Source organism: Arthrobacter sp. 10T44, assembly GCF_056393885.1.
Window position 1 is genome coordinate 228,591 of the sequence record NZ_JBFTGT010000001.1, and the last position, 55,967, is coordinate 284,557.

53 protein-coding genes and 1 tRNA gene (2 of these 54 cut by a window edge) are annotated in these 55,967 nt (G+C 67.5%); 18 read left to right on the top strand and 36 right to left on the bottom strand.

What is annotated here, in order from left to right; genetic code table 11:
• From AC1DBL_RS01020 to AC1DBL_RS01040, 5 genes are all read right to left on the bottom strand, one after another.
• On the bottom strand, nt 1-189 hold the beginning of the coding sequence (locus AC1DBL_RS01020; protein ID WP_476892183.1) for an ABC transporter permease subunit. 1,353 nt of this gene lie to the left of the window's left edge; only the first 189 of its 1,542 coding nucleotides appear in the window; the start codon lies at nt 187-189; the stop codon falls past the left edge of the window.
• Nucleotides 190-368: 179 nt separating this feature from the next.
• Nucleotides 369-2,150 (bottom strand): ABC transporter family substrate-binding protein, encoded by a 1,782-nt coding sequence (locus AC1DBL_RS01025; protein ID WP_441417153.1) that lies wholly within the window; start codon nt 2,148-2,150, stop codon nt 369-371.
• A gap of 401 nt (nt 2,151-2,551) precedes the next feature.
• Nucleotides 2,552-2,965 (bottom strand): hypothetical protein, encoded by a 414-nt coding sequence (locus tag AC1DBL_RS01030; RefSeq protein ID WP_476925302.1) that lies wholly within the window; start codon nt 2,963-2,965, stop codon nt 2,552-2,554.
• A 188-nt stretch (nt 2,966-3,153) separates the two neighbouring features.
• Nucleotides 3,154-3,864, bottom strand: coding sequence for a class I SAM-dependent methyltransferase (locus tag AC1DBL_RS01035; RefSeq protein WP_441417151.1), 711 nt, complete (start codon nt 3,862-3,864; stop codon nt 3,154-3,156).
• A 111-nt stretch (nt 3,865-3,975) separates the two neighbouring features.
• On the bottom strand, nt 3,976-4,635 hold the full coding sequence (locus tag AC1DBL_RS01040; protein WP_476925303.1) for a Type 1 glutamine amidotransferase-like domain-containing protein: 660 nt from the start codon (nt 4,633-4,635) through the stop codon (nt 3,976-3,978).
• A gap of 230 nt (nt 4,636-4,865) precedes the next feature.
• Between AC1DBL_RS01040 and AC1DBL_RS01045 the strand changes: the two genes are divergently transcribed.
• The 3 genes from AC1DBL_RS01045 to AC1DBL_RS01055 are packed head-to-tail and all read left to right on the top strand — an operon-like array spanning nt 4,866 to nt 6,916.
• Entirely contained in the window at nt 4,866-5,558 is a 693-nt protein-coding gene (locus tag AC1DBL_RS01045) for a histidine phosphatase family protein (RefSeq protein ID WP_476892179.1), read from the top strand.
• Nucleotides 5,559-5,582: 24 nt separating this feature from the next.
• Nucleotides 5,583-6,149, top strand: coding sequence for a DUF3090 domain-containing protein (locus AC1DBL_RS01050; protein ID WP_476925304.1), 567 nt, complete (start codon nt 5,583-5,585; stop codon nt 6,147-6,149).
• Entirely contained in the window at nt 6,149-6,916 is a 768-nt protein-coding gene (locus tag AC1DBL_RS01055) for an SCO1664 family protein (RefSeq protein WP_476925305.1), read from the top strand. Before AC1DBL_RS01050 ends, AC1DBL_RS01055 begins: the two co-directional genes overlap by 1 nt.
• 105 nt (nt 6,917-7,021) lie before the next feature.
• On the opposite strand, the gene AC1DBL_RS01060 is transcribed toward AC1DBL_RS01055, so the two are convergent.
• The 3 genes from AC1DBL_RS01060 to AC1DBL_RS01070 form a co-directional block, all read right to left on the bottom strand.
• Complete coding sequence (locus tag AC1DBL_RS01060; RefSeq protein ID WP_476925306.1) at nt 7,022-8,344, bottom strand: nicotinate phosphoribosyltransferase; 1,323 nt, start codon at nt 8,342-8,344, stop codon at nt 7,022-7,024.
• A 1,170-nt stretch (nt 8,345-9,514) separates the two neighbouring features.
• Nucleotides 9,515-9,778 carry a hypothetical protein gene (locus AC1DBL_RS01065; protein WP_476892175.1) on the bottom strand — a complete coding sequence of 88 codons (264 nt, stop codon included), beginning with the start codon at nt 9,776-9,778 and terminating at the stop codon, nt 9,515-9,517.
• Nucleotides 9,779-10,055: 277 nt separating this feature from the next.
• Nucleotides 10,056-10,619 (bottom strand): dihydrofolate reductase family protein, encoded by a 564-nt coding sequence (locus AC1DBL_RS01070; protein WP_476925307.1) that lies wholly within the window; start codon nt 10,617-10,619, stop codon nt 10,056-10,058.
• Nucleotides 10,620-10,954: 335 nt separating this feature from the next.
• On the opposite strand from AC1DBL_RS01070, the gene AC1DBL_RS01075 reads away from it, so the two are divergent.
• Together AC1DBL_RS01075 and AC1DBL_RS01080 are read left to right on the top strand one after the other, a co-directional pair.
• Complete coding sequence (locus AC1DBL_RS01075; RefSeq protein WP_476892174.1) at nt 10,955-11,392, top strand: DUF1003 domain-containing protein; 438 nt, start codon at nt 10,955-10,957, stop codon at nt 11,390-11,392.
• Nucleotides 11,393-11,511: 119 nt separating this feature from the next.
• A complete protein-coding gene (locus AC1DBL_RS01080; RefSeq protein ID WP_476925308.1) occupies nt 11,512-12,426 on the top strand; it encodes a DMT family transporter in 915 nt (304 codons plus the stop codon).
• Nucleotides 12,427-13,218: 792 nt separating this feature from the next.
• Here AC1DBL_RS01080 and AC1DBL_RS01085 read toward each other — a convergent pair.
• The gene (locus tag AC1DBL_RS01085) at nt 13,219-15,309 is read right to left on the bottom strand and encodes a putative bifunctional diguanylate cyclase/phosphodiesterase (RefSeq protein ID WP_476925309.1); all 2,091 of its coding nucleotides are present in this window, start codon (nt 15,307-15,309) and stop codon (nt 13,219-13,221) included.
• 674 nt (nt 15,310-15,983) lie between these two features.
• A complete protein-coding gene (ychF, locus tag AC1DBL_RS01090; RefSeq protein ID WP_476925310.1) occupies nt 15,984-17,069 on the bottom strand; it encodes a redox-regulated ATPase YchF in 1,086 nt (361 codons plus the stop codon).
• Nucleotides 17,070-17,214: 145 nt separating this feature from the next.
• On the opposite strand from ychF, the gene AC1DBL_RS01095 reads away from it, so the two are divergent.
• Nucleotides 17,215-18,507 carry a DNA recombination protein RmuC gene (locus AC1DBL_RS01095; RefSeq protein WP_441417132.1) on the top strand — a complete coding sequence of 431 codons (1,293 nt, stop codon included), beginning with the start codon at nt 17,215-17,217 and terminating at the stop codon, nt 18,505-18,507.
• 48 nt (nt 18,508-18,555) lie between these two features.
• Here AC1DBL_RS01095 and AC1DBL_RS01100 read toward each other — a convergent pair whose 3' ends face one another.
• A complete protein-coding gene (locus tag AC1DBL_RS01100; RefSeq protein WP_441417131.1) occupies nt 18,556-19,647 on the bottom strand; it encodes a 4-hydroxy-3-methylbut-2-enyl diphosphate reductase in 1,092 nt (363 codons plus the stop codon).
• A 22-nt stretch (nt 19,648-19,669) separates the two neighbouring features.
• A complete protein-coding gene (locus AC1DBL_RS01105; protein WP_476925311.1) occupies nt 19,670-20,533 on the bottom strand; it encodes a hypothetical protein in 864 nt (287 codons plus the stop codon).
• Nucleotides 20,534-20,768: 235 nt separating this feature from the next.
• Between AC1DBL_RS01105 and xseA the strand changes: the two genes are divergently transcribed.
• Both xseA and AC1DBL_RS01115 read left to right on the top strand, forming a co-directional pair.
• Entirely contained in the window at nt 20,769-22,055 is a 1,287-nt protein-coding gene (xseA, locus tag AC1DBL_RS01110; protein ID WP_476925312.1) for an exodeoxyribonuclease VII large subunit, read from the top strand.
• Nucleotides 22,056-22,154: 99 nt separating this feature from the next.
• Complete coding sequence (locus AC1DBL_RS01115; RefSeq protein WP_476925313.1) at nt 22,155-22,388, top strand: exodeoxyribonuclease VII small subunit; 234 nt, start codon at nt 22,155-22,157, stop codon at nt 22,386-22,388.
• A 15-nt stretch (nt 22,389-22,403) separates the two neighbouring features.
• Here AC1DBL_RS01115 and AC1DBL_RS01120 read toward each other — a convergent pair whose 3' ends face one another.
• From AC1DBL_RS01120 to AC1DBL_RS01155, 8 genes are all read right to left on the bottom strand, one after another.
• The gene (locus AC1DBL_RS01120) at nt 22,404-23,258 is read right to left on the bottom strand and encodes a polyphosphate kinase 2 family protein (protein ID WP_441417128.1); all 855 of its coding nucleotides are present in this window, start codon (nt 23,256-23,258) and stop codon (nt 22,404-22,406) included.
• Nucleotides 23,259-23,327: 69 nt separating this feature from the next.
• Entirely contained in the window at nt 23,328-24,548 is a 1,221-nt protein-coding gene (locus AC1DBL_RS01125; RefSeq protein WP_175321266.1) for a pyridoxal phosphate-dependent aminotransferase, read from the bottom strand.
• 188 nt (nt 24,549-24,736) lie between these two features.
• Complete coding sequence (locus tag AC1DBL_RS01130; protein WP_441417127.1) at nt 24,737-25,699, bottom strand: ABC transporter substrate-binding protein; 963 nt, start codon at nt 25,697-25,699, stop codon at nt 24,737-24,739.
• The gene (locus AC1DBL_RS01135) at nt 25,696-26,442 is read right to left on the bottom strand and encodes an ABC transporter permease (protein WP_476925314.1); all 747 of its coding nucleotides are present in this window, start codon (nt 26,440-26,442) and stop codon (nt 25,696-25,698) included. Before AC1DBL_RS01135 ends, AC1DBL_RS01130 begins: the two co-directional genes overlap by 4 nt.
• Complete coding sequence (locus AC1DBL_RS01140; protein WP_476925315.1) at nt 26,439-27,149, bottom strand: ABC transporter permease; 711 nt, start codon at nt 27,147-27,149, stop codon at nt 26,439-26,441. The genes AC1DBL_RS01135 and AC1DBL_RS01140 overlap by 4 nt, the downstream gene beginning before the upstream one ends.
• Nucleotides 27,149-28,246 (bottom strand): ABC transporter ATP-binding protein, encoded by a 1,098-nt coding sequence (locus tag AC1DBL_RS01145; protein ID WP_441417124.1) that lies wholly within the window; start codon nt 28,244-28,246, stop codon nt 27,149-27,151. Before AC1DBL_RS01145 ends, AC1DBL_RS01140 begins: the two co-directional genes overlap by 1 nt.
• A 261-nt stretch (nt 28,247-28,507) precedes the next feature.
• Nucleotides 28,508-29,662 (bottom strand): ribosome small subunit-dependent GTPase A, encoded by a 1,155-nt coding sequence (gene rsgA, locus AC1DBL_RS01150; RefSeq protein ID WP_476925316.1) that lies wholly within the window; start codon nt 29,660-29,662, stop codon nt 28,508-28,510.
• A 256-nt stretch (nt 29,663-29,918) separates the two neighbouring features.
• Nucleotides 29,919-30,371, bottom strand: a complete 453-nt coding sequence (locus AC1DBL_RS01155; protein WP_175321262.1) for an NUDIX hydrolase — start codon at nt 30,369-30,371, stop codon at nt 29,919-29,921.
• A gap of 65 nt (nt 30,372-30,436) precedes the next feature.
• Between AC1DBL_RS01155 and AC1DBL_RS01160 the strand changes: the two genes are divergently transcribed.
• The gene (locus AC1DBL_RS01160; protein WP_476925317.1) at nt 30,437-31,474 is read left to right on the top strand and encodes a pirin family protein; all 1,038 of its coding nucleotides are present in this window, start codon (nt 30,437-30,439) and stop codon (nt 31,472-31,474) included.
• Between the two features lie 33 nt (nt 31,475-31,507).
• On the opposite strand, the gene AC1DBL_RS01165 is transcribed toward AC1DBL_RS01160, so the two are convergent.
• Nucleotides 31,508-32,437 (bottom strand): N-acetylglucosamine kinase, encoded by a 930-nt coding sequence (locus tag AC1DBL_RS01165; protein ID WP_476925546.1) that lies wholly within the window; start codon nt 32,435-32,437, stop codon nt 31,508-31,510.
• 51 nt (nt 32,438-32,488) lie between these two features.
• On the opposite strand from AC1DBL_RS01165, the gene AC1DBL_RS01170 reads away from it, so the two are divergent.
• Nucleotides 32,489-33,538, top strand: coding sequence for a nitronate monooxygenase (locus AC1DBL_RS01170; protein ID WP_476925318.1), 1,050 nt, complete (start codon nt 32,489-32,491; stop codon nt 33,536-33,538).
• A gap of 124 nt (nt 33,539-33,662) precedes the next feature.
• Here the strand turns inward: AC1DBL_RS01170 and AC1DBL_RS01175 are convergent, their stop codons facing one another.
• A complete protein-coding gene (locus AC1DBL_RS01175) occupies nt 33,663-34,646 on the bottom strand; it encodes a LysR family transcriptional regulator (protein WP_476892165.1) in 984 nt (327 codons plus the stop codon).
• A gap of 90 nt (nt 34,647-34,736) precedes the next feature.
• Here AC1DBL_RS01175 and AC1DBL_RS01180 point away from each other — a divergent pair, with 90 nt between their 5' ends.
• Nucleotides 34,737-36,092 carry an MFS transporter gene (locus AC1DBL_RS01180; RefSeq protein ID WP_476917503.1) on the top strand — a complete coding sequence of 452 codons (1,356 nt, stop codon included), beginning with the start codon at nt 34,737-34,739 and terminating at the stop codon, nt 36,090-36,092.
• Here AC1DBL_RS01180 and AC1DBL_RS01185 read toward each other — a convergent pair.
• Nucleotides 36,089-37,252: a trans-sulfuration enzyme family protein gene (locus AC1DBL_RS01185; protein ID WP_476908495.1), complete on the bottom strand. Its 1,164-nt coding sequence runs from the start codon at nt 37,250-37,252 to the stop codon at nt 36,089-36,091. The genes AC1DBL_RS01180 and AC1DBL_RS01185 overlap by 4 nt on opposite strands.
• 133 nt (nt 37,253-37,385) lie before the next feature.
• Here AC1DBL_RS01185 and AC1DBL_RS01190 point away from each other — a divergent pair, with 133 nt between their 5' ends.
• On the top strand, nt 37,386-37,892 hold the full coding sequence (locus AC1DBL_RS01190; RefSeq protein WP_476925319.1) for an Lrp/AsnC family transcriptional regulator: 507 nt from the start codon (nt 37,386-37,388) through the stop codon (nt 37,890-37,892).
• Nucleotides 37,893-37,914: 22 nt separating this feature from the next.
• On the opposite strand, the gene AC1DBL_RS01195 is transcribed toward AC1DBL_RS01190, so the two are convergent.
• Nucleotides 37,915-39,156, bottom strand: coding sequence for an MFS transporter (locus AC1DBL_RS01195; RefSeq protein WP_441417117.1), 1,242 nt, complete (start codon nt 39,154-39,156; stop codon nt 37,915-37,917).
• 175 nt (nt 39,157-39,331) lie between these two features.
• On the opposite strand from AC1DBL_RS01195, the gene AC1DBL_RS01200 reads away from it, so the two are divergent.
• Both AC1DBL_RS01200 and corA read left to right on the top strand, forming a co-directional pair.
• Nucleotides 39,332-39,871 carry an Lrp/AsnC family transcriptional regulator gene (locus AC1DBL_RS01200; protein ID WP_476892162.1) on the top strand — a complete coding sequence of 180 codons (540 nt, stop codon included), beginning with the start codon at nt 39,332-39,334 and terminating at the stop codon, nt 39,869-39,871.
• Between the two features lie 7 nt (nt 39,872-39,878).
• A complete protein-coding gene (gene corA, locus AC1DBL_RS01205; RefSeq protein WP_476908494.1) occupies nt 39,879-40,874 on the top strand; it encodes a magnesium/cobalt transporter CorA in 996 nt (331 codons plus the stop codon).
• A gap of 92 nt (nt 40,875-40,966) precedes the next feature.
• Here the strand turns inward: corA and AC1DBL_RS01210 are convergent, their stop codons facing one another.
• The 5 genes from AC1DBL_RS01210 to AC1DBL_RS01230 form a co-directional block, all read right to left on the bottom strand.
• The gene (locus tag AC1DBL_RS01210; RefSeq protein ID WP_476925320.1) at nt 40,967-41,308 is read right to left on the bottom strand and encodes a hypothetical protein; all 342 of its coding nucleotides are present in this window, start codon (nt 41,306-41,308) and stop codon (nt 40,967-40,969) included.
• 67 nt (nt 41,309-41,375) lie between these two features.
• Nucleotides 41,376-42,968: an ABC-F family ATP-binding cassette domain-containing protein gene (locus AC1DBL_RS01215; RefSeq protein WP_476925321.1), complete on the bottom strand. Its 1,593-nt coding sequence runs from the start codon at nt 42,966-42,968 to the stop codon at nt 41,376-41,378.
• A 214-nt stretch (nt 42,969-43,182) separates the two neighbouring features.
• The gene (locus AC1DBL_RS01220) at nt 43,183-43,869 is read right to left on the bottom strand and encodes a hypothetical protein (protein WP_476925322.1); all 687 of its coding nucleotides are present in this window, start codon (nt 43,867-43,869) and stop codon (nt 43,183-43,185) included.
• Between the two features lie 239 nt (nt 43,870-44,108).
• A complete protein-coding gene (locus tag AC1DBL_RS01225; protein ID WP_476892158.1) occupies nt 44,109-44,570 on the bottom strand; it encodes a GatB/YqeY domain-containing protein in 462 nt (153 codons plus the stop codon).
• A 133-nt stretch (nt 44,571-44,703) separates the two neighbouring features.
• Nucleotides 44,704-45,843, bottom strand: coding sequence for a hypothetical protein (locus AC1DBL_RS01230; protein ID WP_476892157.1), 1,140 nt, complete (start codon nt 45,841-45,843; stop codon nt 44,704-44,706).
• A 359-nt stretch (nt 45,844-46,202) separates the two neighbouring features.
• Between AC1DBL_RS01230 and AC1DBL_RS01235 the strand changes: the two genes are divergently transcribed.
• On the top strand, nt 46,203-46,616 hold the full coding sequence (locus AC1DBL_RS01235) for a hypothetical protein (protein ID WP_476892156.1): 414 nt from the start codon (nt 46,203-46,205) through the stop codon (nt 46,614-46,616).
• 163 nt (nt 46,617-46,779) lie between these two features.
• On the opposite strand, the gene AC1DBL_RS01240 is transcribed toward AC1DBL_RS01235, so the two are convergent.
• The 5 genes from AC1DBL_RS01240 to galU all read right to left on the bottom strand — a co-directional run bounded on the left by AC1DBL_RS01240 (nt 46,780) and on the right by galU (nt 50,395).
• Nucleotides 46,780-46,852: transfer RNA gene (locus tag AC1DBL_RS01240), tRNA-Ala, on the bottom strand.
• A 46-nt stretch (nt 46,853-46,898) separates the two neighbouring features.
• Nucleotides 46,899-47,699, bottom strand: coding sequence for an SDR family oxidoreductase (locus AC1DBL_RS01245; RefSeq protein ID WP_476925323.1), 801 nt, complete (start codon nt 47,697-47,699; stop codon nt 46,899-46,901).
• A gap of 79 nt (nt 47,700-47,778) precedes the next feature.
• The gene (locus AC1DBL_RS01250; RefSeq protein WP_476925324.1) at nt 47,779-48,720 is read right to left on the bottom strand and encodes a hypothetical protein; all 942 of its coding nucleotides are present in this window, start codon (nt 48,718-48,720) and stop codon (nt 47,779-47,781) included.
• 123 nt (nt 48,721-48,843) lie between these two features.
• Entirely contained in the window at nt 48,844-49,485 is a 642-nt protein-coding gene (locus tag AC1DBL_RS01255; RefSeq protein ID WP_441417107.1) for a GNAT family N-acetyltransferase, read from the bottom strand.
• A gap of 4 nt (nt 49,486-49,489) precedes the next feature.
• Complete coding sequence (gene galU, locus AC1DBL_RS01260) at nt 49,490-50,395, bottom strand: UTP--glucose-1-phosphate uridylyltransferase GalU (protein ID WP_441417106.1); 906 nt, start codon at nt 50,393-50,395, stop codon at nt 49,490-49,492.
• Nucleotides 50,396-50,504: 109 nt separating this feature from the next.
• On the opposite strand from galU, the gene AC1DBL_RS01265 reads away from it, so the two are divergent.
• The 3 genes from AC1DBL_RS01265 to AC1DBL_RS01275 all read left to right on the top strand — a co-directional run bounded on the left by AC1DBL_RS01265 (nt 50,505) and on the right by AC1DBL_RS01275 (nt 52,387).
• On the top strand, nt 50,505-51,134 hold the full coding sequence (locus AC1DBL_RS01265) for a 5-formyltetrahydrofolate cyclo-ligase (protein WP_476925325.1): 630 nt from the start codon (nt 50,505-50,507) through the stop codon (nt 51,132-51,134).
• Nucleotides 51,135-51,271: 137 nt separating this feature from the next.
• Nucleotides 51,272-51,523 carry an FmdB family zinc ribbon protein gene (locus AC1DBL_RS01270; protein WP_476908486.1) on the top strand — a complete coding sequence of 84 codons (252 nt, stop codon included), beginning with the start codon at nt 51,272-51,274 and terminating at the stop codon, nt 51,521-51,523.
• Between the two features lie 297 nt (nt 51,524-51,820).
• On the top strand, nt 51,821-52,387 hold the full coding sequence (locus AC1DBL_RS01275; RefSeq protein WP_476925326.1) for an RcpC/CpaB family pilus assembly protein: 567 nt from the start codon (nt 51,821-51,823) through the stop codon (nt 52,385-52,387).
• A gap of 33 nt (nt 52,388-52,420) precedes the next feature.
• On the opposite strand, the gene AC1DBL_RS01280 is transcribed toward AC1DBL_RS01275, so the two are convergent.
• Both AC1DBL_RS01280 and AC1DBL_RS01285 read right to left on the bottom strand, forming a co-directional pair.
• A complete protein-coding gene (locus AC1DBL_RS01280; protein ID WP_476892151.1) occupies nt 52,421-52,708 on the bottom strand; it encodes a hypothetical protein in 288 nt (95 codons plus the stop codon).
• A gap of 66 nt (nt 52,709-52,774) precedes the next feature.
• Nucleotides 52,775-55,967, bottom strand: the 3' portion of a protein-coding gene (locus tag AC1DBL_RS01285; RefSeq protein ID WP_476925327.1) for an AAA family ATPase. 623 nt of this gene lie beyond the right edge of the window; only the last 3,193 of its 3,816 coding nucleotides appear in the window; its start codon lies off the right edge, out of view; its stop codon occupies nt 52,775-52,777.

Consider the following 55,967-nt stretch of genomic DNA (forward strand, 5'->3'; position numbering starts at 1 on the left):
CGGCGGCGGGACGTCCAGCTGCAGGAGTTCGGTGCGGGCGTCCATCAGTTGCTGCTTGTTGGCCGCGCTGATGGCGCGGTATTCCTCGAGGGGGTCGCCTGACGCCGCTGTCAGGAGATACACCAGGAAGGATGCGCCGAGAAGAATGAGGGCGGCAGTCATGAGCCGCCGGACTATGTAGGTCACCATGGGGAATAGAACCTCGGTATTCGGGCCCAGGGATCGCCCGGACCGGTCTCAGAGTTAGGCCGGATGCCCCGGACGATGCGGCCGCGCCAGTTCCTCGCCGGGGTCGCTAGAAAGGCGTCGGGACCGTAAAGCCGTGGTCCCGACGCCTTTAGCTAGCAAGTGTCACTTGAGGCTGCGGGCTACTTCTGCGCCCACTCCCAGAAGTTCCACCAGACACCGGTCTGGTTCGGCATGTACTTCACGCCGGTGACGCGGTCGCTGTATGCGTCCACGCCGACGGACTGGAACAGCGGCAGGCCGTAGCTGGAAGCCCAGATCTTCTTGTCGATCTGCTGGACCAGGTCATCCTGCTTGGCCTTGTCGGTGGTGACGATCAGTTCGTCCATCAGCTTGTCGGCGTCGGGATCGGTGAACTTGTTGAAGTTCGAGCCGTTTCCGGACTTGAAGATCTGCGGGACGCCGGAGACGCCGACACCCGAGTTGCTCCAGCCAAAGATGGTGGCATCGTAGCTGCCGTTGCCGAGGGCCGCGCCCCAGTCCGACTTGCCGAGGCCGCCGTCGACGACCTTGAAGCCTGCCTTGGCGGCGGACTCGCGGATCAGGGAGAAGGAGTCCACCCGGTTGGGGTTGTCCTTGTTGTACATGATGCGGACCGTGGGGGTGGCGCCGTTCAGCAGCTTCTTCGCACCTTCGATGTCAACATCCTGGTAGGCGGAGGAGCCGTTGTCCTTGACGGAGTCGGCGTACTTGGCCTGGTCCGGGACGAAGAGCTGGGAATCCAGCGGAGCGGACTTGTCATCGAGCTTCTTGACGATCTTGTCGACGATGTCCTTGCGCGGAACCGTCTTCATGAAGGCTTCGCGGACATTCTTGTCGGCGAACGGGCCGCTGTAGTTCAGGTCGAGGTGGTCGTAGGCCAGCTGGTGGCCCACCTCCACCGTGACGCCCTGGCTTTCGAGGGCCTTGAGCTGCTCCACCGTGTCGGCGGAAGCCTGCGGGGCGATGATGTCGGCCTCGCCGTTCTTCAGCGCCTGGACCTGGGCCGGGGCTTCGCCGATGTAGCGGACGGTGATTTCATCCAGCTTGGGCTCCGGGCCCCAGTTGTAGTCCTTGTTCCTGACCATGGTCAGGGACTGGTCCTGGTTGACGGCCTTGACGACGAAGGGGCCGTTGGAGAGGTAGAGGCTCGGGTCGGCCGGCAGCGTCTTGGTGTCGAAGCCGGTGTTCCACATGTCGGCCATGGCCTTGAGCTGCTTGTTCGCGGGCTTGGGGTTCTTAGCGTCGCCGCGCGGCATGCCCTTGACCAGGTCAACGAAGGCCTTGGCGTCCGCCAGGCCGGCCTTCTTCGCAAGGACGTGGGCCGGAATGTCGATGCCGGGGCCGCCGAGGGCGATTTCCCAGTCAGCGAAGGGCTTGGAGTACTTGAGGGTCATCGAGCGGTTGTCGTCGCCGAGTTCCGGGAAATCGGTCAGCGCCAGGCCGGTCGGATCTCCCGCGTAGTCGAAGTACGAGGTGCCCTTCTTGCCATCCGCGTCAGCGTCGTTGTAGTAGCCGGAGAATGCTGCCCACTGAAGCACCAGGTCGGCTGCCGTGACGGGAGTGCCGTCAGACCACTTGACGCCGTCGTTGATGGTGTACTTCACGGTGAGCGGGTTGTCTGAGACCTTTTCCATCTTGCCGAACTTTTCGTTGCGTACAACGTTCAGCTTGTTATCGACGTAGAAGAACCCGGAGTGGGTGGCGTAGCTGATCTTGGAGTTGATATCAGTGTTGCCTTCAGCGGTGTTGGGGTTGAACGTATTGAACGCGTTCACCTCTACGACCGTTGCCGATCCGCCTGTCTTGGCTGCTGCCGCGGCTGACGACGGGGTTGTCCCGCCGCTGTTGCCTGCGCAAGCGCTGAGTGCGAGTGCTGCTGCTGCCGCGACCCCCACTGCTTTGGAAATACGACCGAATCGCATTCCGCCTCCTTGTTTCTGTGGTGTGGATGAGACCGGCGCCGTAGGCACCAGACAGACGTCCACACTCCCCCAGCGGCAGTGTGGCGCGTCTCACATGGGATGAAGCGTAAACCCATGACAGGGCAGAAGGGCATGAAAGTTGACCGCGGGTAAAGTTCGTTATCGAGCTGCAACAATTGGCGGCACCGTTAACTGAATTTTGTCGAAATTCATTGACGGATGCGGCACCCCAAGATAAAAGCCGATTGCTGCAAAAAGCCCGGATTCATGCAAATCGGGGCTTTACGAGTTAATCTTCCATTACTGGCCCCGACGGGGCCCAACCTGCGAAGCTGCACTCCGCCACGTCTTCGTTGGCAGCGCGACCGCCCGATCGCCATGTACTTTCCGCTGCTCCGACGCTAATGGTTCTGGCCGATTGCCAAGGTGCCGGAATTGCAGGCCAGTTGAAGTCCGCCGCCGACCGGGTCGAGCCTGCAGTTCTGGTCCTTTACCCGCGGCCAGCCGGCGAGCTCGGGCGCGCTGCGGCTCCACCGGTAGTGGGTGTCGTCGTGCCGCACGTAGATGTCGACTGCCTCGCCGTCGAACTGATCCTGGGTGATGAGCACCGACTGGCCGTCAGCGGCTTCAAGCCTCACATAGTCAGCAGACATCCCAGCCGTGAGGAAGGCGAAGAACAACAAGAGCGCAAGGTAGGGCACCGCAGCGGCCGCAGCCAGACCTGCGGTCCACGCGGCTGCCAGCCGTAGCTTGCGGCGGCGGATCCTTCTGATGAGCGGCGGCACCAAAAGGCTCGCCGCGGCGGCCGCCGCCATTAGCGCAATAGCCCGGAGCCCTGCGCCAATACATTCGGCCGGCACAGCGAAGAAGAGAAGTAGATGCGAACCGGCGGCAACCCTGGCGGCCTCAGACACTGCACTTCCGCCCCACCCGACCAGCGCTGCCGCCACCAGGACCGCAGCGCCCCAGCCCTCGCGTCGGCTCAGGGGTCCACATCCCACCTCTACACTCTGTCGGCTTCGAGGACGAAGAAGATGAAGGACAGGAACGCTGTCTTCTCGCCAGTGAGGATGCGCGGGGGGAGGAGTTCGTGCGGTGTATCTGGAGACGGGGCTGGTTCGCTTACGGCGGCTACACGGTATCCGGCCGAGATGAAGGCGTTGATCATCGCGTGAAGGGGCCGGTGCCAGAAGGTCAGGACCGCAGGCTCGCCGTCGAACTCGTAGTCCTCCGAGTACTCCCGGACGGCGAAGTAGTCCTCGGTTGGCTGGGTGACCACGCTGACCGTGGGGTGGTTGACCGACAGGATCAGGCGGCCGCCCGGCTTGAGCACGCGCCGTAGTTCGGCAAGCGGTGCCGACCAGTCCTCGAGGTAGTGCAGGACCAGGGACGCGACGACGTCGTCGAAGGAGTCATCGGCGAAAGGGAGCGGCCTGCTGAGGTCGGCCAGGTGGAGGTCTGCGCTCTCTCCCAGTCGCTGTCGTGCCAATTCGAGCATGGCAGGACTGGAATCGAAGCCGGTCACGACCGCGCCCTTGGCGCTCAGTGCCGCGGACAGGGGCCCGGAGCCGCACCCGGCGTCGAGAATCCGGCGGCCGGCCACCTCGCCGGCGAGGCCTAGCATCGCGGGCCGCTCGTAGTAGGCGTTGAGGAGGCTGGACTCGTTCTCCGCCGAGTAGCTCTCAGCGAAACTGTCGTAGTGGTCGGCTCGCACGGATCCCCGCTCTCAGGTTGACGCTGATGGTCAGGTCGGTCGGCCCGATCCTACAACTTTTCAGGGGTCCTGTGCGGGGCACCGCACGACTTCACAAATGCTGATCACCCATTACCCAAACTTCTTCCATCGTCCTTCGGAAACCACCTCGACGGAGCCGTCGACGACCTTGATGGCTGTCTGTTCATCGATGGCGTAGGCAGGAACATCTATGTCGGCGGCCCACCGCTCTGCGTGGGCCAGGGTGTTGCCCGGGAAAGCGTCCAGATGAGGAAAGATCGAAAAATCCACCACCCCCAGAGTCTGATCATCCGGAGCGGACGGCCACTCGACGAAGTAATCCCCGATCCGGGGTGTCATCACCATGCTTCCGGCACTCACCCCCACCCACACCGTGTCGGGAAGTGAGGGCAGCAGCTCGGCCAGCCCGGACTCCCGCATCCAATGGGACAGGTACATCGCGTCGCCGCCGTCGACCAGGAGCACGTCGGCCTCCCGAAGCCAAGGGACCCACCGATCCGCGCCGATGGTGGGCAGCGCGGTCAGTTCGAGAACACCGAGCGACGCCCAGCCCAGGCCGGACAAGTGACGGTGGTTTGGGTCGGCGGCCAGTAGGCCCCGCACCGATGCCGGTCCGCACATGGGGTGACCCCACTGCGCCGTCGGGACGACCAGGGCGTGGCACTGGGCGACCGGTTTGTTGAGAAGCTGCACGAGCGCCGAGTGGATGCTCGGGTTCGTCACGCCGCCTGACGTCAGCAAGAGTTTCACACGTGCCCCCAAAGTTCGCGCGCGGATGGTGGGTGTGCCTGAACTCGCGGGAAACGGGCTGGAACCCACCGGCCGATCCGGCCCGCCCGTCTGGCGCTCGGCCCTTCAATAGGTACACACCCAGCAAACCTTTGTCCATGGTCCGGCATGGACGCAGACACCACTCAGGTGGTGGACGCGCGACCCGGTCCGGTTCACACCGCCGTCGAGCGGGTGGCTAGGCTGGGTGGATGGCGACAGTTATCCTCGTGCGGCACGGCCGCACCACAGCCAATGCCACTGGACTGCTGGCCGGCCGGGCAGCCGGCGTCAGCCTGGACCAGACCGGGCGGGAGCAAGCGGCTCTGACCGGAGACCGGCTCGCGACCGTACCCTTGGTCGGGGTGGTGTCGAGCCCCCTTGAGCGTTGCCGGCAGACCGCCCAGCTCATCCTCGATCGCCAGGCGGGCGCGCCGTACGCGCCGGTCGATCTCGATCTCACCGAGTGCGATTACGGCCAGTGGCAGGGCCGCACGCTCAGTGATCTCGCGGCCGAGGATTTGTGGCCGGTTGTGCAGTCGCAACCGTCCGCCGTCGTCTTTCCCGGCGGTGAATCCATGGCCGCGATGCAGGCTCGGTCGGTGGCAGCGGTTCGACGCCACGACGCGGCTTTTGAAGCCGAGTACGGGCCAGGGGCCGTGTGGGTGGCGGTGAGTCACGGTGACATCATCAAGTCAATCCTCGCCGACGCGCTCGGCATGCACCTTGACCTGTTCCAGCGTATTAACGTGGGCCCCGCGTCCGTATCGATCGTCCGCTACGGCGCCAGTCGGCCGAGCGTCTACGCGACGAACACCGACGCGGGTGATCTGTCGTGGCTGTCGAACGGCATCCATTCCGGCGATGCGCCGGTGGGCGGCGGTGCAGGGCAACCGGCGCCATGACACTCATGTGCCTAAAATACTGACATGCCTTCACGTGTTCACGAGTTTGCCTGGCCCGATCGGGTCATCGTCGGCACCATCGGCGTTCCAGGGGCGCGCACGTTCTACCTGCAGGTGCGCGCAGGGAAGCAGCTCGTGAGTGTTGCCATGGAAAAGCAGCAGGCAGCTCTGCTCGCGGAGAAGGTCGACGAAATTCTCGACCAGCTCATCACCGTCGAGGGCAACCCGTTCAGCGTTCCCACGGGTACTCCCCTTGAACTTGTCGACAATGACCAGCTCGAGGCCGTTCAGGAGCAGTTTCGCACCGGCGCCATGACCTTAGGGTGGGATCCAACCACGGCCCAGGTCGTCATAGAGGCCTATCCCGTCACCGATGCCGATGCCGATGCCGATGCCGATGAGCACGACGAATCGCTTGACGAGGACGGCGCTAACGAGCCCGAAATGCTGCTGGTGCGAATGCCGGTCGGCACCGCCCGCGCATTCGCCAAGCGCACCCGCGAGATCGTGGGCGCCGGGCGTCCGACGTGCCCGCTCTGCGGTTACCCCATGGACGCCGACGGGCACATCTGCACCCTTCCCGAGGTCTGATGCCAGCGCCCGACCTAGTGAACACCGAGCTGACCCTCACCGGCCGCATCACGACGGCATCAAACGCTACGTTTCTGGGCAGCATCGGCGACGTGATGGTCGTCTATAAGCCGATAGCCGGCGAAAGCCCGCTGTGGGACTTTCCCCACGGCACCCTGGCTCACCGGGAGGTGGCCGCCTACCTGGTCTCGCAGGCCTTCGGCTGGGACGTCGTGCCGCGCACCTGGCTGCGCGATGGTCCGATGGGCGAAGGAATGGTGCAGCTCTGGCAGGAGCAAGACCACGCCCAAAGCGCCGTCGACCTGGTCGCGACGGACCGCGTGCCGGAGACTGGCTGGAAACACGTCCTTGAGGGACGGGATGAGAACGGACGGATGGTCGCCCTCATTCACGAAGACTCGCCCGCGCTCAGACGCATGGCGGTGTTCGACATCATCGTCAACAACGCAGACCGCAAAGGCGACCACATTCTTGCCATGACGGACGGACACCGGCACGGCGTGGACCATGGGCTCACCTTCCACCCGGACCACAAACTGCGCACGGTGCTGTGGGGATGGCTGGGAGACGCTCTGACCTCCGAGGAACGCGACGGCATCGATCGCGTCAGCGAGGGATTGAACGGCGGGCTTGGCCGAAACCTGGGGGACTTGCTCAGTGCCGAAGAAATCGCAGCGCTCGCAGCGCGCTGCGCCCGGTTGCGCTTGGCAGGGCGGTTTCCGGCTCCGCGCGGTGAGATGCCGGCGGTGCCCTGGCCGCTGTTCTAAGGAACGACGGCGAGGGCTTCGCCGGCTGTGCCGCGTTGAGTCGTCCTCTGCGGACTCGCCCGCCGAGCGGATCCAACGCCAGGCAAGAACGGTGCCTTGACCGCTTCACTCGTAGACGGTCGGGATAGCCGGACCGCCGGCCTGCAGCCGGTCCACGACCCGGGGCAACTCCGCCATGGAGGCCGCGTGCCGATCCCGCGCCCGACCCACCGCGCCCGGCCCGGTCCACCCGGGCAGGAGCTCGCCGCCTCTCATGAACTGCTGCAGAAGCGGCCGGCCGTTCTTGCCATCCGCCGGCGGATGCTCCACGCCGAGGACCTCATGGGTGGCGGTGCCGCGGCCATCCAGGCGGCGCACCGCGAACTTGCGGCCGCCCACGTTGATCTTGTCCTTCGAGGTCTTCGCGACGGCAACGAGCCCGCCGGAGTCGCCGGTGCGGCTTACCAACTTGTAGACCATGCCGGCGGTAGGCGCCCCGGAACCCGTCACCAGCGACGTGCCGATCCCGTAGGAATCGGCCGGCGCTGACCCTAGCGCGGCGACGGAAAACTCGTCCAGGTCCGAGGTCACCACGATTTTGGTGTGCACGTTGCCCAGGCTGTCCAGGAGTTCGCGGACCCAGCGCGCCTGGGCCACGAGGTCTCCGGAGTCCAGCCGGATGGCCCCGAGCTTGTCTCCGGCAAGGTCGACGGCGGTGCGGACAGCCGCTTCGACGTCGTACGTGTCCACGAGCAGTGTGGTGCCCGCCCCCAGCGAGGCAAGTTGCGCCGCGAAGGCGTCGCGCTCGGAGTCGTGGACCAGGGTGAAGGAGTGTGCCGCGGTGCCGACGGTCCGGAGGCCGTAGCGCCGGCCGGCGGCCAGGTTGGACGTGCCGGAAAAGCCGGCGATCACGGCCGCGCGGGCCGCCGCCGCGGCCGCTTCCTCGTGCGTACGGCGGGAACCCATCTCAATACAGGGCCTGCCGCCGGCGGCACTGGTCATTCGGGAGGCGGCCGAGGCGATGGCACTGTCGTGGTTCAGCACCGACAGGACGTAGGTCTCCAGGACGCAGGCCTCGGCGAAGGTCGATTCCACGATCAAGATTGGGGAATGCGGAAAGTAAGCCTCGCCCTCCGGATATCCCCAGATGTCACCGGAGAACCGGAAGGCGGACAGGTGTTCCAGCGTGTCTTGATTAACCACCCCGGAACCGGCCAGGAAATCGAGGTCGTCCTGGCTAAAGCGGAACTCCGCGATGCCTTCAAGGAGCCGGCCGGTGCCAGCCACGATCCCGTACCTGCGCCCGGCCGGGAGTCCGCGGGCAAAGGCCTGGAAGACGGACCGGCGGTGTGCGGCCCCGGAGTAGAGCGCCGCCTGGTACATGGTCAGCTCATAGTGATCGGTAAACAGTGAGGTCCGGGATCCGTCCGGTGCGGCAGATGTGCCCATGACTCACTCTAGGGCGGGGCCGTGCGGAAAGGGAGGCCGCTGGCCGCTGGTACCGGCTGGCGTGCTGTACCGTCTCCGGGCCGCACTTAGCCAGTGCGTGGAGCTTGCCGGATCCGAGCCGGCCCACGAACTGCTCACGCTCGTCAGCGCCGAACTGGAACGCCGCGAAAGCCCGGAGCATCCGCACCCGCGGTTCCCACCACGGTGAGGGACCAAAGACCCCACGCCGCCTCGGCGGGCTGGCTGCTGGCGCACCGCAAGGACCTTCGCCCCTACTCAGGGAACTCATACAAGCGATTAATGAGGGCTAGAGCGTGCGCTAAAGAGGAGAGGGATCATGGGAACATGCGATGTTTGCGGTAACCCCGACGGAAGGACGTTCACCGTCTCCATGGGAAACCAGAGTGGAACTTTCGACAGCTTCGAATGCGCCATACAAATGATGGCTCCGGCGTGCGAACACTGCGGCTGCCGGATCATCGGACATCCGGTGGAGAGCGAATCGGGCGTGTACTGCTGCCTCCACTGTGCCAAGGAAGCAGGAAACCCGCACAAGCCCGCCAAGGAACAACCTTCCGGCCTCGCCGTTCCGGTCCAAGACCCGTCTTCGCCCCGCTGAGTGCTTCCGCGGTGGACCGCCACCTCGGACTGGGCGGTTCACCGCGGAGATGGGGTGAGCGCGGTGGGAGATAGGGGCCGCTGTGGGCGAACCACGCGTCGACCATGTCGGATTACGTGGGCCAGGGAAAGTGCGTGGCCGGGCACTAAATAGGGGAAGCCCCACCAGCAATGCTGAAGGGGCTTCGACTGTTTTGATTCCGTTATGACGAACATCATCTCCCGAACTTGCGGGAATCCTAGCGCTTCCTGCCTCGTCACCGGCAGACCACGGAGGATTAGATCCACCATGCGTTCAAGGGTTCCCCTGCTGTTCGTTCCCGTCCTTCTTTCGAAGAACGTATAAACAGTGATACGCCTAGTTTTTCGATGGCGCAAGAGCCAATGCTCCCCGCGTCGGCGGGGCTTTTCCGAGCGGTGTCGGTGGATCAAGGTGACTGTAGGAGACTGCAGCTTGGATCCAGGGCCACAGCACCGCCGCAGAGGCCAGTTCCTGACGCCCGAACTGAACCTGAATCGAAAAGCCATCCGCCACGGGATCCGATAGCAACGCTAGGCTGTCATCGTGTTTGCCAGCTCGTGCTTCTCCGGGGTGACTTCCACCGGCAGGTTTGGCCTGACATTGTTGTCGAACCATGCATCGTGCTGCGCGGCCTCCTCCCAAATTTCCACGACAGTCATTCCGCCTACGCTCTCATAGGCGTAATGGGCGTTGAATCCTGGCGTGGCCATGAGCTTGTCCCTGAGAGCGGCGGCGATGCCTTCGTACTGTTCCCGGGTCAGGCCGGGCACAAGGTTTTGGACCAGAACAGTCATGGCGGACTCCTTTATAACCGAACGGCCAGCCGGGCGGACGGAACCCGCGGACAGGGCCGGCACAGCCGAAGCCTACGCCGGTAACGGCGGCCGCGACATAGCTGGGTGCTACCCCGTGGGGCTGGGACGGACCCCAAGACGGGGGGCGTTTGCGTGGCGAGCCTCGACACGTTGGATTCGTCCCGGGAACACGCGCCCGGCCGGGGGGCCAGTCGGCGATGTGTACGTTGGGTTGGCCGCGTCCGGCCCTGTTAAGGTTGGCGCTCCGGTCGGGCACTCAGTGCCGGGTCTCGTACCTGGTGAGGACCACACCGCCCGGAAAGGTCCGGGTCTCCACCAAGCTCAGGTTCACCCAGTTGTCCAGGGCTGTGAAGAACGGCGTGCCGCCGCCCAACAGCACCGGATGGGTGACGATCGCGTACTCGTCGATCAGTCCGGCCCGCATGGCTGCCGCGGCGAGCGTGGCACCGCCGATGTCCATGGAGGCGCCGTCGTCCGCCTTGAGCCGGGTGATCTCCGTGACCGCGTCGCCGGTGACCAGGCGGGTGTTGCCGTCGACCGTGCGGGTCGTCGAGGAGAACACCACCTTTGGCATGTCCCGCCAGCGGCGGGCGAACTCGATCTGCGCCGGTGTGGCGCCAGGCTGCTGGTCGGCAGTCGGCCAGTTGGAGCTCATCCTCTCCCACAGTTTGCGCCCGTACAGCGCCAGCCCGGTCGCCGCCACCCGGTCGGACCACCATTGGAACAGCTCGTCGCTCGGTGCGCTCCAGCCGAGGTCATCGCCGGGCGCAGCGATGTAGCCGTCCAGGCTCAGGTTCATACCGAAGGTCAATTTGCGCATGGCGTCAGTCTCCCGTGAGGGGGTATTCCTTGTACAGAGTTGAACAGACCCGGAGCGCCGACGCGCGACTAACCGTTCGTATCGATCGCCGGTCAAGCGGGCCGCAGACGTTCACTGCACCGCCGAGGCTTCGCCGTCACAAACGGGACAGCAGGTGATGGACGCTATGTGTGTGAAGTCCCGCCAGCCAGCATGGCCGGCGGGACCTTTCAAGTTAGCTCTCGCCGCACCCTGCTTGACAGAAAGAGAAACTAAGCAAGCTTATCATCCTGACGCTTCTCCACCTGCTGGTAGGCAGAGGCCCGGCGGCGGTCATCCTCCGGCTACCCTGAGTCATGACCGACCACCCAAAGACCTGGCACGACGGGCACAAAGCCACCCTCACTAGAGGGCAGCGCGCCGCAGACATCATGCGAAACGGAATGGGAAGTTGGCCATTCGTGGGCGGCTTCATCACTTTCATGCTCATCTGGGCCGCCATAAACACCTGGGCCCTGGCCACCAACTCCTGGGATCCGTACCCCTACATCCTTCTCAACCTCCTGCTCTCGATGCTGGCCGGACTCCAAGGGGCCATCCTGTTGATCGCCGCCAAAAGGCAGGATGCCATCGCCGCCGCCATGGCTCAACACGACTACGACACCAATGTAAAGGCCAAGGAAGAGATTGAGCTGCTAATGGCAATCAACAGCCAACAGTTGGAGATTCTCAAGGAGCTGAAGGAACTGGCGACCATTGAACGCCATGGCGTCATCGATCCTGCCGGCATCTGACCTGCACCCGGTGCCCGGACTAGGCCAGGCCAGTAGGCCCTCCTGGGCCCCCGGCTCCTTCTCCTGGGAAGCGCTGAGGCGGTGCAGTCAGCGCTGCAAGCCACCTGTAGGGTCGGAGCATGATCCAGACTGTCGCAGCGCCAATCTTGTGGTCCTATCACTGGCTTGGCATCCCGATCGCCGTCGCCGGAGCGATTCTGCTGGCCCTGGGCACCCTCTTCCAGCACAAAGCCGTAGACGAGCAGGCGCCCGCACCGGGGCGCGGCGCCGGGAGCATGGGAGGGGGCCGGCTGCAGGCCCTCCTGGGCAAACCGGCGTGGCTCGCCGGCACAGCCATGCTGGGAGCAGCAATACTCCTGCAGCTCACAAGTCTGAGATTCTCACCCCTGATCGTTGTGCAGCCCATCGGCGCAGTCGCCCTTGTGGTCACGGCCCTGGCGACCGCCAAAATGACCCGGAGGCCGCCGGGCCGCCGAGCGCTCACATCCGTGGCCCTGTGTATTGCCGGTGTCGGGGTGTTTGTTGCAGTCGCTGCAGTTTCCGCGCGCGACGTTGCAATCACCGACCGGCAACTCATCACAATTCTGATACTGCTCGGCGCTGTCCTCGCCGCGCTCGGCACGGGTTTCGGCCTTTGGCGCCACAGCTGGAGCGCCGTCGTGTTCACCGCCGGAGCCGGGACACTCTTCGGGTTCGTCGCGGCGCTGGCTAAAACCGTCATTGCCCGACTCTTCCAGGGCGACTTCGAATGGCTATCCCTGACCTGTCTGGCAGGGCTCATCATCGCAGCCCTGTTCGGGACGTTTTTGGTCCAAAACGCCCACACCCGAGGGACACCCGAACTCGTCGTCGCGGGCCTGACAGTAATTGATCCGCTCGTCGCCGTCACCATAGGCATTACCGTCCTCGGGGAGGCTGACACAGCCCCGGCAGAAGCATTCATCGCATTCCTCCTCGCCGGCGCAACAGCCGTCGCCGGAGTCGTCCTGCTGGCCACCGTCAAAAAGGCACCGGTCAGCACTACGGCCGCATAGTCCGTAGCACAGCAGCCTCCTCCGTCCTAACCGCGACAGCGGCCCCTACGGCCGCATCCGTCTCCCCCGCAGCGCTGCCCCGACCAGTGCGCGGCAGCCAACACTAGCCACCGCTGTACTCTTCAATTCGCCGCGCAATATGGCAACCGCGGAAGGCGTCACCGCCATGGTCGCGATTGACGTCTGCATACCTAGACAGACCTTATTCCGTGAGACGCGTCGACCCGGCCCTTTTGCGCGTGCGAAGAAGCTCTGGCGGTCGTGGCACCATGCAGGGCTATTTCCGCAAAAGCGGCCGCCAGGAACATGTGTTCTTGGCGGTCATCGCAAAAAGGCTCAGGGACTACACGTTGAAGCGGAACTCCCCCACGTTCCGTCACGGAATAACGTTTGCTCCACCACGATGGACTCGAAGACGAGTTCGCGGCCGATCCAGAGCACCCGCGCACTGCCGGACCTGCTCGGGAGGACCTCATGAAGTTGCGCGCGGCACTCCGGAAGGTTCAGCGCCTGGACGGACCGGCCATCACCGGCGGGTTACTCACCCTCGTTGAAGAGGAACGTCGTCGTCGCAGGACGGCGCGGAAAATCCACATCTTCGGGCCCGCCCGGGCACGTCGACGCCCGCCCCGCACCGGACCCGGCACCGACCCCGCACCGAAGAGAGCGCGGTCGGTGACCTGTGCTGCGCTGACAGAATAGACACGGGCCACGACCTCGTTTTCGCCACCTCCACCCGGACGTAGCCGCCGACTTACCTGCAACCGGGAAGGATCCTGTGACGCCCTCGAATCAGACCAGGCCGGGCACAGTCCCGTGTCCCGGTTCAACGGTAAGGAGAGCGCCCATGCTGGGCGCCGGCTCTGAATCCCGGGACTCGAGCCAGAAGTCCAGCTCCTCAGCGGACACCGGACTGGACATGAAGAAGCCCTGGGCGAGGTCGCACCCATAGTCACTGAGCGCCCGGTAGGCCCGTTCGTCTTCAACGCCCTCCGCCGTCATTTCAAAGCCCAAGCTGTGGGCCAAGTCGATGGTCGAGACCACCAAAGCGGTAGCGCGGGCGTCATCCATCATCGAAAGAACAAAGGACTTGTCGAGCTTGAGCTCATCGATGGGAAGCTCCCGCAGGTAGGACAGCGAACTGTACCCCTTTCCAAAGTCGTCGACGGCGATCCTGACCCCCATCTCCCGCAGGGCCGCCAGGACAGCACAGGCACGCTCACGGTCAGCAACCAGCACGTCCTCCGTGATCTCCACGACCAGCACAGAAGGAGATAACCCCCGGGCGGCGGCCATGGCGGCAACCTGCTCTGGCAGCCGCGCGTCCATAATCGACCCCGCGGACAAATTAACCGCAACAGAAATCAACCGTCCCTGCCTCGTCCACCGAGCCGCCTGATCCAAGGCCTTGACCAGCACCACGCCCGTCAGGGCCCGCATGAGACCGGCCTCCTCAAAGCGATTGAGGAAAGCATCGGGCTGCAATAACCCCAGGCTCGGGTGGGTCCAGCGAACGAGCGCTTCTACGCCGCGGACCTCGCCCGTCCCCAGCTCAAGCTTCGGCTGGAAATGCAGAACAAGCTGATCTTCGGTCAGGGCTGCATTTAATGCCTGCACGCTGTGGAAGTGCGTGTGACCAGAGGCGCCCACTGTCTGCATGTAGAGAGCGTGGCCGCTGCGGTTGGACTTCGCCGAGTACATGGCCATGTCCGCTTTGCGCAATAGCAAACTCAGGTCCCGGCCTTGCTCCGGAAAACACGAAATGCCGATGCTGGCGTTGACCTGCACCGTGACCCCGCCCAAGTCATAAGCGCTCCCCAAAACCTCCCGAAGCTTCAGGGCCACCGCCTCCGCTTCCTTCGGCGAACAGTCGGCGACATGAACCACAAACTCATCCCCGCCCATCCGGGTCAATAGATCGGCGTCACGGAGCTTTCCGGACAATCGTGCGGCGACCTGCCTGAGGAGCTCATCCCCCACATCGTGGCCCAACCCGTCGTTGATCTCCTTGAACTTATCCAAATCCAGTAACAGGACTGCGCTGGCCCGGCGGGCGTCGGCCAGCCGTAACGGCAGATCAGCGTACAGGGCGCGCCTGTTCGGAAGACCGGTGAGCTCGTCAGTCCTGGCCTGCCGGTTGGCATCAGCCAGCCGGATCCTCTGCCGAAACACCAACGGCAACACGGCCAACGCCAACGTAAGTCCCGCCAGCACAACCGCCAGCAGCATCACGCGTTGTTGGGTGGCCAGGATTAGGACACCAAGTCCTGCAACCGTTGCTAGTGCCGGGACGGCCTGAACCGGGATATCAGGACGCCTTGCCCGGGCCGACGACTGCCCGGCATCTTCCTGAACTACCGCCCAACAACCGATCAAGGCAGTCCCCAGCGCCCACGCCGTATCCAGCGGAGTTCCCACGACATAAAGATCGTGGAGTTCCAGCAGGGCATACACGATGTCCGCCCCGGTAAACGTGAGCAATCCAGCCACCAGCAGGACCCACCCACGTCCCAACCCGCCGCCAGGGGTGGCTGCGATTCCCATGACCGTAGCGACCAACAACAGATCCAGCAGAGGATAGGCGGCGCCAACCGCTGCCGCCACCGAATGCGACCCCCCAAAAGCAGACCCAGAAACCGGCCCCAGGACCACGGTCAGAGCTGCTGCAGCCCCAAGGCCTCCCACAACACTGTCCAGGACGACCGGCCAGGTCATGTCACGCAGCCGCCCCCTGACGACCACCAGCAACGCCGCGAGCATCAGGATGTAGAAGCCGACATAGCCAATATCCGCGGGCGAAGGCAGGGGAACATTTCCGCCGCCGGCCGACTGCACAGCATAGTAGGTGTCGCCCGCGGCCTGGCACGACACAGCAGCTGCCACCAAAGCGATGTCCGGTCTGCGGGAGCGCGCTCGTCCGACCACAAGCCAACAGACAACCGCAGGCAGCCAAACCGTCAGGAGCGACAAGAATCCATCGACAAGGGGACTGAAAGCATCCGAATCACGGCATAAGACGCCGACCGCATACAGGACCGCGGCAGCGATCATGCCACCGGAACACACCCAGATAAAACGCCTCCACGAGTGGACTCCGGCGCCCGCCACGTCCTGTCCCGCCATCAGCCCTCACCCCAGCAACGGGCCACAGGGGCGATCCGCAGAGCAACGCCGCGCTTGGCTTTCGAAAAGTCACCAATTAGGGCAAAGACGTCGACAACATTGCAGATCATGATGCTCCTCCGCGGAAACCTTCCGCTACATACTCAGCTATCGACCTACAAACGCGCCCGGTAACGATATCCCGCCCATAAGGAAGTCCCCGAAGCTCTGGTACTGGAGTCGACCCAGCTGCAACGAACCTCAGTCGAATCCGGGAGGGATAAGGGGGTCCAAGAAAAACAATGCGTCAATCTTTCGGGGCCGGAGCCGGTTGCCTTCAGGATGCAAAGTCCGGGCGGCATCATTTCGCCTTGGCAACCGGTGGCAAAACGCGCATGGCCGCTAAGAACGTGCGTTCTTGGCGGCCATCGCAAAACGTCTCAGAGGATCAGGAACTACACGTTGAAACGGAACTCCACCACGTCGCCGTCGGCCATGACGTATTCCTTGCCTTCAATGCGGACCTTGCCACGGGCCTTCGCTTCGGCCATCGAGCCGGCCTCGATGAGGTCGTCGAAGGACACAACTTCGGCCTTGATGAAGCCGCGCTGGAAATCGGAGTGGATCACGCCGGCGGCCTGCGGTGCCGTGTCGCCCTGGTGGATGGTCCAGGCCCGGGTCTCTTTGGGACCGGCGGTGAGGTAGGTCTGCAGCCCCAGCGTGTGGAAGCCGACGCGCGCCAGCTGGTCGAGGCCGGACTCGTCCTGGCCGTTCATTTCCAGCATTTCGCGGGCTTCTTCCTCGTCCAGTTCGACGAGGTCGGACTCGAGCTTGGCGTCGAGGAAGATGCAGTCGGCCGGGGCCACCATGGCGCGTAGCTCTTCCTGCTTCTCCGGGCTGCCAAGGATTCCCTCATCCGCGTTGAAGACGTAGATGAACGGCTTGGCCGTCAGCAGGCCCAGCTCCTTGAGGTGTTCCATCTCGATCTTGTCGCTCTTGATCGAGGAGAAGATGGTGTCGCCGCGTTCCAGCACAGCCTGGGCGGCCTTGACGGCGGCAAGCTCGGCGGCTTCGCGCTTCTTGATCTTTACTTCTTTTTCGATCCGGGGGACGGCCTTCTCGATGGTCTGCAGGTCCGCCAGGATCAGCTCGGTGTTGATGGTCTCCATGTCCGAGCGGGGATCAACCTTGCCGTCGACGTGGATGACGTCTGGGTCATCGAACACGCGGACGACCTGCGCGATGGCCTCGGCCTCACGGATATTCGCGAGGAACTGGTTGCCCAGGCCCTCACCTTCGGAGGCGCCCTTGACGATGCCGGCGATGTCCACGAAGGACACGGCGGCCGGGAGCAGGCGTGCGGAGCCGAAGATGGCCGCCAGCTTCTCGAGCCGCGGGTCCGGCAGGTTCACGACGCCGACGTTGGGCTCGATCGTGGCGAACGGGTAGTTCGCAGCGAGCACCTGGTTGCGGGTCAGTGCGTTGAAAAGAGTTGATTTGCCGACGTTGGGCAGTCCGACGATGCCAATAGTAAGAGCCACGAGTATTGATTCTACCGGTAAACGGGCCGGTCCCCTGCGGCGGCGGGGCGCTGTTCGCCGTCGGCGTCGCTCCTGGCTGCCTCAGACCGTGAGGGCCCGTGCGTCACTGGCTAAAAGTGTCAGGGGTGCGTGCCAGAGTGAAGGCATGGACGCTTTCGCACTCATTCTCGCCCTGCTGATGTTGCTGATCGGAGCCGTCGCCGGCGCCGCCTTCACCTTCGTGGTGTTGCGGCGTCGCAGCGCCGGCCTTGAACAGGACTTCGACGGCGTCTCCGCGCGCCTTTCCGAGGTCAGCGCCCAGTTCGCCGCCGCCGACGCCGAACGCCGCCTGCTGGCGGCCCAGAACCGGGAGCTGGGCGACGCCAGAACGCAGGACGGCAGCGTGCTGCGTGCACTGGCCCCCGTAGCCGAAAAGCTCACCGCGGTTCAGCAGCAGGTCGCGCTGCTGGAGCGGGACCGGCTGGAACAGTACGGCCAGCTCGCCCAGCAGCTGCAGGAGGCGAGGCTGTCTGACGAGCAGCTGCTGCGCTCAACGCATGCGCTCGAATCCGCCCTGCGCTCCAACAGCGCGCGCGGCCAGTGGGGCGAAGTGCAGCTGCGCCGCGTGGTCGAGGCGGCCGGGATGCTCCGCCACGTGGACTTCCACGAGCAGCTTCACAGCTCCGGTTCCGGATCAGAGAACACCGTCCGGCCCGACCTCGTGGTGCAGCTCCCGGGCGACAAGCAACTCGTGGTGGACGCCAAGGTGCCGCTGACGGCCTACCTTGAGGCGCAGGAACTCGGCGCCACCGCCGCAAGCCGGGCCGCCGGGGCGGGAACGCTGAACGGTCAGCAGGCCCTGCTGGCCACCCACGCGAAGGCCCTGAAGGCCCACGTGGACGCCCTGAGCAACAAGAAGTACTGGGACATCCCCGGCAATGCCCCGGAACTGGTGGTCTGCTTCCTGCCCGCGGAGTCGATCCTGGCCGCGGCACTCACTGCGGATCCGGCCCTGCTGGACTACGCGCTGTCCAAGAACGTCGTCCTCGCCTCGCCCGGGACGCTGCTGGCGGTCCTTAAATCGGTGGCGTTCACCTGGCGGCAGGACGTTCTGACGGACAGCGCGCGGGAGCTTTTCGAACTGGCGCAGCAGCTCTATGAGCGGATGGGAACCCTGGGCGACAACGTCTCCAAGCTTGGCTCATCGCTGAAGACCTCGGTGGACCGCTACAACTCCCTGGTCGGCACACTGGAGGCCAGGGTGCTGCCCACCGCACGGAAGCTCAACGCCCTGGACGGCGCGGGCCTGGCGACTCCGGTCACCGTCGAGGTGACACCGCGCTCGGTGGCGGCACCGGAACTCCAGCAGGAAATTGGCGTACGGGACGTCGTCGGCGACCGGGCCGACGACGTCGAGCGGCGCAACGACGCCGGCACCTCGGAAGAGTCAGCCGCGTAGGACTACTCTCCGGGCCAGGACTGTTCCGGGCGAGGACTGTGCCCCGGGCTAGGACTCTTTGGCGGCGCGGGTGCCGCGGCCGCCAAGGGCGCGGGTGACGTCCCCGGCCTGCTTCAGCGTGGCCCGGAGTTCCTTTGGCAGCGAGAACAGCAGGTCCTCCTCCGCTGTGACGACTTCCTCGACGGAACCGTAGCCGTAGTCGGCCAGGAGCCGCAGTACGTCCTTCACCAGGACCTCGGGCACGGACGCCCCCGAGGTCACGCCTACCGTGGCCACGCCCTCGAACCAGGACTCGTCCACCTCGTTGGCGAAATCCACCCGGTAGGAGGCCTTCGCCCCGTATTCAAGTGCCACTTCCACGAGGCGCACGGAGTTCGAGGAGTTGGCCGAGCCAACCACAATCACGAGGTCGGCCTGGGGCGAGATCTTCTTGATGGCCACCTGGCGGTTGGTGGTGGCGTAGCAGATGTCGTCGCTGGGCGGATCCTGCAGCGTGGGGAACCGCTCTTTCAGGAGCCGCACGGTCTCCATGGTTTCGTCCACGCTCAGGGTGGTCTGCGAGAGCCAGATAACCTTTTCCGGGTCGCGGACCGTCACCTTGTCCACCTCGTGCGGGCCGTTGATGATCTGGATGTGCTCGGGGGCCTCGCCGGCGGTGCCTTCGACTTCCTCGTGGCCGTCATGGCCGATCAGCAGGATGTCGAAATCGTCCTTGGCGAAGCGGACAGCCTCTTTGTGCACCTTGGTCACCAGCGGGCAGGTGGCATCGATGGTGCGCAGGCCCCGGTCCTCCGCAGACTGCACAACAGCCGGCGAGACACCGTGCGCCGAGAAGATCACCAGGGCGCCTTCAGGAACCTCGTCGGTTTCGTCAACGAAGATGGCACCCTTTTCCTCGAGGGAGCTGACAACGTGGACGTTGTGCACGATCTGCTTGCGGACGTAGACGGGAGGACCGTAGTGCTCAAGCGCTTTTTCCACCGCAATCACGGCACGGTCGACGCCGGCGCAATAGCCGCGCGGGGCCGCCAACAGTACCTTCTTCGGTCCGGTCACGGGTGCCGCCGCCAGCACTTCCTCCGGCGAACGCCGCCGGCGCGGAACGGAGGGCATCGGAATGGATACAGCGGTGGAGGTCATGCCCCAATGCTACCGGTGTTCGCTACGGCAGGTTATTTGACGCCGGCCGGCGGCCGCCGACAACACGGAGCACGATGCCGGCGGCCAGCAGCACGCCGCCCGCCAGCAGCGCCGCCACAATCCACTGCCCGAAGCTGGCCGTGGCCGCCGCCACGAATTCACGTTTGAAGATCCCCGCCACGTCGTTGCCGCTCCCGACGCCCTGGACCATCGTTCCTGCCGCGTCCGAGCCAAATTTCCAGACACCGGCCAGGACCAAGGCCCCCAGACCGGTCCCGGCAAGGACCGTCCACTTCCGCCGCGCCGCGACGAACGCCAGGAGGAACGCAATGGCCGAGCCCACAGCCACGGCGGTGCCCATCGGCGCATAGGCCGAGACCCGTTCGATGAGCTGGCGCTGGTCGGACTGGCCGATGCTGATTCGCACCTGCTCCGGCGCCTTAATCGGAACGGGAGAGGCCTCCGAGACGCGCTTGACCACCAACCCGACCAGCGGGGCGACGTCCAGTGTCAGGGAGGTGGTGCCGGCCACTTCCGGCGGAAGCGTGCGGGGATCGGCGAAGCTTAGCCGGTGGCTCCTGCGCAGGGTCTCTGCCCAGGCCTCCGAGTATCCGGGCATGGAGGTCAGTGACTGCGCGGCGTCCGCCAGGATCGGTTTGACCACGGCCTCGAGGGGAGCGGGCATCTGCTGGCCGCCGAAGGCCATCCCATTCACGGCGGCCGTGGCCAGCCTCTTCTGGAACGCGGGGTCCTTGCCGAGCGGTGCGGTGAGGGCGACGAAACCCTCCTCCTGGACAATGTTCCGGTCCACCCACATGGCCGGGACGGCAACAGCCGCCATGGCGAGGCCGATCAGCACTGCAATGGCCGAGACAAAAGTGCGCACGAAAGTCTCCTAGGAGGTTGGGAGTAGAGCCATCCTACGGTGGCGTCGCCGCGAACCCGAATGCAGGGCACCGTAAAGCAGGGCACCGTAAAGCGGGGCACCGTAAAGCAGCGGCCCAAAACGTCCGGTCCTACTGGTAGAGCTATGGATAGAGTTGAAGCAGCTCCCCTCTTTATCAAAGGACCATGCATGCACCCGCACCTGCACCAGGCACTTCTCGCCGGCGGCCACCGGCATGTCTGAAGACACCGCCGCGGCAACCACCCTGCCGGCGACTGCGGCAGACACCAGCCCGGACAACCCGTGGCCGCTGCAGCTGCTCTCACAAAAACTGAAGATGCACATCGACCGGGCGCCCTCGGCCTGGATCGAGGGCCAAGTCATCGAACTCAACCGGCGCGGCACCAACGCCTACCTCACGCTGCGGGACATCGACGCGGAGATCTCCCTCCCTGCCTCGGTCTGGACCAACGTCCTGGACCGCCAGCCCACGCCGCTGGAGCGCGGTTCCCGGGTGGTGGCGCTGCTCAAAGCCGAGTTCTGGCTGAAGACGGGCCGGCTGAACATGTCGGTCAAGGACATCCGGCCGGTAGGACTCGGCGACCTGCTGGCCAGGATCGAACGTCTGCGCCAGGCCCTCGCGGCGGAGGGGCTGTTCGCCGACTCCCGCAAAAAGCGGCTGCCCCTGCTCCCCCACCGGATCGGCCTGATCACCGGCCGCGACTCGGATGCTAAAAAAGACGTGCTCCGCAACGCGGCGCTGCGCTGGCCCGCCGTCGAATTCGAAATCCGCGAGGTGGCCGTCCAGGGCAACACCGCGGTCGCCCAGGTCATCGGCGCGCTGCAGGAGCTGGACGCCCACCCGGAGGTCGACGTCATCGTCATCGCCCGCGGCGGCGGCGCCCTGGAGGACCTGCTCCCCTTCAGCAGCGAGGAACTCATCCGGGCCGTGGCCGCCGCGGCCACGCCGATCGTCAGTGCGATCGGCCATGAGGCGGACCGTCCCATCCTTGACGACGTCGCCGACCTGCGCGCCTCGACGCCCACCGATGCGGCGAAACGGATTGTGCCCGACGTCGTGGAGGAACTGGCGCGGGTCCGGCAGGCCCGGGAGCAACTGCGCCGCGGCGTCACCCGCCTGGTCGAGCGGGAGACGGACCGGCTGGCCTCGCTTCGCTCCCGACCGGTGCTGGCAGCCCCGGAGGGCATGGTCACCGCCCGGCACGACGACGTCGAACGGCTCAAGGGCCGCTCCCATGCGGCCATCAACACCGCCGTCGTGCGGGCCGCCGACCAGCTGGTCCACCTTAAGGCCCAGGTGCGCGCCCTCTCGCCGCAGAAAACGCTGGACCGCGGCTACGCCGTCGTCCAGCTCGACGATGGCAGCACCGCCCCGGGAACCCGCCACGAAGTGGTGCGACACCCGGACCAAGCACCCGCCGGCACTCCCCTGGCCGTGCGGGTGGCCGGCGGCAGGTTTAAGGCCCAGTCCACCGGCGGCCAGGATCCCGCCGAGGACTGACCGGCCCATTTCCAAGAACCCAGGCAATCCAGACTTCCCGGACCCCGCGACGGGACCCCGACACGCGGTAGGCACCGGACCCACGCAAGGAGCATCAGCATGGCAGCAGAAAACGCAGCAACCCCGACCCCGAACACCGACATCGACGGCCTCAGCTACGAGGAGGCCCGCGAACAACTCGTGGGCGTGGTGGGCAGGCTGGAGGCCGGCGGCGCCAGTCTCGAGGAATCCCTCGCACTGTGGGAGCGCGGGGAGGCCCTCGCGAAGCGGTGCGAGCAGTGGCTCGAGGGCGCCCGCAAGCGTCTCGCCGCGGCCCGGGACCAGGCCAGCTGACCTACGGCCGGCCGGCTAGGAGCGCCGCACCAGCTCGCGCTCCATGTCGACGTCGATCTCCGGGACCGGCCACTCGAGCGCCAGTCCTTCCAGCGCGTCCAGCAGCAGCTGCTGTACAGCGATCCGGGCATACCATTTCTTGTTGGCAGGGACCACGTGCCAGGGCGCAAGCTCGGAGCTGGTCCGCTCAAAGGCGGCCTGGTAGGCGTCCATGTAGTCGTCCCAGAAGGCCCGTTCCTTGAGGTCGTTGCCGCTGTACTTCCACATTTTCGAGGGGTCTTCCAGCCGTGCGAGCAGCCGTTCCTGCTGCTCGTCGCGGCTGATGTGCAACATGACCTTGACGATCTTCGTCCCGGCGGCCGTCTGCCGGGCCTCGAACTCGTTGATGGCCCGGTAGCGGCGCTCCAGTTCCTCTGCGTCCGCCCAGCGGTGCACCCGGTGGATCAGGACGTCCTCATAGTGGGAACGGTCGAACACGCCCACCATGCCGGCCGCTGGTACTTCCTTCTCGATCCGCCAGAGGAAGTCGTAGGACTGTTCCTCCGGGGTGGGCGCCTTGAACGACTTGAGCTGCACACCCTGCGGATTCATCTGGCCCATGACGTGGTTGACGATGCCGCCCTTGCCCGCGGTGTCCATGGCCTGCAGGACCAGCAGGACGCGCTTCTTTCCGCCGGTCCTGGACTCCGCAAAGAGCTGCTCCTGCAGCTGCGTGAGCTTGCCGTCGAGCTCGCTAAGCAGGGTCTCTCCGGCGGCTTTGTCCCCGGCGTAGCCCGGTGTGGAACCCGGGTCAAGGTCGCGGAGGCTGAACTTCTTGCCTGCCCTCAGGGTCTCGGAGGGATGTTTGTCGAAGTCCACGACATCTGCCATCAAAGCCTCTTTCCGGTTCGGGCAGCCCGCCGGCCGGACGTTCGGCGAGCGGCGCTGCTGTCCCGAATCCTAGTTGCCCTGGTACCGGCTCAGGAAGTCCGCCATGCGGTTGATCGCTTCCTCGAGGTCCTTGACGTTCGGCAGGGTCACCATTCGGAAGTGGTCCGGCCGGACCCAATTGAAGGCGCGGCCGTGGGAGACGAGGATCTTCTGCTGGCGCAGCAGGTCCAGGACGAACTTCTCGTCGTCGCGGATGTGGTAGACCTCGGGGTCCAGGCGCGGGAACAGGTACATCGCCCCGCGGGCCTGCTGCGTGCTGACGCCCGGGATGGCGTTGAGCATGTCGTAGGCCTTGTTCCGCTGCTCCAGCAGGCGGCCGCCGGGCAGGATCAGGTCGTTGATGCTCTGGTATCCGCCGAGTGCCGTCTGGATCGCATGCTGCGCCGGCACGTTAGCGCACAGCCGCATGTTGGCGAGCAGGTTGATGCCTTCAAGGTAGTCCGCGGCGTCCTTCTTCGGACCCGAGATGGCCATCCAGCCGGCCCGGTAGCCGCAGACGCGGTAGGCCTTGGATAGCCCGCTGAAGGTCAGGCAGAGCACGTCGTCGCCGGTGAGGCTGGCCATGTTCACGTGGACGGCGTCCTCGTAGAGGATCTTCTCGTAGATCTCGTCGGCGAACAGCACGAGGCCGTGCTTTTCGGCCAGGGCCACGATCTTCTTGAGCGTTTCCTCCGGGTAGACAGCGCCGGTGGGGTTGTTGGGGTTGATCACCACGATGCCCTTGGTGCGCGGCGTGATCTTCGCTTCGAGGTCGTCCAGGTCCGGCTGCCAGCCGGATTCCTCGTCGCAGAGGTAATGCACAGGCTTCCCGCTGGCCAGGGCCACCGACGCCGTCCAGAGCGGATAGTCCGGGGTGGGAATGAGGACCTCGTCGCCGTCGTCCAGCAGGGCCATCAGCGACATGGTGATGAGCTCGCTGACGCCGTTGCCCAGGTAGATGTCGTCGACGTGGATATTCTGGATGCCGCGGGTCTGGTAGTACTGCGAGACGGCGGTGCGGGCGGAGAAAATGCCTCGGGAATCGCTGTAGCCCTGGGCGTGCGGCAGGTGGCGGATCATGTCCACCAGGATCGCGTCCGGCGCTTCAAACCCGAACGGGGCCGGGTTTCCGATGTTCAGTTTGAGGATGCGGTGACCCTCTGCCTCCATCTGCTGGGCGGCCTGAAGAATCGGTCCACGGATGTCGTAGAGGACATTATGAAGCTTGGTGGACTGCTTGAATTCTGCCATTCATCAAATATGCCATATGGCGGATGTACTTCCCCTGAGACTTGTCTCACAGCGGAAGTCCGCGTCACACGGGCTCCCCGGGGCCGCCTGGCACCGAGCGGCGCAACGACGGCGGCGTAGCGACGGCGGCCGCCGGGTCCGGGGGTTCCGGATCCGGCGGCCGCCGTCGAACGCTCAAAAGCTCCGGTCTACTTGACCAGGCCCTTGTCCTTGAGCCACGCTGCCGCGGCGTCCTTCGGGTTCTGCTTCTCGCTGCCGCCGACCGCCCGGTTGAGGTTGATCAGGTCCTCAGTGGTGAGCAGCTTGGAGACGGCGTTGAGCGCCTCCTTCGCCTTGTCGGTCATCTTGGCCTTGTTGTACAGCGGCAGGACCTGCTGGGCGATGAAGTTGTTCTTCGGGTCCTCCAGCACCACCAGGTCGTTGTCCGCGATGGCCGGGGTGGTGGTGTAGATGTCGGCCACCTGGACCTGGTCCGAAAGCAGGGCCTTGACCGTGACGGGGCCGCCGCCGTCGCTGAAGGGTTCCAGCTTCTTGGGCTCGCAGTTGTAGTTCTTCTTCAGGCCGGGCAGCCCGTAGGCGCGCTCGGCGAACGTTGCGGGGGCGCCGACCACGATCTCGTTGCAGACCTTGGCCAGGTCCTCGATGGACTTCAGCTTGTACTTCTCGGCGGTGGCCTTGGTGACCACCATGGCATCCTTGTCCTCGGCCTTGGCAGCGTCCAGCACGGCCAGGCCGTCGGGAAGCTTGCCCGGCAGTGCCTTGGCAATGTCGTCGGCGGAGATCTCGGTGGCGTCCTTGTTGACGTGCAGCAGCAGGTTTCCGCTGTAGTCCGGGATCACGTCCACGGAGCCGTCCTGCACGGCCTTGAAGTAGACCTCGCGGGAACCGATGTTCGGCTTGGTGGTGGCGGTGACGCCGGCGGCGTTGAGTGCCCCGGCGTAGAGCTCCGCGATGATCTGGCTCTCGGTGAAGTCGGCCGAACCGATCACGAGGGCGCCGCCGGCTCCCCCGGAGGAACCGCCGCTCGCGGGTGCCGAGGACAGCGGGTTGGACGAGCCTCCGCAGGCGGACAGGGCCAGGGCCAGGCCGACGCCGGCGGCGAGGCCGCCGAATGCGCGCCTGCCGAGGGCTCGTTGGCGGTTTTCTTTCATGACGTACCTCCTTGGACAACAGTCTCCGCCGGTGCGGGGTCTGTGAGATCAACCGCGGCCTGCTGGCTCCGGTTTGGCTTGTTGGCGGCCCCACGGGACAGGAAGAGCCGCTGGAATAGGACGAGGACAAGGTCGACGGCGATGGCGAGTCCCGCGATGAGCAGCGAGCCGCCGAGCATCTGCGGGAAGTCGGAGAGCACCAGGCCGTCGAAGAGGTAGCGGCCCAGGCCGCCCAGGTTGATGTACGCGACCACCGAGACCGTGGCGATCACCTGGAGGACACCGGTGCGGAACCCGCCGAACATCACCGGAAGCGCGTTGGGGAACTCGGCCCGGAAGAGCACCTGGAGTTCGGTCATGCCCATGGCCCGGGCGGCGTCCACGACGTTCCGGTCCACGCTGGAGATTCCCGCGTAGGTCCCGGCCAGCAACGGCGGCACGGTCAGGATCACCAGCGCCCAGACCGGAGGCATCAGCCCGATCCCGGCCAGCAGGACGAAGAGCGTCAGCAGGCCCAGGGTCGGCAGGGCGCGCAGGGCCCCGGCGAGGGCCACCACGGCTACCCGGCCGCGGCCGGTGTGGCCGACGTAGAGGCCGATCGGGACGGCGATGGCGGTCGCAATCAGCATCACGAGGCCGGTGTACTGCAGGTGCTCGGCCAGGCGTACCGGAATGCCGGTGCTGCCGGACCAGTTGTCCGGGTCGGCGAGCCACGAGGCGGTGTCGGTGATGACATTGCTCATGCGGACGCCCCAGCCGTGGAATCGGACCGCCGCCGGGCCGCGGCCGGCTCTCCGGGCTTCCCGGTTTTCCCGGCGCCTGCCCGGGTCCACGGGGTCAGGAGGCGTTCGAGCAGGACCAAAACGGAGTCCATCAGCAATGCCAGCACCAGGATCGCAATGATGCCCACCATCACCTCGGTGACGAAGTCGCGCTGCAGCCCGGAGGTGAAGAGCATGCCCAGGTTGCCGATGCCCAGCAGGGCGGCGACGCTGACCAGGGAGATGTTGCTGACCGAGACCACGCGGAGCCCGGCGAACAGCACCGGCAGGGACAGCGGCAGGTCGATCTGCAGGAACCGTGCCAGGGGTTTGAAGCCCATGGCGACGGCGGCCTGCTGCAGGTCCTCGTCCACGGAGTCAAACGCGTCCAGGGCGGCCCGGACCAGGAGCGCGACGGCGTAGATGGTCAGGGCCACCACGACATTGACCGGGTCCAGGATCCTGGTCCCCAGCACGGTCGGCAGGATGATGAAGAGAGCCAGCGACGGGATGGTGTAAAGCAGCGAGGACGCGGTCAGGACCACGGTGCGCAGGGTCCGGTTCTGCCTGGCAAGCTGGGCCAGCGGGATCGAAATCAGCAGGCCGAAGAGCATCGGCAGGATCGCCAGGACGAGGTGCTGGCCGGCGAGGCTGAAGACCTGCCCGCTGTTGGCCAGGAACCATTGCATCAGCGCACGCCCTGCCGGACCCGGCGGTCCGCTTCGATCACGGCGAGCACTTCTTCCGCCGTGATCACACCGGCCACCCGGCCGTCCGCGTCGACAGCGACGCCGAGTCCGGACGGCGAGGACAGGGCCGCGTCCAGCGCGCGGCGCAGGGTCTCGCCCTTGTGGAAGAGGGAACCGCCCGGGACGGTCGCCGCTCCGGCGCCCGGCGCGCTCCAGCCCAGCGGCCGGTTGTCGGCGTCGACCACGAGCTGCCACTCGCCCGCTCCGGGGCCGCCGTCACGGCCGAGGGCGTCGGCGCGGACGGTGTCGACCGGGTGGATCGTGACGCCGTCGGAGGGGCTGAAGGCGAGGTGCCGGAAGCCCCGGTCGCGGCCCACGAAGGACGCGACGAAGTCGTTCGCCGGGGCCCGCAGGATCTCTTCCGGCGTCGCGTACTGCGCCAGCTTGCCCCCGCCGGCGAAGACGGCCACCTTGTCCCCGAGCACCGTGGCCTCGTCGATGTCGTGGGTGACGAACACGATGGTCTTGGCCAGGTCGCGCTGCAGGCGGAGCAGTTCCTTCTGCAGTTCATCGCGCACCACGGGATCCACCGCGCTGAAAGGTTCGTCCATGAGCAGCACGGGCGGATCTGCGGCGAGGGCACGGGCCACTCCCACGCGCTGTTGCTGGCCGCCCGAAAGCTGTGAGGGGTAGCGGCGGCCGAGGCCGGAGGCGAGCCCGACGACGTCGAGCAGCTCCTCCGCGCGCTTGCGGGATGCCGCCTTGGACACGCCGTTGAGCCGCGGGACGGTGGCGATGTTGTCCAGCACGGACCGGTGCGGCATCAGCCCGGAGGACTGCATGACGTAGCCCATGGAACGGCGCAGCTGCGCGGCGGGCACGGAGGTGACGTCCTGCCCGTTGACGGTGATGGTGCCCGAGGTCGGCTCGACCATGCGGTTGATCATCCGCAGCGAGGTGGTCTTGCCGCAGCCCGAGGGGCCGACGAAGACCGTGATGGCGCCCTTGTCGATAGACATGCTCAGATCGTCGACGGCGGCCTGGCCGCCCTGGTACTGCTTGGTGACGCTCTGGAACTCGATCATGGCCTCTGCCATTCCGGGCTTACCTAACTGTTGGCGGCAACATGGGACGGTCCAGCCAACTGATCATATGCATGCTGATTTTTGGCTGTAAAGCGGGTATGACCCAGCGTAGCTGCCACCGCCGGCGATGTCGGAGCACAGAATCGAAGAAACGGGCCCGATAACGTCGGCGGCGCCGGGGCTACCGTTGGCATTCGGCGCCGGGCGGGATTTGGATGGGCGGGGGTTCAGGCCCGGCCCCGGACCCCGCGCTGGTCCGGGACCGGCACTGTGTCACGTCGCCCGGCCGCTGCCCTTACCGTGGCCTTTTCCGTTGTCTTTTCCCCTGCGGGGATGGTCGTGGCTGAGCCGCTCGGCCGCCCGCTGGCTCCGGCTGGCCACCACCACCTTCTGATGCCACTCCCGCTGGTACGCCCGCCGGGCGGCGGCGTCGTGGCGCCGGGCCAGCGCCGCCACTTCGCGCTGCATCTTGAGGTAGCTTGCCCAGCGGCGCTCGTCCAGGGCACCCTCCGCGAGCGCGGCCTGCACGGCGCAGCCGGGTTCGCGGCCGTGCGCGCAGTCGGTGAACCGGCACCGGGTGAAGAGCTCCTCGAGATCGCCGAACATCTCGTCCATGCCGTCCCCGGCATCGAACAGGCCAAAGCCGCGCACCCCGGGCGTGTCCATCAGCACCGAGCCGTCGGGCAGTGGCACCAGCTCCCGGGACGTCGTGGTGTGCCGGCCTTTGCCATCACCGGCCCGGACCGCACCCGTTTCCTGCGCCTCGAACCCGACGAGGGCATTGATCAGGGTGGACTTCCCGGCGCCCGAGGGGCCCAGCAGCACGATGGTCCCCCCGGGCGGCAGATGAGCCAGCAAGTCATCGAGGCCATCGCCCTGCTCGGCGGAGGTGGTGACCACGTCGACGCCGGCGGCCTGCAGCATGACCTGCCCGACGACGTCGTCCGCCACCTCAGCGAGGTCTGCCTTGGTGATCACCACCAGCGGGGTGGCGCCGGAATCCCAGGCCGCGACGAGTGTCCGTTCGAGCCTGTTGTGCGTGAGCGGACGGTCCACCGGCACCACGACGCCGACGATGTCCATGTTGGCGCCGAGCACCTGCGCTTCGGAGGATGCCTCGAAGGCGCGCTTGCGGCTCAGCTCTGAGCGGCGCGGCAGCACGCCCACGATGGCTGGTTCGCCCACCGGGTTGCTGCCGAGCCAGACCCAGTCGCCGGTGGCCGGGATGGGTCCGGTCCGCGGGTAGGGCAGCTGTGCCTGGCCGGCATGGTCCGCGACCAGCACGAGGTTGCGGTCCACCCGGACCACCCGCCCGGCTCTGGTGCCGCCGGGGACGGGATTGGCGGCGAAAAGTTCCGTGACGGCCTCGGTGAAACCGAAACGGGCCGGCCCCTGGAGGCCGGAGTGGTGACTGAACTGAAGATTCAATGGAACCCTTTGATGGGCCCGGCTGCGCATTGCCCGCCGGTCTGGAGAGACCGGTCAGCTGTAAGGGCTAGGAGGTGCGGACTGCCGGGGCAGGAATAATGATGGGGCTTTGGGGTGTGCGCTGCGCGCGCAGTTCCGTTGCTTTCATTGCTTCCACCTCCCCGGCTATCTGGCCCACAGCTGGGCTCATCGGGCGGCCTTCCCGGCCGCGGTTTCTCTAGGGTAACCGCCCGCGCCGCGGCTGGCTAGGGATTTCTCAGGCGAGCTTTCCGTCCAGCGGTCGCTCGCGGTACAGCCGGAGCGCGGCATCGACCAGTGAGACCCGGTTCAGGCCCGCCACCTCGGCCAGCGGGATCCAGGCCGCGTGCGTGGTGCTGCCGCCTACCTCATGCCGCAGTTCCCCGCCGGTGATGCTCGCTTCATAGACCAGCCGCAGGGACTGGAAGTCGCGGTGGCCGCCGTCGAGCCGGCTCTCGGCGGGCCAATGCCCGACGTCGATCCCCAGCATGGCGCCGATCTCAGCGTGGTAGCCGGTCTCCTCGTAGATCTCCCGGCGGCACCCGTCCACGGGGTGCTCGGCGAGATCCAGACCGCCGCCCGGCAGGGTCCAGCCCTCCTTGCCGCCCTGCTTCCAGTACGCGAGCAGGAGGCAGTCATCCCGGAGGATCAGTCCGTAGGCAGCCGGGCGGGTATCGAATGGCAGGGTCATTGCTCCAGCGTAACGGCGCAGCGCGGGCCCTGCCGGATCTCCGGGTTCGGCCCTAAAGTTTGAGTGTGACCAACCTCGAAGTCCTTCCGCCCGAAGAAGTCTGCCCCGCCGCCCACAGCGTGGAGGGGACCGCCAGCGGCCCGTGCCTCCAGTTGTGGCCGGCCAGGGAGGTTCCGCTGGGCGGCGTCCGCGCCATGAACGTCTCGCGGACCCTGCCTCAGCGCGGGCTGCCGACGGTGGGCGCGTGGTGCTTCCTGGACAGCTTCGGACCGGACCGGGTGTCCATGTCCGTGCTGCCGCACCCGCACACGGGGTTGCAGACTGTCACCTGGCCGCTGGCCGGCAACATCCGACACCGGGACAGCGTGGGCAGCGACGTGGTCGTCCGCCCGGGCGAACTGAACATCATGACGGCGGGCCGCGGCGTTTCGCACTCCGAATTCGCGGTGCTCCCCGTGAACGGGGTTCCGGGCGGGCCGACACCGGAACTGCCCGTGCAGCGCGGACTGCAGTTGTGGGTCGCGCTGCCGGACTCCGAACGGCACCGCGCACCGGCCTTCGAGCAGCACCGCGAGCTGCCCGTGGTCCGCGGCGACGGCTACAGTGCAACCGTCATGGTGGGGACCCTGGCGGGCACCACCTCGCCGGCCACGATGTACTCCCCGATCGTTGGCGCCGACATCAGCTGCACCGGAAGCATCAGCCTGCCGCTGCGGCCGGAGTTCGAGCACGCCGTGCTGGTGCTCGACGGCGCCCTGGCCCTGGACGGCCAGGAGGTGCGGCCGGGCCCGCTGGGCTACCTCGGCTCCGGGCGCAGCCGCCTGGACCTGGACGCCGCTCCGGGCACCCGTTTCCTGTTGCTGGGCGGCGAGCCGTTCGAGGAGGAGCTGCTGATGTGGTGGAACTTCGTCGGCCGCAGCCACGAAGAGGTGGAGCAGTCACGGCTGGACTGGGAAGCCCAGGCCGGGCTCTCCGACGACGACGCGTCGCGGGCACGGTTCGGGCTGGTGCGCGGACATGGTCCCGACGCCGGATCCGAAGCCGGCCGCATCCCGGCGCCGCCGTTGCCGGGGGTGCCGCTGCGGCCGCGACGCCGGCAGTGACTCCGTCCTAGGTTCCCGCCGCTGCGGCTGCCGCTAGCCCTGCTCGGCGACGAGCTGGAGCACCCCGAACACGGGTTCCTGCTGCAGCACCCGGACGTCGGTGATCCCGGCCGCGGCCAGGGCAGCGCGGAACGATTCCTGCAGCCGCGGCACGTTCATGCCGAGCCCGCTGCCCAGGATGACCGGGCCCTCGATGCCGAGCTGCCTCACGGTCTGCTCGGCCATGGCGGCGAGGTCGCGGCCGGCCTGGTCTATCAGCTCCCGGCTCGGCTCATGGCCGGCGTCCGCCGCCTCCACGACGAGCCGGGCGCGCTGGGCCCAGAAGCGGCGTCCGGTCTCGGGTGAGTGGAACAACGCAATGAGTTTGTTCGGGTGGCCCACCCCGCAGGAATCCAGCAGGGCCCTGGTAAGTTCATCCGGTTCCAGCCCCTGGTTCATCCGGCGCAGGCTGTGCCGCACGGCCTCGCGGCCCAGCCAGTAGCCGCTGCCTTCGTCGCCGAGCAGATAGCCCCAGCCGCCGGCCCGGGCTTCCTGTCCGCGGCTGTTCTTGCCCCACGCGGCCGAGCCGGTACCGGCGATCACGGCGACGCCGGTGCTGGCCCCGCCGGCTGCCAGCAGGAGCCGTGAGTCGTGCACGACGGTGATCTTGGCGCCGGGCACGTGCGGGGCGATCAGCGCGGCGAGCGCCGCGGCGTCGTCGTCGGTGTCGATCCCGCCGGCTCCGGCGTAGACCTGGGCGACGTCACCGCCGCCAATCCGGGCGAAGAGCTCCGCGAGGTTCCGGGCGGCTTCCTCGGGAGTGACGTTCTGGACGTTCGCGCTGCCCACGGACTCGTCGGCCACGGGCGTGCCGGCCTCGAACCGGACGCCGCGGGTCTTGGTGCCGCCGATGTCGAGTCCGATCACGGCGCCGGATGTAGTGGCATGCACGGCGGCGAAAACGGCGTCTGGCGGGGTGGGGATGTCAGAATGAGTCACCGGAACAGCCTACTGAATCACCGACAGGAGCGAGCAATGTCCCGCGATATCTTCGGTACCCGCATTATCGCCGCGCCGATGGCCGGCGGGACTTCAACTCCGGCCTTCGTCACGGCCGTGCACGAGGCCGGCGGTTTGGGCTTCCTGGCCGCGGGCTATAAGAGCGTTGCTGCCATGCTGGTGGACATCCGCGCCGTCCGCGAGTCCGGTGCGCGGTTCGGCATGAATGTCTTCGTCCCGGACCCGGCCCAGCTGGCGCCCTCCGCGGCCACCGTGGCCGAGCTCGAGGCATACCGGCTGCAGCTGCGCGCAGACGCCCTGCGCTACAGTGTGGAGCTCCCGACTTTGCGGCTCGATGACGACGACGCGTGGCAGGCCAAAGTCGAGGCCCTGCTGGCGGATCCGGTGGAGCTGGTCAGTTTCACCTTCGGCCTCCCCGGCGCGGACGTGGTCCACGCCCTGCAGCGGGCGGGGTCGGCGGTACTGGCCACGGTCACCACCGCGGCCGAGGCCCGGCAGGCAGCCGAACAGGGCGTGGATGCCCTCGTGGTGCAGCATGCGTGCGCCGGGGGCCACAGCGCGGCGTTCCTGCCCGTGTCAGGCGATCCGGGTTCAGCCGTGCCGGGTTCAGCCGCGCCGGCCACGACGGCGGAGCTGATTGTGGCGGTGCGCTCCGCCGTCGCGCTCCCCCTCGTCGCGGCCGGCGGGATCATGGACGCTGCCGGCGTGGACCGGGTGCTGGCCGCGGGCGCACAGGCAGCCCAGCTGGGCACGGCCTTGCTGCGCACGGAGGAGAGCGGCGCCCGGCAGTTGCACAAGGACGCCCTGGCCAGCCCGCACTTCACCCGGACGGCCCTGACCAGGGCTTTCACCGGACGGCCGGCCCGGGCGCTGGTCAACGAGTTCGTCCGGGACCACCAGGACGCGCCGGAGGCCTACCCGGCGGTGCACCACCTCACTGCCCCGCTGCGCGCGGCCGCCGCCGCCGTCGGGGATGCGGAGCGGCTGAACCTCTGGGCCGGAACCGGCTGGCAGCAGGCGCGCGCCGCCTCCGTCGCGGAGGTCTTGCCGGGCCTGTTGGGCTGAGCGGCGCTGGCGGGCCTGCCCGCTCGCGGCGTCGCTCCGGACTCGCCGTGTGGAGACGTCGAGCCCGGACGGAACCCGCGAGCGAAGAACGGCGACGACGGTGCGTGCGCGGGTTCCGTCCGGCTCAGGTGCCCGAGCGTCCGCGGACAAAGCCGGCCAGGAGCGCCGGGCCCTCGCTAAGCACCAGCTCGCGGAACAGCCGCACCGGGTCCGGCTCGGCGTCCGCTCCCCCGCGCCGTTCCCGCCAGGCCAGGCCGATCTCCCGGAACGCCAGGCCGGAGTCGAGCGCCAGTTCCACCCAGCCCAGGTCGCCGGACTGCCCCGGGGTGTGGCGTCCGGGGGCCAGTCCGCCGGGCGGCAGGATGCTTACACCCAGCCCCGCCGAGACGAGCCCCCTGGCCGTGTGGGAGTCCTGGCTTTCGAAGGCGATGCGGGGCCTGAATCCGGCTTCCCGGAACAGTGCGTCCGTCAGCGAGCGCATGCCGTAGCCGGGGCCCATCGCCACGAACGGGTCCTGACGGATCTCCGCGAGGCGGGCACGACGACGCCGGGCGAGCGGGTGCCGGTGGTGGACCACCAGCCGCAGCGGTTCCCGGTACAGGGCAGCCGAGGAGATCAGCCGGCTCGGCGCCGCGATCGGAGCGGTGAGTGCCAGGTCCGCGTCCCCGGCGGCCAGTTCGGCCAGGCAGCCGTCCCGCGCACCCTGGCTGAGGTCGAAGGCCGGCTGCGGATGCCGGCTGCGGAAGGCACTGATCAGCAGCGGCAGCATCGCCTCGCCGAAGGTGTGCTGGAACGACACCGCGATCCGGCCGCGCACCACCTCCGACTCGTGCCGGACCAGGTCCAGCCCGGTCTGGAATTCGCCCAGTGCGGCCTCAATGTGCGGGAGGAGCGCCTTGGCCGCGGGGGTCAGCCGCACGCCGCGTCCGTCCCGGATCAGCAGTTCCGTCCCGATGATGCCGCTGGCCCGCGCTATCCCACGGCTCACCGTCGACTGGGGCAGTCCCAGCACCTCGGCCGTGGCGGTGATGTGCTGGGTCCGCCCCAGCTCGGCCAGCAGGGGCAGCAGCGGCAGCAGCTGGACGAGCTGCTTGTGCTCAACGTCCATGGCCAACCCTCTCAATCGTTCCGCATTTGCCATGAATTCTATGAGAAACATGCATTGGAAGCATGTCTTTCCGGGACCTATTCTGGGGATATGCCCCGCCTCCCCCTCCGCAATCCCGCAACCGAGCCCGGTACCCCAGCTGATGCGGGTACCGCAGCTGATGCGGGCACGGCGGCGGACGGCAGCCCCGCAGCCGGCGGCCGGGTTACCGCGTGGGCGGGCCATCCCAAAGGCTCGGCGGCTTACCGCCGGATCCTCGCCGGCCTGGCCTTCGCCGGCGTCGCGACCTTCGCCCAGCTCTATTCAACCCAGGCCGTGCTGCCGATCATCGCCGCCGATTTGCAGGTGACGGCCGCCGAGGCGGCCCTGACCATCTCCCTGGCCACCGTTGGCCTGGCCGCGACGGTCCTGCCGTGGTCCTTTTTGGCCGACCGGATCGGCCGGGTGCGTGCCATGGCCTGGGGCATCTCCGCGGCCACCGTCCTGGGGCTGCTGGCCCCGCTGGCACCCAGCTTCCCGGTCCTGCTGGGCCTGCGGATGCTCGAGGGCATGGCACTGGGCGGCATCCCGGCCATCGCCATCGCCTACCTGAACGAGGAAGTGAACAAGGCCCACGCCGCCCTGGCGGCCGGTACCTACGTCGCAGGCACCACCCTCGGCGGGCTGGCGGGCAGGCTCGTGGCCGGTCCGGTGGGCGAGCTGTGGGGCTGGCGGGCCGCAGCACTGGCCGTGTCCGTGATGGCGACGTCCGCCGCCGTCCTGTTCCTGGTGCTGGTGCCGCCGGCACGGAATTTCACCGCCGCGGCCGCCAGCGGCTTCCGCGGCGCCCTCGCAACCCTCGCCGGCCACGGCCGGAACCCGCGGCTGCTGGCAATCTACGTCCAGGCGTTCCTGCTGATGGGCGGCTTTGTGGCGGTCTACAACTACCTCGGTTTCCGGCTGTCCGGCGAACCTTTCAGCCTGCCGGCCACCCTGATCAGCCTGATCTTCCTGGCCTATCTCTCCGGCACCGTCTCCGCCCGCTGGGCCGCCGGGCTGACGCTGCGCTTCGGCCGGCGCAGCGTGCTGGTGGCGGGCACGGTCCTTATGGTCGCCGGGCTCGCACTGACCCTGACCGAGCTCCTGGTCCTGATCCTGGCCGGGCTGTTGCTGTTCACCGGCGGTTTCTTCGCGGCCCACAGCATCGGCTCCGGCTGGACCGGGGTGATCGCGAGCACGGGCCGCGCGCAGGCGGCCTCACTCTACAACCTCGCCTACTACCTGGGATCCAGCGTCATCGGCTGGGCCGGCGGCCTGCTGTTCCAGTCCTTGGGCTGGACCGCCCTCGCCCTCGCCGTGATGGGCCTGGCCTGCACGACGGCGGTGATCACCGCCGTCGTGCATCCCGCCGGCGCGGGCGGCGCCGTCGCTCCGAGCGCATCCCCAGGGCGGAGCGCGGCGCGCTAGCGGGTCGCCTCGAGGGCCTGCACAAGATCGGCGACAATGTCCGCCGGGTCCTCCAGCCCCACGGAAACCCGGAGCAGGCTGGCGTGCGGCTTGGCCTCCGCGGCGACCGGCCGGTGGGTCAGGCCCGCGGGGTGCTGGATCAGGGTGTCAATGCCGCCCAGCGAGACGGCGTGCGTGATCATGCTGACGGCTGCCGGAATGCGCTCGGCATGTTCGGCGCTGGCCAGCTCGAACGCCAGCAGCGAGCCCGGGCCTGCCATCTGGGTGCCGACCAGGCCGCGCGGATCGCACTCCGGCAGGCCCGGATAGAACACCCGCCGGATCAGCCCGTGCTCCGCCAGGGCGGCCGCGACCTTCTCGGCGCTGGCCTGCTGCGCCCGCACCCGGACCGGCAGGGTCGCCAGGCCCCGGTGGAGCAGGTACGCCGGCCATGGCGTGAGGATGCCGCCGGTGATGGCCCGGATCTGCCGGAGCCGGACGGCCCATTCCGGGGAAACGGCGACGACGCCGCCCATGGCGTCGCCGTGGCCGCCGAAGAACTTAGTGGCGCTGTGCAGCACCATGGCCGCACCGTGCCGGTACGGCTGCTGGAGGACGGGAGTGGCGAAGGTGTTGTCCACCAGCAGCGGCACGCCGTCCGCCGCAGCCGCCGCGGCGGCGATGTCGACGAGCTCCAGGCTCGGGTTCGCCGGCGTCTCCAGGATGACGAGCCCGGTGTCGGGGCGCAGTGCCGCGCCGATGCCGTCGGGCGTGGTGAAGGTGACCTCGGTGCCCAGCACCCCGGAGGCCAGCAGGTGGTCGCTGCCTCCGTAGAGCGGCCGGACCGCCACCACGTGCTTGTTCCCGGTGGCGACGACGGCGAGCAGCACCGCGCTCAGGGCGGCCATGCCGGTGGCGAAGGCGACGGCTTCTTCAGTGGCCTCAAGCAGGGCGACGCCGTCTTCGAAGCGGGCGACGGTCGGGTTCCAGAGCCGCTGGTAGACCGTGCTCTGCCCGTCCAGGTGCGGGCCGCCGGTGGCCATCTGTTCGTAGGCGAGGCCGCCGTCGTGGACGGAGGGCAGCGGCGCCGTGGTGGACAGGTCGATCGGGACGGCGTGGACGCCGAGTTCCGTGAGGCCGTTCCGGCCGGCGTGGACCGCCAGCGAGTCTTGAGAAAGCACCGTTACTCCTTATGAATATTCACCATTGAATGCGGTAAGTATCTGGCAATAATTCGGCGTTTTACAGGGGTTCTGAATGGAACTGTCAGATAGTGGCGTTTATGATGAACTCACACCACATCAAGGAGGATCCGTGAGCAGCATCACGAAGAATGTTCGGCCGGGAGCGGGAGCCGGCGAACCCCTGGACGCCATTGACGAGCGCCTGCTCGCGGCCCTGGTCGCGGATGCCCGGATTTCCAACAAGCAGCTGGCCGAACTGGTGGGGATCGCACCGTCCACGGCACTGATGCGCACCAGGGCCCTGTCCGAGCGCGGGATCATCCAGGGTTTTGAGGCCAAGCTCAGCCTTGCCGCGGTGGGCCGCTCGGTGCAGGCGCTGATTGCCGTCCGGCTGCGCGCCCACGACCGCGAACAGATCGACCGTTTCACGGCCCGGGTCCCCAAGCTGCCCGCCGTGCTGTCCACGTTCCACACCTCGGGTTCGGTGGACTACCTGCTGCATATCGCCGTCGCCACCACGGAGGACCTGCGCGACTGGGTGCTGGACAACCTGGCCACCGACCCGGTCGTGGGCCACACCGAGACCACCCTGGTGTTCGACCACATCCAGGGCAACCACGGGCCGCTGCCGGACTAGGGGTTTCCGCCCGGCTGCGGGCTCAGGCCCGCTGCCGGAGGGCGCTGCGCAGCGTGACGGCCGCCAGGCCGAGGGCAACGAGCGCGCACAGCACCACAAAACCCGCCACGGCAGCCTGCAGGCCGAAGTATCCGGCCGCCAGCCCCAGCCCGATCACCGGGAAGGCGCTGCCGAGGTAGGTGATCACGTAGACGGTGCTGATGATCTGGGCGTGGCGCGACGCCTCCACCTTGCCGGCCACATCGTTGAAGACCGTCCGGAACGAGACGCCCTGGCCCAGGCCCGCGGTGATGCTGGCGGCAATCAGCAGCCACGGGCTGCTCCACGCCGCGGCTGCCGCGATCAGCAGCACGGAACCGGCGAGCAGGGACAGACCTACGGGCACCACGAAGCGCCCGCGTACGGCCAGCAGCTGGCTCAGCGCCGACGCCGCCAGGGTCAGTCCCGCGAGCAGACCGATCAGCGGCCGTGAGTCCGCATGGACAATCTGCGCGAAATAGCCGGGAGCCAGCGAGAGGCAGAATCCGAAGACGGCAAAACTGAGGAACCCTACCGCCGAGGCCAGCCAGAACGCGCCCCGCGCCTCCCTCGACACGGAGGGGCGCCGGGGTGCGAGGACCTTCAGCGGCTGGGGACCCGCGACCGAGGTGATGGCGGGCCTGGCCTTGAGCAGATAGAGCGGCACCAGCAGGGCGGCCAGGACTACGGAGTGCAGGTAATAGGGCGTGGACGTCGGCCCGGGAAGCACGGAAAGCACCCCGCCAATGGCCGGCCCCGCCGCCACCCCGCCGGCGGAGGCCAGCAGCGTAAACCGCGAGGCCCACTCGGGCCGGCTGGGCAGCAGCTCGCGCAGGGCCGCGGAACTGGCACCGGTGGCCAGGGCAACCGCGGCGCCCTGCAGCGCCCGGCCGGCGGACAGCGCCAGCAGGCTGTTGGCGGTGGCGAAGACGAAGCCCCCCGCGAGGCCTACCAGCACGGCCAGGACCAGGGCAGCGCGCCGGCCGATGTGATCCGACCAGTGTCCGGCGAGGATGAGGGTGGCCACGAGCGCCAGGACGTAGGCGGAGAAGGCAACCGTGACATCCAGGGCCGTGATGCCAAGTTTGGCCTGCAGCAGGGGGTACAGCGGTGTCGCCAGGTTGGCGCCGACCAGCAGCGTGAAAATCACGACGCCGGCCATCACCAGCCGTGCGGTGACGGAAGCGTCCCAGCCCCAGCGTTCTGCCGTGGCCGGGCGCATGCGAAGTTCGCTGAAGACTGTCATAGCGGTGCCCCTGCTGCATCGAAGCGGGCCGCACGCGTTCCCTGTGGGGAGGCGCCGGCCCGGTGAAGATTGATATCTACAGAATGCGGCACGAATGACTGTTCCAGCCAAGTTCTGTGCCAAAATTGATCAAAACCGTCAATCACGGACCACAAGTATGAACCGGAGTGATGATTTGAACAGTCTGGACCCCACCGATCTGAAGATTCTGCTCGAACTCATCAAGGACCCGCGGATCCAGATCGGCGAACTCAGCGACGCCCTCGGGATCGCGCGGAACACCGCGCAGTCCCGGGTCCGGCGGATGCTGCGCTCCGGTCTGCTGCACGACGGCGGCCGGGAAATCGACCTGGAGGCGGTGGGGTACGACGTCGTCGCCTTCGTCACGATCGAGGTCAACCACCGCGAACTCGACGGCGTGGTGGGCGCCCTGCGCCTGATCCCCCAGGTCCTGGAGGTCCACGAAATTTCCGGCCGCGGCGATGTCTGGTGCCGGGTGGTGGCGACCGACACGCACAACCTCCAGGCGGCGCTGCGGTCCATCCTGAGGATCAAGGGCGTCATCCGGACCGAGACCGTGCTGGCCCTGCACACCCACATCCCGTACCGGACCGAGCCGCTCATCAGCCGGCTTGCCCAGGGCAGCGCCCTTGCCCCCGGCCGGTCGGCCTCGCGCCGGGCCGGTGCCGCGGATCCACAGCTAAAGACTGGATAATGTCCCCGTGACTATCATTGACAACGCCGTCTACGTTGACGGCGTCCGGCGTGCCGAGCCGCGCAACCTGGAACAGACTTTTGAGACCCTGACCGAACACGGCGGCATGGCCTGGATCGGCCTGTACCGGCCGACGGAAGAGGAAATGGCCGCCGTCGCCGAGGAGTTCGGCCTGCATGGCCTGGCGGTGGAAGACGCGATCTCCGCGCACCAGCGCCCCAAGCTGGAACGCTACGATGACAACCTCTTCACCGTACTCCGGCCGGCCCGGTACCTCGACGAGACCGAGACCGTGGAGTTCGGTGAGCTGCACGTATTCACCGGCCGGAACTTCGTGGTGACCGTCCGGCACGCCGAGACGGCGGTCGTGGGCCAGGTCCGGCGCCGGCTGGAGCGGCGCCCGGACCTGCTCTGCCACGGCCCCGAGGCGGTTCTCTACGCCCTGATGGACCAGGTGGTGGATGATTACGTCCCAGTGGTGGCCGGGCTGGAGAACGACATCGACGAGATCGAGGACCAGCTCTTCAGCGGGGATCCGCTGGTTTCCCGGCGCATCTACGAGCTCGCCCGGGAGGTCATCCATTTCCAGCGGGCCATCCACCCGTTGCCGGCCATGATGCAGCAGCTCCGGCGGGGCTTCGAGAAGTACCAGGTGGACACGGAACTGCAGCACAGCCTCCGCGACGTCGAGGACCACGTGGAGCGGCTGATTTCCCGCGCCGATTCCTTCCGCGACCTGCTGCAGAACGCGCTCACCCTGGACGGCACGCTGACGGCGAACCGCCAGAACGAAGCCAGTGCGGAACAAAACGAGCAGGTAAAAAAGATCTCTTCCTGGGCCGCCATCTTCTTCGCACCGTCCTTTGTCGCCGGTGTATACGGCATGAACTTCGAACGGATGCCGGAGCTGCATTGGACCTTCGGCTACCCGATGGCGCTCTTCATGATGGCGGGCACGGCAACGCTCATGTACGCCATTTTCAAACGCAAGGGCTGGCTCTAGCCGGCGCGGCGCCAATGTCCTGACGACGCGTAAACGGGCTGACGCGAGGGGCATACCCGCCGCGCCAGCCTTTTTGCGCGTCATGGAATCATTTACGCGTCGGGCCAGCCTCCTGAGCGGCGCTGGCGTGCCTGGGCCACAAGGCGGATGAACGCGAGGACGAAGCAGCTCTCGATCACGGCCATCAGCCCGAGCCACAGCCACTGCCCGTGGCCGATGAAGTAGATCGTCCCGAGAAGGACCAGCACGCTGCCGAGGACAAGGGCATAGACGGCGAAGCCGAAGGCCACGCGTGCGCTGCGCACCCCGGTGCGGAAGCCGAAGCCGTGGGGCTCACCGCCCGGGTAGCCGCCCACGCGGTCCTCCGCGGCCGGCTTGAGCCGGTCGAACTCCTCCCACGGGTCACGGTCCTGTTCCCGTCGCTGCTCGGCCATAGCCCCATTATCCCGCGACGACGGCAAGCCGGCTGCCCCGGGCGGCAGCACCGGGAGGCTTGACCGCTTAGGCGGCCCGCTGGCCGACTTCGCCGGGCGCGGCTCCGGCTGCGCCGAAGATGAGCTGGCGGGTGGCGATCTTCTCGGTGAAGAACCGGTCATGGCTGACTACCACGACGGCGCCGGGGAAGTGCAGCAGCGCCCGCTCCATCACCTGGGTGCTGGAGAGGTCCAGGTGGTTGGTGGGTTCGTCAAGCAGCAACACCGAGGCGCCGGAGAGCAGGCACTGCGCCATGGCCACGCGTGCCTTTTGGCCGCCGGAGAGGTTCCCGATCTTCTGCTTGAGGTCTGCTTCGGAGAACTGGAACATCGCCAGGAACCGGTTGACGGACTTCTTCGTGGCGCTGAAGGCCAGGCTGTCCGGCAGCGCGTTGACGGCGTGTGAGACGGTGTCGCCGTCGTCGAGGTCTTCCAGCATACGGTTGTACGAAACGAAGCCGGGGCCTTTCGCCCACGCCACCTCGCCGGCGTCGGCGGCCTCCTCGCCGGTCAGGACCTTCAGCAGGGTGGACTTTCCGCTGCCGTTGGCACCCAGCACGGCGATCCGGTTGCCCCTGCGGATTTCGAAGCTCAGATCATCGAACAACACTTTCTCGCCGTAGGACTTGCCCAGCCCCTCCACCCGGCACAGCACGTCCTTCACGTGCAGCCCGCCGTAGATCTCGGTGACTATCTGGTCCACCGGCCGGGGCGTCCGGGATTTCTTGATCTTGGCGAGCTGGTTGCCCAGGCCGCGGCCGGCGGCCTTGGCGGCTTCACGGCGGTCGGCGATCCCTTCGGCCTCGAACGCGAGCAGCTCGGACTCGTGCACGAACTGCTGCTCGAGGGTCTTGAGCCGGAACTGCTTCTGGACCACGTATTCGCCGAAGTTCCCGGGGTATTCGTGCAGGTGGAAGTTCTCCACCTCGATGATGCGGGTCACGACGGCGTCCAGGAACGTCCGATCGTGCGAGACGATGACCGCGGCTCCCTTGAAATCGCGGAACCAGCTTTCCAGCCATTCGACACCGGCGACGTCCAGGAAGTTGGTGGGCTCGTCGAGCAGCAGGACGTCCGGCCCTTCGAGCAGGATCTTCGCCAGCGCGGCACGGTTGCGCCAGCCGCCGGAGAGCGCGTCGATCGCACAATGGCGGTGCGCGTCGTCGAACCCTAGAGTGGTCAGCACCGTATCGATGCGGCGCGGGTAGTCCCAGCCGTCGAGCCGGTCCATGTCCTCGAACAGTCCGGCCTGCCGCCCGATCAGCCGGTCCAGCTCATCTGCCGCGGGATCTTTGGCGATGGCCGCATCAATGGCGGCAAGCTCGGCTTCCACCGCCTTGATCTCGCCGAACAACCCGTCGAGGACTTCGGTGATGGTCGCGTCGCCGTTGAGCTCGGAGAACTGGGAGAAGTACCCCACCCTGGTTCCGAGGTCCACGCTGACCGTGCCGGTGTCCGGGGACACCTGGTCCAGGATCAGCTTCAGGATGGTGGTCTTGCCGGATCCGTTCTTGCCGATCAGGCCGACCCTGTCGCCGGCTTCGAGGCGGAAGAACGCCTCGCGGAGGATCTGGGTGTTGTCGAAGCGGACGCTGACGTCGTGCAGCCGGATCAGGCTCATTGCTGCTGTCCTCTCAAGGGGGTTGGCCCCGGCGATTCCCGGGGGCTGTCCGGGAGGGGGCTGGCCGACGATATCCGCCGCCGACGCCGGAACTGTGGGCGGGCGTCCGTAAGCGGGCCGGGGTTTCAGACTATCCCGAACGGGCGGAGCGGTCGGACACGGAGACAGCAAAGACCCCGCACCGCGATGCGGTACGGGGTCTTTGGACCAATGCTTACTTGTGGTGCTTGCCCGACCCGCTGGGCTTGGCGTGCGCGGCCTTGGGTGCTTCGGCGTGGCCCGGCGCGCGAACGGCTGCGGTGACCGACCCGGATCCGTAGCTCGGAACCGCGGGGGTGGCGGCGTGCTCATTACGGTGCTCGGCGGCCTTCGCGAGCCCGGCTGCGCGGTGCGCAGCGGCGTTCTGGTGGGCCCAGGCGCTGTTGCCGTGCTCCGAGGACTTCTCGTGCTCGTTTGACTGGTCTTCCCCGGCCTCGTCGGCATCATCGCCGTCGGTCGGCTCCGGGGCCGGCGCCGTCTCAGTCTCGGTCGGCTCCGGGGCCGGCGCCGTCTCGGTCGGCTCCGGGGCGGGAGCGGTCTCAGTCTCGGTCGGCTCCGGGGCGGGAGCGGTCTCCGTCTCCGTCGGCTCCGGGGCCGGAGCGGTCTCGGTCGGCTCCGGGGCGGGAGCGGTCTCGGTCGGCTCCGGGGCGGGAGCGGTCTCCGTCGGCTCAACCGTCGGATCCGCCGTCGGGGTCTCGGTGGCGGTCGGTTCGGGAGAGACGGTGGCGGTCGGGTCCGAGCTGAGTTCCGTTACGGTGGCAGCCATGGCGGCGCCGGCACCACCCGTGACGACGACGGCGGCAACGACGGTGGCCTTGCCTGCAGTACCGAGGGCGCTGAGCCAGGTGAAGATTCCTGCCAAGGGGTGATCCTTCCAGAGTTCGTACGTTGAGGGCGGCTCGCGGTTCCACACCGCCAGCCGCGCGCAACGTTACCGAACAGAAAGCACGGTCCGGGGCGGGAAAGGAATTCCTGCGGAATTCCTTGGGAAAAACACTGTCAGCCGCGGCTCAAAGGCACTGGTCCGGCGCCTGCCCGGCGCCCGGGGGCCTGGCACCCCCGGGGCTTGGCAGCGGAGGCTGTGCATCACCGTGTCCCTTTTCAGGCCAGGCGGCTGCGGACGATCTCGCTGACGGACTTGCCGTCGAAGCGACCGGCCACCTTGGCGGTGACCGGCTTCATCACCGCGCCGATGGAGCGCATGGAGAGCTCCTGACCGTCGGCCTTAAGCGCAGCGATGGCCTCGTCGACGATCGTTTCCACCTCGTCGCGGGTGAGCGCCTTAGGCAGGTATGCCTCGATGATTTCGGCTTCAGCGACCTCGGCGGCGGCGCGGTCGGTTTCGCCGGCTTCGGTGAAGATGCGGGCGGTGTCGCGACGCTTGGCGGCTTCCTTCTGCAGCAGCGACGTCACCTGGGCGTCGTCTAGCTCAACCGGCGTCTTGCCTGACTTCTCCCGGGTGCTGATCTCGCCCAGGACGTTGCGGACGGTAGTCAGCGCGGTCTTGTTGCCGGCCTTCATGTGGGTGACAACGTCTTCTTTCAGGCGCTCTTTGAGCGTCATGGTGTCCTCTTTCCTAGATCGTTAGCGGGGTGCCCTACAGGCCAGTTTCCCCCAGGAGCGTGCGAATGACGATGCCGGGCCGCCTACGGCCTGCCGTCCACAGGTACAGGCCGTTGTTTCCACCGCTCCCCGCTCAGACTTCGGGCCTGCACGCCCCCTGGCCGAGAACGGACAGGCCTGTGAGGTCCCCGGCCTGGTACGTGGTTACCCCGGGGACGGCCGTGGGGTTCATCAGCTGGGCCGGGTCCTGGACGTGGCCCAGGCCCACGACGTGGCCGAGCTCGTGTTCGATGACCCCGCGGGCGGGCGCCAAGCCGTCCCGGAGGATCAGGGACTGCATTGCGGGCCCGTTCAGTTCCAGCTGGCCGCTGACGTAGGTGACCTCGGTGCCGTCCCGGCTGAGCGCGGCGCTGCCGCCCAGACCCATGACGTTGGTTCCCACGGCGTAGTTGGTGAAGCGGGGCTCCTCGGCTGTGGTCTCCCAGGCGATAAGCACCGGCGCCCAGCGGTCCCCGTACCGCGCCGGCTGGTAGGACTTGTGCTTCGCCGCCGGGGCCTCCGTGGTGGCTCCGTCGTTGATAAACACCAGCCCGGTCGCCCGGGAGACGGCTGCGATGGCCTCCTTGATCAGTCGGGGCCCTTCCGCCGGCTGGTTGGCGGCGCGCGTGACGTAATGGATAGGCCGGCAGGGGTCGTAGGCGGCCGGCCGCTTGTCCTTGCCGGTGGCCGTAAACGCGTAGGAGCGGGATTTGACGGTGACCGGCGCGGGTCGACCCAGCGGGGCGACGGCCTCTTCGCGCCCGGGTGTGGGGTGGTCCGCAGCCGCGCGCGGGGTGGGCGCCGGAGTAACCGCCGCAGGAGCCGCCGCCGGAGTCCGGGGCCTTGCACCGGCGGACGGAGCGGTGCGGTACACCAGGGGGTCGGATGCGCCGGCGGCAGGATCGCCCGCGGGTCCGCCCAGGAACGACGACGGCTTCAGGTCACCTTTGAGGTACAGCAGGAAACCGCACACGAGCGCAATGGCCGTCAGGACGGCGACAGCCTTGAACAACCGTCCCAACATCCTGCCGAGGGCCCGGAGGAGGCGGACCGGCCACGGGGCGCGGCGCGCCCAGACGTCCCGGACGGTCGAGGAGGTGTGGACCTGGCTGGGGTCCCAGCCGGGCAGCAGCGGGGCCGGGTTGCCGCGCCAGCCTTCCGGCGGGGCCTGGCTGCCGGCCGTTTCTTCAAGTTTCCAAAGCGGAATCCGCCTCGGCTCCCCCGGATCACTCATCGGCGCCCCTACCCCCGTCGTCGTCGGCTCCGGTGTCAGCGTAAGGGAATTCGAGGCGCCGCACTACGTCAGGGGCTCCGTTGGCCCGCTGAACGGGCAGAAAGGCGCAGGATGGGGGCATGACTCTCGGGCGGCGCCGCAGGGTCCAGGCCGACCTTGGCCGCCCGGAGCGGCACGATGCGCCGGCGCCGGGCCGCGGGCGAAGTCTGGTTAGCTCTACCGCTTTCTCCCCGGGTCGGGTAGCTTGATGCCCTGTCGCATGCTGGGGGGTGATGGCAGCCGCATTTTCGTCAGTGCGCTGCGCCCATCCACTACTCCAGGCCCCGCCCGGTGCTTCCGCCCCCAACGAAGAGGTTGTCATGCGCTTAGTAACCCGAACCCTTGCCCCGATTGCTCTGTCCCTGGCTTTGCTGGCTCCCGCTGCCGCCGCGACAGCGGACCCCGCCGAATCCGAACGGCATCAGTCCTACAACAGTGGGATCAACACCTGCAACGGTGAATATGTCGAAGTGAAGGGGAGCTTCCACATCGTAACCAAGCTGCAGAAGGACGGCACCTATTTTCACCGCTACGTCTATCAGGGCATTGGCCTTGGTGACCAGGGCAATCGATACGTGATGACGACAACAAATAAGCTCACCTCGTCGAGCAGCGATTTCTCGCAGGACATTCGCGTCATGATGGTCAGCCAGGGATCTGCACCCAACCAAGTGATCATCATCCACTACGGCCCGGGCGGAAGCTCAAGGACGACCACAGACTGCCGGGGCTGAGAGTCGGTTGCCGGACTGGGGGTCTCTGGGCCCTCCCTGGCCGCTTGGCCGCCACGCGTCCTCGCCGGCTGGCCAGGCGGGCGCCGTCGGATTCGCGTGTACAGCTAGGGCCTAAACGAACGTTCTTCCAACGGCGCAGGGATTCAAAAACCCCTGCGAATTGTGGAGCTAAGGAGATTCGAACTCCTGACCTCTTCGATGCGAACGAAGCGCTCTACCAACTGAGCTATAGCCCCGCAGCAACGCCGCTCCCGGAGGAACGGCGTTGTCAACGTTCCTAGGCTACAAACTATCGGCGTGCATTGCCAGCCAGCCCTCGAATGTCTGCGTGCCGTGTCGCTCGCCGGGGGCCAGGTTGAGGCCGGCGCGCAGGTAGTTGCCCATGCCCCCGGGCAGCGGCAGTTCCACTACCCGGCCGCGCGCCCCGGTAGCCTGCCGCCAGCTGTGGGCCAGCTCGCGCATCCCGACGATCTCCGGACCTCCGACGGTCCGGACCCGGTGCTGCACGCCGGACGGCGCCTCCAGCGCCGACTCCAGTAGTTCCGTGGCCACCTCTGCGGGCGCAATCGGCTGGAACCGGGCGCCCTTCACCACTGGGATCAGCCGGATCCTTGCTCCGGCGGCAAACACGCCGGCGAGCAGGGAATGGAACTGCGTGGCCCGAAGCACCAGGGTTTCAAGCCCGGAACGCTCGTAGACCTGCTCTTTGGCCGCCTTCGACTTGTAGTAGCCAAAGCTGCTCCGGTCGCAGTTGACGATCGAGAGCATGACAGCCTTCCTGACGCCGGCGTCCTGGGCGGCAGCGAGCAGCCGCGCTCCGCCGTCGGCGAAGTTCTTCAACGCCCTGCCGGATTGTCCCTCAAGGCAATCGATGACGACATCGGCTCCGGCCAGCGCGGCGGCCAGCCCCTCCCCCGTGGTGACATCCCCACGGAAATACTCTGCGCCGTCTTCCCGGCCGGCCTCCCCCGGCGCGGGCGGACGACGGCTAAGCACGGCGACGCGGTGTCCGCCCTCGACGGCCTGCCGCACCGCTTCACGGCCCACCTGGCCGGTTCCCCCCGCAACGCAGATTCTCGTCATGCTCGTCAGGATAACTCCCGCGGGCAACAAAAAGCCCCGGGCGGCCGATGCGTCGGCTGCCCGGGGCGGGAAGTTTGAGTCAGGCGCGTCGGCGCTGCAGGACGTCGTCGAGGTTGCTCAGGGCGCTCTGCCCCTTGCCCATCACCTTCGACTCGGCAGCAGCCGCCTCCGGCTGCCGGACGGTGGCCTGCTTGAGCGAGGGCTTGCCGACGGCTTTCGGGGCTTCCGGCAGGTCCAGCGGCTCCGGGGCGGGGCGTTCCGCCTTGGGCGCCTCCACATACGTCGGCTTGGGGACCTCCACGGGTTCCCAGCTGGAGCCTTCTGCAGAGGACGGGTCGCCGACGCGGCGCACGGACGTATCGCCCGAGGCGGCGGCCTCGGCCAGTGCCGCCTGCCGCAGTTCGTCGGCTGTCAGGGGTGCGGGGGCGGCCTGGGGCTGCGCGGCGCCTGCTTCTGCATCGAAGAGCGGACTCTCCTTGGCGGGCACCGCAGCTTCCCGGACGACGTCGGACTGCGCCGGGGTCTCCTCGGAAGCTCTCCGCGCCGGGGCGCCCATGGCCGAGCGGAACGCGGCGTTCACCTTGCGCCGGCGGTCCCGCACCGCAAGCCTGCGGAGCAACACGACGGCGGCAACGGCCCCGAGCAGGGTGGCGGCGGGCAGCCAGCCCGAGCCGACGCCGAAGAGCCGAAGGGCGGCGGACACGACGCCGGTGAGCAGCGAGAGCAGCCCCAGCACGGCAAGCGCCAGCCGGCCGTAGCGGATCCGGAACGCCGGAGCCGCCGGTTTCCGATCGCCGGGGTTAGTGGAACCCGGGGCTGACTCGGGGCGCTGCGTACTCGTCATCGGTGTCTCCTGCGGGGCAGCCATCTTCATGAGGTTTCCGGCTTGGGGGTCTGCTTTTTCTACATCCACGGCATTCATCAGGAGCTCCCCCGCCGACTGCAGCTGGGGGCGGCCGTTCCGGAGCATGTAGGGAGCCACCCATACGATCCAGAGCGCAACAGCAATGACAAGGATCACTGAGCTGCTAAGAGGGAAGTCCACAATCAAAACCGTATGAGCAAGACGGCGGAGCGGGCGGCATTGGCAGCGGTGTGTCGCGAGGCAACTGCCAAATCACTGGATATATGACGAAACTGCTGGTCAGGCGGGGGTTTCCGGTGCCTGTGCGGGGCGTGTTTCCAGCCACCGGGCCAGCAGGCCCCCGGGGACTTCCTCGGAGGTCAGGGCGAAGGTGCGGTGGTCCGCCCATGCGCCGTTTATGTGCAGGAAACGCGGCCGGTAGCCCTCGTCGCGGAATCCGAGTTTTTCCACCACCCGCAGGCTCGGACGGTTCTCCGGCCGGATGTTGATTTCCATCCGGTGCAGCCCCAGGGTCCGGAAGCAGTAGTCAGTCGCCATCGCGACGGCGGTGGGGGCTATGCCCTGGCCGGCGCGGTCCTGGTCGACCCAGTAGCCGAGGGTGGCCATCATGGCCGAGCCCCAGACAATCGAGGAGACCGTCAGCTGCCCCACGATCACCGGTTCCTTGAACCCGGGAGTCCAGGCAGCAATGACAAAGGGAAGCGCGGTGGCCTGCGCCGCCTGGGCCTTGAGCGACCGCACCATCTGCCGGTAGTCAGGCAAGCCGCCGCCGGGTACCGGGTTGGACGCTTCCCAGGGGGCCAGCCACGCGTCGTTGCGGGCCCTAAGCTCGCTCCACTCCTTGCGGTCCCGGTACCGGATCGGACGCAGCACAAGATCGCCGCACTCCAGGGTCACCGGCCAGGTGAAGCTGCCCCCCATGGGACTATTTCGTCAGGCTGGAGGCGAAGCCGGGCAGCCATTCGCGCAGACCGGGGCCGAGGTCATCGCTGTCGCAGGCGAGCTGGACGCAGGCCTTGAGGTAGCTGAGCTTGTCGCCCGTGTCATAGCGGCGGCCGCGGAAAATGACGCCGTACACGCCGTAGCCTTCACCTTCGCCGGCGGAAAGTTCCTGCAGGGCGTCGGTGAGCTGGATTTCGCCGCCGCGGCCGGGTTCGGTCCGCTCGAGGACCTCGAACACCGCGGGGTGCAGCACATAGCGGCCGATGATGGCCAGGTTCGAAGGGGCCTCGTCGACGTCGGGCTTCTCCACCAGCTGCTTGATCCGGACGTACTCCTCGCCCTCAACCGGCTCGACGTCGGCGCAGCCATAGGCGCTGATCTGCGAGGGGTCGACCTCGATCAACGCCACGACCGAGCCGCCGGTCTTTGCCTGGACCTCGATCATGGTGCTGAGCAGCTCGTCGCGGGCATCGATGAGGTCGTCGCCCAGCAGCACGGCAAAAGGTTCGTAACCGACGTGCTGCTTGGCGCGCAGCACGGCGTGCCCGAGGCCCATGGGGTCGCCCTGGCGGACGTAGTGGATATCGCCCAGGTTGCTCGCGGCCTGGATGGACTCCAGCTTGGCGGTGTCGCCCTTGGCCTCCAGCGTCGCTTCCAAGGTGGGCACGCGGTCGAAGTGGTCCTCGAGGGCGCGCTTGTTGCGTCCGGTGATCATCAGGACGTCGTTGAGGCCCACGTTCACGGCTTCCTCGACCACGTACTGGATGGCCGGCTTGTCGACGACCGGCAGCATTTCCTTCGGCATCGCTTTGGTGGCCGGAAGGAAACGGGTGCCGAGGCCCGCAGCGGGGATGACGGCCTTACGGACGGAGGCGTTGGGTGTAATCACTCGACTAATCTAACTGAGGGGGCAAAACATCAGGTAATTGTCCCCACCGGCACGGCAGCCGCGGCAGCCGACATCATCAGGCGCCGCCCGGGCGAGAGGACGCCACCGCATGAGCACCAAGGAAGAGATCCGTTCGCGGCACCGGCTGCGCCGGACAGCGATGTCGCCGGCGGAGCTGGATGCCGCCGGTTCGGCAATCGCCCGGCACGGTCTGGCGTGGGCCTCCGGGCTGGCCGACGGCGGACCAAGCACCTTCGCTGCCTACCTCGGCGTCGGTTCCGAGCCGCCCACCCTGCCTCTCTTGGCCGCCCTGCATGATGCCGGCCACCGGGTGCTGCTCCCGGTCTGCGAACCTGGACTGGCGCTGAGCTGGGTGTACTGGACCCCGACCTCGGAGTTTGTCCGCAGCCGTTATGCACCCATCCAGGAGCCGACCGGTGAACGGCTCGGCACGTCCGTGATGCGGGATGTGGCCGGAATCTTCCTCCCGGCCACGGCCCTGGACCGTTCGGGCAACAGGATCGGGCAGGGCGGCGGCTATTACGACAAGTTCCTTGCGGCCCTCGCCGCCCTGCCGGCGGGCCCTTCCCGGGCTGGCGACGGCCCGCTGCCGACGGCGGCCGTCGTCTACGACGCCGAGGTACTCCCCGCTGGCAGCATCCCGGCGGAGTCCTTCGATCAGAAGGTCGCGGCCGCCCTGACTCCTGGCGGCTTGGTCCGGCTTGCCGGGCTCTCCTAGCCGCAGCCGGCGGGTGATAGAATTGGCACTCAGGCCCTGCGACTGCTAATGCGGTTTCCTCGTCCACCGATTCCGGTGGCGGAGATGCCGCTCCGGCAGCACGGGACCTGCTCGTTTGTCCAAGAGGAGGAACCCCAGTGCCCACGTATGCATATGCCTGCAAGGACTGCAGCCACGCCTTCGAGACCGTGCAGTCGTTTACGGACAGCTCCCTGACGACCTGCCCGGAGTGCCAGGGGACGTTGCGCAAGAAGTTCAACAGCGTCGGCGTCGTGTTCAAGGGCTCCGGCTTCTACCGGACCGACTCACGCGACAGCAAGGGCAGCGCCGTCGCCCCCGCTGCCAGCCCGGCTGCGAGCTCCGCACCGGCTTCCGCCGCCGCCAACTAGTACCCGGCAGGCCGGCACCCCCGCGGTTGTCCACATAGCGCCGCCCGGGCCTGACGCCGGCTGGCTTCCCCACCATAACGTGGCGGCATGGCCCACCGCAGCCGCCGCACACTCTTTTCCCGATCAGCACCGTCTTACGGGTCGACGCCGCGTTTCAGATCGGCTCCGTCACCGCTTCCGCGCGCTGCCATCCGCCCTGGCTCGCGCCGCAAATTTCCGCCGAGGCGGCGCTTCCGCGGCTGGCTGGGAAGACACCGAAGGCTGGTCATAGCCCTGCTGCTGTGCCTCGCCGCCGGCATGGCCGTGCAGCAGCTGACTCCTGCGCCCGAAGCCACCGTTACCGCGTGGGCCGCGGCCAAGGATCTCCCGGCCGGCCGGGTGCTGGACGCGGCCGACGTCGTCGCCATCCAGATCCCGCCCGGCGTTCTGCCCGCCGGCCCGCTTGACCCTGCCGGACTGGACGGGAAACAGCTCGCCGTGGCCCTGCGCAAGGGCCAGCTACTCTCCGACTCACAGTTCGTCGGCCCCGGGCTGCTTGCCGGCAGTCCGCCGGGTTCGGTGGCCGTGCCACTTCGCATGGCAGACCCTGCCTCGATCCAGCTGGTCTCCCCAGGCCAGCTGGTCAATGTCGTGATGACGAGCGGCGACGGTTATGAAAAGGCAGCCGCTTCCCGGCTCCTCGCTTCGGCTGTTCCGGTCCTGTGGACCTCAGCGCAGGGCGGCCGGGCCGGCCCATGGCTCGACGCCGGGGCGACGGACGGCCTGATCGTGGTGGCCGCGGACCCTGACCAGGCCCGCCAACTCGCCGGAGCGTCCACGCAGGGCAAGCTGTTCTTCGTCCTGGTCAGGGCCGCGCGCGGATAGCGGAGGTCGCCGGCTGCTTCGCCGGCGTGCGGGTCAGCCCCAGTGCGGCGGCCGCTGCTCCTTGAGCCAGGCATCGTGGTCGTAGCTCCCGGGCTGGTCGCCCCAGCGTCGCGGATCGTCCTCGGCCGCCTTGTTCGGCAGCAGTCCGCCGGAAGCCGCGGCGCCGGCCCCCGGCTGCCCCTGTGGTTTCTGGGCGGGCGCTTCCTGGTTCCGTTCAGCGGTGTCCGGGGCAGTCACGTTCGGGTCGCCTGCCTGCTTTGCGTCACCGCTGTCACTGCCGTCACCGTGGTTGTTGTTTTCGTTCTCGCCGTCTGCGCTCATGCCGCCGGCCTCCTTGCTGCAAATAACTGTTCAGCGCCTCCGGTCAGTGCCTCCGGGTCCCGCCGGTTAGCCCCGGTCAGCTGCGGCCGGAGCGTAGGCATCTTGCCCGTCTTCGACGCTCAGGTTTTCGATGTCGTCGGAGAAACCGGGCGAGGGGCGCACCCGGCTCGGCGCCGCAGGCTTCTCCAGTCCGAGGTAGCCGCCGATCCGGTCCGCGCAGGCGGACGGATCGGTGAAGACCTCTATTGTCCATAGTGGCATGTACCGCCAGCCCATGCGCTCCAGCAACTGCGGGCGGAGCCGGCTGCGCTCACGCACTGTCATCCGCCGGTACCGTTCGGTGCCGTCAGACTCGATGGCAACCGGGCGGGGAATCTCGGCGTCGTCCTGGCCGATAGTGTGCATCGGGTCGGCCGCGGCAACCATGTCCAGGACGCCGTCGTACTGGTGCCAGACGCGAGCGCCGCGGGCACGGAGCCGGTCCCCGAGATCGGCCACCAGCGGGTCGGCGCCAAGGGCCTGCTCGCTGGCCGCGGCACGGGATGCCGGGCTCCCCAGGTCGGAGTTGCCGGCGATCTCGCGGTCCAGGAGCTCGTAGAAGTCCACCGCGCCGTGGCTCAGGCGGGTGACGTCCAGGTCCTCGGGCCGGAAGCAGCTCAGCACGTGCAGTGAACGCCGCGCCCGGGTCATCGCCAGGGCGAATTTAGCACGGCCACCCTCGGCTGAAAGCGGCCCGAGGCTATGCAGCGCACGCCCGTGCGGGGTGCGGCCGTAACCGGGCGAGAAGATCACATGGTCGCGGACCAGCCCCTGGGCCCGTTCGAGGTCCACGACCCGGAAAGATTCGTCGCCGGCGGTGAAGAAACTGCCCAGCACCGGGTAGTTGGGCAGCTGCCGCCGGATGGCCTCGCCGATCCGGGCGGCGTGACGCAGGCTGCCCGTGACAACCGCCAGGGAGGTGCGGGGGCGCAGCCGTGCGTGTTCGAAGACCAGCTCCACCACACGGTTCACTTCGGCCACGACGGATTCGACGCCGTCGTGGTCGGCGCTCGGCAGGCCGGTCCCGTCCGGCAGGTATTCCACTGTCAGGGCCCGGTCCAGGCCCGTGGCCGACTGTCCCTCCGGGAGCCGGCGGAGTCCGCCCTCGTAGAATCCCTTGCTCAACTGCCGGACCAGGTCCTCGTCGACGGCGCGGTAGACGGTCCGCAGTTTCCAGACCGGCAGCACGGCGGCCAGGGCCTGGTAAGCGCTGTCCACCGGCTGGTGCGAGTTCTCACCCGCGGCGAGCCGCTCGACCCCCACGGTGAAGCCGCGCGGGCTGGCGATTTTGTCGTCGCCAAAAGCAATGACCTGCCGGGAGCGCGCCACGGCGGGCAGCACGGCCTGCAGGGACGTCGCCTCGGCGTCGAGGATCACGACCGCGTCGAAGCGCTGTTCGGCCGGCAGCAGGCTGGTCATAAGGTAGGGGCTGACGGACCAGACCGGCACGAGCATGGGCACGAGCTCCGGTGACTGCGCGGTCAGTGCCGCCGGAGTGACCCGCCCGTCCTTGAGCAGGCTGCGCAGCAGGTCGGCCTGGCGGGGGTGCTCGCTGAGGGCGGCGCGCCACCGCTCGGCCAGTTTCCAGCGCAACCGGGCGGCGCCGCTGGCGATGTGCGCGTTGTCCGCGAGGCGGTACTCCGCCTCGAGCTGGCGGAGGGCGTCGCCGTCGGACATGGCAAGGTAGTCGTCACCGCTGATCATGGCTTCGAGGGCCGACTGCCACCAGGCCAGCTCAAGCTCCGCGGCCACCGACTCGGCCGGCACCTCGCGCTCGGCGAGGTCCGCGAGCAGCTCGCCCAGGCCGTGCTCGCGCATGTTCTCCACCAGCAAGGTGCGCTCGGGCAGGGTCTCCAGCGTGCCGGTGTCCGCGACGAGGCGTTCCAGGCGCTCCACCAGTTCCTCGTACGGGGTGTCCCGGACCGCTCCGCCGGCAGCCGTATGCCGCACGGCCTCACTCAGCTCGGCCAGCTCGGAATCCAGCTCCCGGTACAGGGCGGTGATCTCGGCCAGCCCGGAGGGAACGGCAGGGTGGCGCTGAGTGGTGGCGTACCCCGACCAGGTGGCCCGCTGCTCCTGGACCAGCACCAGCGAACTGTGAAGGTCCGCGATGTGCACGCCCGGACGGACGTACTCCTTGGCAACGCGGCGCAGGCGTGAGCGTTGCATCGACGCCATTTCGATGTTCCGCTCGCGGCGCCACGAGGACGGGGCGGTGGCCGAAATCAAATCATGGACGGGCCGGTCGAAGATGTCGGGGGTGAACTTGTCCAGGCTTTCCCGGACCGCGACCAGCAGGTCGATCTGGTCCCCCCATTCGGCGAATGTCTCGCCGAGGCGGATCTCTGCGTGTTCGGCGACGCCGTTCATTCGTTCGCGCAGCTGCGGGAGCTTCTCCGCGACAGAGCGGGCCACTTGCTGCGCCTCCTGGGTCTCCTTGCGCGTCAGCAGCCGGGCGCCGTGCCAGGGGCTCATGGTCGAGGCGCGGCTGAAGCTGCCCAGCTCGGCCGCCCGTTTGAGCCGTCCGGCCAGTTCCTCACGGTCCCGGATGCTGTCCAGCACGCTGCGCTTGAGCCGGACGGTGGTGGCCGGTGCCGGGTGGATGGCGGTCAGGGCCGCGAGCGACTGCATGGCCTCGTACGGCGAGCAGCCCCAACGCTGGCGAACGTTGTGCAGGGATGCGACATGGTCCATCAGGGCGTGCCGGTGCTCGGTCAGGGTGGAGTGCAGGTTCTTCAGCTGCGGTTCGAGCGACTTTTCGTTGCGGACAATCGCGCGGACCAGCTGCCCCTTGAGCATCAGGGGCGTGGAGTTGCCGGCGAGCTGCACGAGCAGCGATTCGAGCCCCAGCGTCTCCAGCTGTGCGGAAACTTCGCCCAGGCTGGCCCGGCGGTCGCCCACGACCAGGACACTTTTGCCTTCATCGACCAAGGCGCCGATGGTGTTGATCGCGGTCTGGGTCTGTCCGGTGCCCGGCGGGCTGCTGACCACCAGTGAGTCGCCGGCGCGGACGGCGTCCACGACGTACTGCTGGTCCGTATCGGCGTCAAGCAGCAGGAGTTCGTCGGCGGGGCTGCGCTGGTCCGTGCTGGGAAAGCGCCCCTCTTCGAGGCGGGGAACATCCACCGGGTCGCCGGCCGCGGCACGGCCCAGCGCCGCCACGAGCGGGTTGTTCGGGTTGATCCAGGGGTCATCCAGGTTGCCGGAGAGGTCGGCGAAC

What these genes read in the sequence shown, in the direction of transcription:
- AC1DBL_RS01080 (WP_476925308.1), top strand. Translation starts at nt 11,512, where the DNA reads ATGATCCAGACTGTCGCAGCGCCAATCTTGTGGTCCTATCACTGGCTT.
- AC1DBL_RS01045 (WP_476892179.1), top strand. Translation starts at nt 4,866, where the DNA reads ATGGCGACAGTTATCCTCGTGCGGCACGGCCGCACCACAGCCAATGCC.
- AC1DBL_RS01265 (WP_476925325.1), top strand. Translation starts at nt 50,505, where the DNA reads ATGAGCACCAAGGAAGAGATCCGTTCGCGGCACCGGCTGCGCCGGACA.
- AC1DBL_RS01095 (WP_441417132.1), top strand. Translation starts at nt 17,215, where the DNA reads ATGGACGCTTTCGCACTCATTCTCGCCCTGCTGATGTTGCTGATCGGA.
- AC1DBL_RS01065 (WP_476892175.1), bottom strand. Translation starts at nt 9,778, where the DNA reads ATGACTGTTCTGGTCCAAAACCTTGTGCCCGGCCTGACCCGGGAACAG.
- AC1DBL_RS01275 (WP_476925326.1), top strand. Translation starts at nt 51,821, where the DNA reads ATGGCCGTGCAGCAGCTGACTCCTGCGCCCGAAGCCACCGTTACCGCG.
- AC1DBL_RS01235 (WP_476892156.1), top strand. Translation starts at nt 46,203, where the DNA reads ATGCGCTTAGTAACCCGAACCCTTGCCCCGATTGCTCTGTCCCTGGCT.
- AC1DBL_RS01215 (WP_476925321.1), bottom strand. Translation starts at nt 42,968, where the DNA reads ATGAGCCTGATCCGGCTGCACGACGTCAGCGTCCGCTTCGACAACACC.
- AC1DBL_RS01075 (WP_476892174.1), top strand. Translation starts at nt 10,955, where the DNA reads ATGACCGACCACCCAAAGACCTGGCACGACGGGCACAAAGCCACCCTC.
- AC1DBL_RS01025 (WP_441417153.1), bottom strand. Translation starts at nt 2,150, where the DNA reads ATGCGATTCGGTCGTATTTCCAAAGCAGTGGGGGTCGCGGCAGCAGCA.
- AC1DBL_RS01225 (WP_476892158.1), bottom strand. Translation starts at nt 44,570, where the DNA reads ATGACGCTCAAAGAGCGCCTGAAAGAAGACGTTGTCACCCACATGAAG.
- AC1DBL_RS01130 (WP_441417127.1), bottom strand. Translation starts at nt 25,699, where the DNA reads ATGAAAGAAAACCGCCAACGAGCCCTCGGCAGGCGCGCATTCGGCGGC.
- AC1DBL_RS01280 (WP_476892151.1), bottom strand. Translation starts at nt 52,708, where the DNA reads ATGAGCGCAGACGGCGAGAACGAAAACAACAACCACGGTGACGGCAGT.
- AC1DBL_RS01170 (WP_476925318.1), top strand. Translation starts at nt 32,489, where the DNA reads ATGTCCCGCGATATCTTCGGTACCCGCATTATCGCCGCGCCGATGGCC.
- AC1DBL_RS01070 (WP_476925307.1), bottom strand. Translation starts at nt 10,619, where the DNA reads ATGCGCAAATTGACCTTCGGTATGAACCTGAGCCTGGACGGCTACATC.
- AC1DBL_RS01115 (WP_476925313.1), top strand. Translation starts at nt 22,155, where the DNA reads ATGGCAGCAGAAAACGCAGCAACCCCGACCCCGAACACCGACATCGAC.
- AC1DBL_RS01055 (WP_476925305.1), top strand. Translation starts at nt 6,149, where the DNA reads ATGCCAGCGCCCGACCTAGTGAACACCGAGCTGACCCTCACCGGCCGC.
- AC1DBL_RS01120 (WP_441417128.1), bottom strand. Translation starts at nt 23,258, where the DNA reads ATGGCAGATGTCGTGGACTTCGACAAACATCCCTCCGAGACCCTGAGG.
- AC1DBL_RS01175 (WP_476892165.1), bottom strand. Translation starts at nt 34,646, where the DNA reads ATGGACGTTGAGCACAAGCAGCTCGTCCAGCTGCTGCCGCTGCTGCCC.
- AC1DBL_RS01245 (WP_476925323.1), bottom strand. Translation starts at nt 47,699, where the DNA reads ATGACGAGAATCTGCGTTGCGGGGGGAACCGGCCAGGTGGGCCGTGAA.
- AC1DBL_RS01255 (WP_441417107.1), bottom strand. Translation starts at nt 49,485, where the DNA reads ATGGGGGGCAGCTTCACCTGGCCGGTGACCCTGGAGTGCGGCGATCTT.
- AC1DBL_RS01100 (WP_441417131.1), bottom strand. Translation starts at nt 19,647, where the DNA reads ATGACCTCCACCGCTGTATCCATTCCGATGCCCTCCGTTCCGCGCCGG.
- AC1DBL_RS01125 (WP_175321266.1), bottom strand. Translation starts at nt 24,548, where the DNA reads ATGGCAGAATTCAAGCAGTCCACCAAGCTTCATAATGTCCTCTACGAC.
- AC1DBL_RS01230 (WP_476892157.1), bottom strand. Translation starts at nt 45,843, where the DNA reads ATGAGTGATCCGGGGGAGCCGAGGCGGATTCCGCTTTGGAAACTTGAA.
- AC1DBL_RS01135 (WP_476925314.1), bottom strand. Translation starts at nt 26,442, where the DNA reads ATGAGCAATGTCATCACCGACACCGCCTCGTGGCTCGCCGACCCGGAC.
- AC1DBL_RS01030 (WP_476925302.1), bottom strand. Translation starts at nt 2,965, where the DNA reads ATGGCGGCGGCCGCCGCGGCGAGCCTTTTGGTGCCGCCGCTCATCAGA.
- AC1DBL_RS01180 (WP_476917503.1), top strand. Translation starts at nt 34,737, where the DNA reads ATGCCCCGCCTCCCCCTCCGCAATCCCGCAACCGAGCCCGGTACCCCA.
- AC1DBL_RS01060 (WP_476925306.1), bottom strand. Translation starts at nt 8,344, where the DNA reads ATGGGCACATCTGCCGCACCGGACGGATCCCGGACCTCACTGTTTACC.
- xseA (WP_476925312.1), top strand. Translation starts at nt 20,769, where the DNA reads ATGTCTGAAGACACCGCCGCGGCAACCACCCTGCCGGCGACTGCGGCA.
- AC1DBL_RS01145 (WP_441417124.1), bottom strand. Translation starts at nt 28,246, where the DNA reads ATGGCAGAGGCCATGATCGAGTTCCAGAGCGTCACCAAGCAGTACCAG.
- AC1DBL_RS01155 (WP_175321262.1), bottom strand. Translation starts at nt 30,371, where the DNA reads ATGACCCTGCCATTCGATACCCGCCCGGCTGCCTACGGACTGATCCTC.
- AC1DBL_RS01050 (WP_476925304.1), top strand. Translation starts at nt 5,583, where the DNA reads ATGCCTTCACGTGTTCACGAGTTTGCCTGGCCCGATCGGGTCATCGTC.
- AC1DBL_RS01140 (WP_476925315.1), bottom strand. Translation starts at nt 27,149, where the DNA reads ATGCAATGGTTCCTGGCCAACAGCGGGCAGGTCTTCAGCCTCGCCGGC.
- AC1DBL_RS01195 (WP_441417117.1), bottom strand. Translation starts at nt 39,156, where the DNA reads ATGACAGTCTTCAGCGAACTTCGCATGCGCCCGGCCACGGCAGAACGC.
- AC1DBL_RS01210 (WP_476925320.1), bottom strand. Translation starts at nt 41,308, where the DNA reads ATGGCCGAGCAGCGACGGGAACAGGACCGTGACCCGTGGGAGGAGTTC.